Origin of the sequence: Paenibacillus sp. 598K, from assembly GCF_003851045.1 — a bacterium.
In the GTDB taxonomy this organism is placed as follows: domain Bacteria; phylum Bacillota; class Bacilli; order Paenibacillales; family Paenibacillaceae; genus Paenibacillus_D.
In genome coordinates, this window is sequence record NZ_BFBX01000095.1 from 41,349 (window position 1) to 85,826 (window position 44,478).

A 44,478-nucleotide genomic window follows, 5' to 3' on the forward strand; every position below is an offset into this window, starting at 1 on the left:
GCAGTAGCCCGGGTGGTGGAGACGGCGGAAGCCCAGGTGGCGGTAACGGCAATCCGGGCGGTGGAGACAGCGGCAGCTCGGGTGGTGGAGACAGCGGCAACCCGGGGGGAGGCAGCGGTACTCCGGGTGGAGGTAACAGCGGCAGCCCGGGTGGCGGAAATGGCGGCGGCCTTGGGGGCGGCTCAGACACCCCGGGCCATGGCGGCCCTGGCAACGGCAGCCAAGGTCCAGGCAGCTCCGGCAGCGGTAACAGCGGCCAGGGAGGCGCTGGGCAGCAGCCGTCTGGGACAGGAGGAGAGGCTGAGGGCTCGCCCGTCCCGGCGTCGCCTGGGCCAGCAGTCGAGCTGGATGCCGGGCGCGATCTGGAGATTAGCGTCGGGACCGAGCCGGACGGAAGGTCGGCGCAGCGGGTCGTCGTCCGCGACGAGGCGCTGGCCCGCGCCTTCGCCGAGGCCGGTCCGTCGGGCCGCGTGACGCTGAGCGTCGATGGCGATGAGCCGGTCGTCCGCGTCGCGATCTCCGGCAAGGGTGTGCAGGCGGCGATTCAAGTCGGTGCATCCGGCAATCTGGAGCTCCAGACGCCTTTCGGCGCGTACCGACTGCCGCTTGCAGTGCTCCGGGAGACGTCTGCCAGCGCCGAGGTTGTGCTGACTATGGCGGAGATGGATGCATCGTATACCGCAGCCTGGCAGGCGGGTTTGCGCGCTGCCGGTATGGAGCCGGCGGTTGCTGCGCCGGTCGACTTTCGGCTGGAGGTGGACGGACGGCCCTTTGGCGACTTGGGCGGCGTCTACGTCGAGCGCTCGGTCCGTCTGATCGGTGGGGAAGCTCCGACAGGGGCGAGCGCGGTGCGGATGGATGACAGCGGGCAGCCTCATTTTGCCCCTCATACGTCAGCAGGCTCGGAGCTCTGGATCAAGTCGACGGACCATGGCGTATATGGCGTGATTCGCTATGAGCGGACCTTCCCGGATCTGGAGGGCCATTGGGGGCAAGTCGAGATCGAGCAGATGGCGAGCAAGCTGATCGTCCAGGGTGTCGCTCCGGACCGATTCGCGCCGGGGGCCGCTGTGACGCGCGCCGAGTTCGCGGTACTGCTCGTGCGGGCGCTGGGCCTGTCGGCAGCGGCCGAATCGCCGCCCACATCCGATCGGCCATCTGGGGAGGACGCGGCCAGCTCGCCAAGCGGGCAGGTCGCGGGCTACCGCGATGTTGGAGCAACGGCGTGGTATGCGGACGCAGTGCGGGCTGCGGTCGAGGCTGGCTTAGTGAGCGGCTTCGAGGACGGCACCTTCCGACCGGCACAGACGATCACCCGCGAGCAGATGGCGGTGCTGCTCATGCGAGCGCTGGCCTATACCGGTGCGACTGTGAAGGCCGACAATGCGGCGCTCGAGCGCTTCGGCGATGCGGCAGACGTCGCGGCTTGGGCTCGCGAGGCTGTCGCCGCGGCACTCGGCCACGGCCTGATGCAGGGCGTGACGGAGACGGCTATCGGGCCGCAATCTCCGGCTACTCGAGCCGAGAGCGTGGTGATGCTGTATCGGCTGCTGAGGGAGGCAGGGTTCATCGACGGCGTTTGAGCGATCACGTAAGGCTGGTAGCGCGATCCGGAAATACCGTTGCTATGGGTGTTTCACGGTTTCGCATCTTCTATTAAGGCGAGGAGCGCTCCATTCTCGATTCGCGCATGGTCTGCGTAGGAGCGATTCTCATGCGGTGGCTGGCATTGCTTAACTGCAATAATACCTCTATTTATGCTCCAAAGCGCGTGAAATCGGGATTTTAATGCAAAAGTGCAGTTGTTTTTGAGAAAAGGCTGCAGTTAGGCGAATCCGGCCTGATTTAAGTGCACATTTGCATTTGTTTACTTGTTTTCACCTCGTTTCGCCGCAAATAAAGGTACTTTTGCAGTTAGAATGAAAAGTTGACACGGTTCAAGAACATGAGTGCATGTATTTCTATTAGGGAGCAATCTACTAGTTCCGAAAGCGGTGGCCACAGTCATGTATGCCGTCAAGCGCATCGTGATGTGCGACGGTGATGAGCACGGCCAAGCGCCTATCAAGCGCACATCCGCGCCCATCAGCACTGCACGGCCAAGCGCACATCCAGCCCATTATTTGTAGGCGTTCCTATTTTCTGCTTGACGGTATGGACTGGGAAATGGTAACATCTTCTTATTCCTAGTTAACACATTGGATTAATTAAATTAATGACTGTACCGGTCCACCGGAGGTCTCCTCAATGGCAGCTGCGCGCTGCTGTTCGGGAGGCCTTTTGCAATTGGGGGGACTGCGGCGCGCAGGCTCTCAAGGCGACACCGCGCCGCAGTCGCAAGGGCTCGGTTATGGGAGAGGGGCGAGAGAGATGAAGGTAACCTTGCGAAGACATGTACGCGGCGGCGTCCTCGCGGCGGCGTTGGTCGTGGCGCTCCTGGCGCTGGCCGCCTGTGGCAACGGAGCAGGCAATGGCGAAGCTGGAAGCAGCGGCGCTGGCGCCAACAAGGGCAATGGAGGCGGCACCGACAGCCAGACTGCTGCGGCAGAGGAAGCGAGCGGGGAGTCGCGCGATCTGACGATCCGCATCGGCTATCAGAAGTACGGCACCATCAACATCCTGAAGGCCGACGGCGGGCTCGACAAACGTCTGAAGGACGAACGCAACATTACCGTCGAATGGATCGAATTCCCCGGCGGTCCGCAGCTGCTGGAGGCGCTGAATGTGGGCAGTCTGGACATCGGCCATACGGGAGAAGCGCCGCCCATCTTCGCCCAGGCTGCAGGCGCGCCGCTTGTCTACCTCGCCCATGAGCCGGAGAGTCCCCGCAGCGAGGGGATCATCGTCCCCAAGGACTCGAATATCCAGAGCGTGGCGGATCTTAAGGGCAAGACGGTCGTGCTGAACAAGGGCTCCAATGTCCACTATCTGCTCGTGAAACAGCTGGAGAAAGCCGATGTCGCTTACGAGGATGTCGAGGTGAAATTTTTGCCTCCAGCAGATGCGCGCGCTGCGTTCGAGCGCGGCAGCGTCGATGCCTGGGTTATCTGGGACCCGTTCCTGGCGGCGGCAGAGACCTCGACGGAGGGCCGTGTCATTGCCGACGGCACCGGCGTTGTCGCCAACCATGAGTTCTATCTGGCGACGCGTGCCTTCGCCGAGCAGCACCCCGATCTGGTCGAGATCCTGCTCGAGGAAGCGGATCGGATCGATACCTGGTCCCAGGACAATACGCAGGAGCTGGCTGAGCTGCTGTCGCCGCAGCTGGGGATCGATGTGGCATCGCTTGTGCTGGCCGCCGAACGTCGAACGTACGGGGTGACGCCGATCACCGAGGAGCTCGTCGCGGCGCAGCAGTCGATCGCCGACACATTCCACGAGCTGGGGCTGATCCCGCAAGCGATCGATATACGCGAAGCGATACTGAAGTGACGGCAGCCTTCCTGGCGGCTGCCCCATATTACGATAAGCGAGGGTGAGTAGCATGAAGGTATTCTGGTTTATCCCGACGCATGGAGACGGACGCTACCTCGGCACGAGCCAAGGCGCGCGCGCCGTGGATGCGGAGTACATGCAGCAGATCGCGGCAGCGGCCGACCGACTCGGCTACGAGGGCGTGCTGATCCCGACGGGCACCTCCTGCGAGGACCCATGGATCGTGGCCTCTTCGCTGGTGCCTGTCACCAAGCGGCTGAATTTCCTCGTCGCTGTGCGGCCCGGGCTCATGTCGCCGACACTGGCGGCTCGTATGGCAGCGACGCTGGATCGCCTCTCGGGCGGGCGGCTGCTCATCAACGTCGTCGCCGGCGGCGATCCGGTGGAGCTGGCGGGTGACGGGCTGTTCCTGAGCCACACTGACCGCTACCGGCTGACGAGCGAGTTCCTCTCCGTCTGGCGCAGAGAGCTGTCGGGCGAGCGAGTAGATTTCGAGGGCGAGCATCTGCGGATCCAGGGCGGCCATGTGCTATATCCGTCGATCCAGCAGCCCTACCCGCCGCTCTGGTTCGGCGGGTCGTCCCCGGCGGCTCAGCAGGTCGCGGCCGAGCATGTCGATGTGTATCTGACCTGGGGCGAGCCGCCAGCGGCTGTGGCGGAGAAGATCGCCGCCCTGCGCGAGCAGGCTGGGGCACAGGGCCGCCAGCTGCGCTTCGGCATCCGCCTGCACGTGATCGTGCGCGAGACAGAGGAGGAGGCCTGGCAGGCTGCCGCCAAGCTGATCGAGCATGTGGACGAGGAGACGATCGCCGAGGCGCAGCGCATCTTTGCCCGGTTCGACTCGGTAGGTCAGCAGCGGATGGCGCGGCTGCATGGCGGCAGCCGCGACCAACTGGAGATCAGTCCCAATCTATGGGCCGGTATCGGACTGGTGCGGGGCGGCGCAGGGACGGCGCTCGTGGGCAGCCCCGAGATCGTAGCAGAGCGGATGCGGGAATATGAAGCGCTTGGGATCGAGACGTTTATCTTCTCCGGTTATCCGCATCTGGAGGAAGCCTACCGGGTAGCGGAGCTGTTGTTCCCGTTATTGGAGCTGCAGCGCGACGCGCTCCCGGGACCTTCCTCGATCAGCCCGTTCGGCGAGATCATCGCCAATACGGTCAGGCCCGCTCCGCGGGCTTCGGCGCACTGACGGGGGGCGAGGCAGATGAATAGAGGGTTGCGATTGTACGAGGCTATGCTGCCCTTCCTAATCCCGCTGCTGATCCTCGCCATATGGCAAGTGTCGACGAGCACAGGCCTGGTCTCGACCCGCACGTTGCCCTCGCTGCTCGATGTGGTGCGGGCTGGCGTCCGGCTGACGCTCGACGGCACGCTGCTGGAGGCCATCGGCGTCAGTACGATGCGTGCGGCGACGGGGATGCTGATCGGTGGAGGCATCGGCTTCGTCCTCGGGCTGCTGAACGGTGTGCTCGGCGTGGCGGATAAGCTGACCGACTCGACGCTCCAGATGCTGCGCAATATCCCGCATCTGGCGATGATTCCGCTCGTCATCGTCTGGTTCGGGATCGGCGAGACGGCCAAGATCTTCCTGGTCGCGCTGGGCGTCATGTTCCCGATCTATCTGAACACGCTGCACGGCATTCGTTCGGTCGATCCCGGTCTCATCGAGATGGGACGCGTATATGGCCTGAGTCGATGGCAGCTCTATCGCAGGGTGATCCTGCCGGGTGCGATGCCGTCGATCCTGGTCGGTCTGCGGTTCGCGCTCGGCATCATGTGGTTGACGCTGATCGTCTCCGAGACGATTGCCGCCGATCGGGGCATCGGCTATATGGCGATGAATGCGCGCGAGTTTTTCCAGCTTGACGTCGTCGTGTTCGCGATCCTGATCTACGCCCTGCTAGGCAAGCTGTCCGATATGATGGCCAAGTGGCTGGAGAGGAGATGGCTGAGATGGCATCCGCATTTCGCAAAACCGGCGTCGCCGCCGAAAGCCTGACGCCGGAATATCGCGTGGCTCCCGAACGTCTCGAGCGGCAGGAGGTTGCCGCCGATCTGACGATGAAGGACGGCTGGCCTAAAAGGCAGCCATCGTCTCAAACCAAACCCCTGGTGAGCGCTCCGGCAGTATCGGGCGGCGTGGCGCTGCGGCTGCGAGACGTGGGCAAGCGGTTCGGCGACAAGCGCGTGCTGAGCGAGCTGTCGCTGGATATCGAGCCCGGCGCCTTCGTCGCCATCGTCGGGCGCAGCGGCTGCGGCAAGAGCACGCTGCTGCGGCTGTTGTCCGGACTCGATGCGGCGAGCGAGGGCGAGCTGACGCGGGCGGGCGAGCCCGTGCGGGACATCGACGCCGATACGCGCTTTATGTTCCAGGACGCGCGCTTGCTGCCCTGGCAGACGGTGATCGACAATGTGAAGATCGGCCTCGCCGGCGTACCGTCGACTGAGGCCGATCGGCGAGCCCAGGCGGCACTGGAGCTGGTAGGCTTGGCCGATCGCGCCGGGGACTGGCCGTCGGTGCTATCGGGCGGCCAGCGCCAGCGGGTGGCGTTGGCCCGGGCGCTCGTCGGTCAGCCGCATCTGCTGTTGTTCGACGAGCCGCTCGGAGCGCTCGATGCGCTGACGCGCATCGAGATGCAGCAGCTGATCGAGTCGCTCTGGACCTCGCGCGGCTTCACGGCGGTGCTGGTCACACACGATGTCAGCGAGGCTGTGGCGCTGGCGGATCGCGTCATCCTGATCGAGGCTGGACGGATTGCGCTAGACATCCCGATCACGCTGGCCCGGCCCCGGGTCAAGGACAGCGGCTTTGCCCATTTCGAGCAATTGATCCTCAGCCGGGTGTTGCAGACCGATGTCGGGGCAGAGCGCAGTCGCGAGCGCTCGGATTTCGATATCTGATGGCGGATCAAGCTTATATGGCCAATCTGCAGGTGATCGAGGATATCTCCAAAGCTATGCTGCCGTCGTCCTAGAGCCTGGCCGCTCCATATGATACACTGATCCTAATCATGCGGCGTGGCTGCGGGTAACAGGAGGGTCAGAATGGTCTATGTAGCGCTATTGAGGGGCATCAATGTCGGAGGCAACAACAAGATCGAGATGAAGCGGCTGAAGCAGGTATTCCAGGAAGCGGGCATGGAGCAGGTCGTCACCTACATCAACTCGGGCAATATCGTGTTTGTCGACCGCAGTCGTACGGCACAGGCGCTATCCGTCTTGCTGGAGGAGGCGATCGCATCGGCCTTTGGTCTGCGCATCCGCGTGCTGATCCGCAGTCTGGAGGACTTCGAGGGACTGCTGCAGGAGCTGCCGTCGAGCTGGACCAACGATGAAGCGATGAAGAGCGAGGTGCTGTTCCTCTGGGACGAGATCGACGATGCCTCGACGCTCGAGCAGATCACATGGAAGCCGGAGTTCGAGGATGTCCGCTACGTCAAGGGCGCGATCCTCTATGCGATCAGCAGGAAGGATGCGACGCGCGGCTCGCTGACCAAGCTGGTCGGGACGAAGCTCTACAGCCAGATGACGATACGCAATGTGAACACGACTCGCAAGCTCCACACGCTGATGCGGCAAGCGGCCGCAGCGCTCGATTAGCCTGGGCAGGAGGTCGGCGTCTGTGACGACGGCTAGAGGTCGGCGTTCCAGGCACACGCATCGGCTTTTTCGAAAGGACGCATTGGCGTGCTGAGAGCGGGTGGAACGTTGGCTGGCGTGAGGTAGACAAGGGATACGATTAGGGCAGGCCATCGATGATGGCCTGTTTGTGATGTTCGGTGATCCCGGGTATTACTTAGTAACGCATCGTGTTATCTGGAGCTCGCACAACTCCCTCAGAGGTGCGAATAGGTACGAATCGAGCCGGCGAGCGGCGGTCATGGTCATGTACGGCTGGCGCTGCCGCTCCAGGGCGAGTCGATCCAGTCCGGCTCGCTCTCGATCCGGTCCATCGCGGCCTCGTGGTCGCCTGATTGCAGGTCGTCGATCAGCTCGATCAGGTCGCGGCGGTCTAGCAGCTTGACGCCGTTGACGCCCGCCAGGGTGACGCAGGCAGCGGTATACGGGGCAGAGGCGAGGACGATCGCCCGATCCGCCTCGTAGTAGCGCATCGACGCATAGATCTCCTGCACGGCAGAGAGTCCGACCCGCGCGCTCGGCTGGTAGCGCTTGGCTTGGAGCACATGACGATAGCCCTCGCGGCAGCGGAAGACGAGATCCGCGCCGAAGTCCTTGCTCTCCTGCGTCCGCATGACCTCCTCGTACCCCAGCTCCGTCAAGAACCGATGCAGGTACCGTTCGAAGTCCGCTCCCTCCATCGTATCGATATCCTGTATCTTGATCTGATAGGGGTCCAGACGTCTCAGGCGACGCCTTGCCAACGCTCTTCGCAGCAGGCGTACCGCCAGCCATAGGGCGAGCAAGGCGAACAGCCCGCCGAGCGCATAGGCGATGACGGGTGCGGCGGTCAGACTGTCGATGACGGCATTCATAGGGATCACGCTTCTTTCTTCATCGAACTTATGTTCCCTACTATAGCATAATTTCGACTGTTGCTGTAAGGAAAAAAACAACACAGGCTTGCCCGAATACTCGGACGAGCCTGTGCCAGATGTCATTATAGGATGATCAAGACCTTTTGCGCTTATGGCGTGGTCTCGGCGTCTGCTGGGTTTGCCAAGAGCTCTGTCAGGAAATCGAGCTGATGCTCCATCGCCACAGGGTCTTCATTATAGAGCACGTCAAAGTCGACTTCGTACACGTTGCCGTTTTTGACGGCATCCAGTCCCTGCCACAGCCCGCTTTGCTTCAGATCGGCAGCCAACTCGTCGCCATCGAAGGTCGTCAGGATGATATGGTCGCCAGCAAAGGAGGGCAGCTCCTCCATCGAAATAACGGTGCCTGCGTTGATGGCTTCGCCATTAATAATATCGCTCAGGACGCGTGCCTGCGGCGTCAAGCCTAGCGCCTTGTACAAGACGTATCCGCCCATGTTGATGTCGCCGTATACCCGCAGCTCCTTGCGCCAGACGGTAAAGACGGTGAATGTCTCATCTGGGCCGATCCGATCTGCAAGTCGGGCGCGGGCCGCTTCGGTCTTGGCCTCAAAGTTGGCTATCCATGCCTCAGCCTCCTGCTCCCGTCCGAGCAGATCGCCGAATACCTTCATCGTATTAAACGGATCTGGCTGCAGCTCGAGACCGACCGTAGGGGCGATCTTGTCAAATTGCTCGTAGTTCTCGTTGTCTCCGTAGAGGAGGATCAGATCCGGCTGCAGCTCCAGCACCTTCTCCAGATTAGGCGTGGCGCCGATATCCTCCGTGCCTTCCTGCTGGATGTAGGGATGATTGGTTAGTACATAGCTGGTAAGGCCGATCGGCTTGACCCCAAGCGCCACGAGCTCGCCGTAATACCAGTCCGAGACGACGCGCTGCGGTCTGACCGGGATCTCGCTTTCCCCTGAGACATGGGCATAGCTGCGGGTCGTTTCCTTCGTTTCCGCGCCTGAGGCCCCCTCCTGCTCGTTATCCGTTGTTGCATTGACCCCCTGTTCGGTCTGCTCCGTGTTGGCTGGCTCTGCTGTCTGGTCAGCCCCGCAGGCGCTGATCAGCAGCATCAGAGCGATGCAGGCTGCTCCTAGCCAATAGCCGTATGATGTACGAACCATGATGTCATCCTTCCTCGATAATATCGATAATGATTATCATCATCAATATAGCAGCGAAGGTATAAGGTGTCCATGTCAAAAAGGGAAGGGGCGGCTTGTTTTTTTGTGACCGGATCCGTCCATGTCCGCGTCAAGACGGAGCAGCTCCATCAGCTCCCCCAACTGAGCCTCGATCGCAGCCGGGCCATAGCCGTACCACTTGTTCATATCGACCGGGTAGGCGCGTCCTTGCTTCACGGAGGAGAGAGCTGACCAGAGCGGATCCTCCATCGTCCGTCGAGCGAGCTGCCGCCCGGAAGCACTGGCCTCGATCGCGACGATGAGATAGGTCGGATCGAGTAGCGTCAGCTCCGGCAGCGACACCTCCCGCCACTCCCCATCGTCTTGCCCATGGTTGGCAGCGTCGGGAGGCAGCATCCCAAGCGTATGGTAGAGCAGATCGGCCCCCATATAGCCTGAGTGGTAGAGGATGCGGAGTCCGGTACGAATATTCAGGATGCCGATCGTCGCCTTCGCCGATGGCCATCGCTTCAACTGCTCTCGCGCCTCCTCTGCCCGCTCGTCGAAGCGTGCAAGCCAGGCCTCGGCTTGGGGCAGGCGGCCTGTCAGCTCGGAGACGATGCGGAAATGCTCGCGCCAGCCGACGCCTTGCCACGGAATCTGCACGACAGGCGCGATCCGTCTCAGTCGGTCGAGATCGTCTCCTTCCTGCTCGGCATACAGGATCGCGTCGGGCGCAGCTTGCTGCAGCAGGTCATAGCGGGCGCTTCTCGGCCAGCTCCAATCGATGGCTCTGCACCCGTCCTGCTGGAGCAATTGAGGATAGCTTCGCGCGAGCCAGGCGTCGGCCATCGCTACCTTGGGCGCTATGCCCAGCGAGACCAGGTCCAGCGTGTAGGCATGATCAAGCGAAGCGAAGCTTTTGGCTTGACGAGTAAAGACGCTAGGCGCGAGGCCTGTGGCCTGCTTGAATTTTTTGCTAAGGTAAAACTCATCCTTGTAGCCTACCTCTTGGGCGATCTCGCTGAGCCTGCGTCCCGGCATGAGCAATAGCTCCTGGGCTCTGCGGATGCGCAGGCGATTGGTATATTCGTTGATGCTCTGACCGAAGGCTTGGCGGAACAACCCCGGCAGCGCCTTGCGACTGCGACCTGCAACAACGGCCAAGCGGTGCTTGTCCACTCTGGATGCATAATGACGCTCCAGATAAGCTCGTACCCGCTGTGCTGCATCGGCCTGCATCGCTTCATCAGCTCTCCGATGGCAATCGGCCAGCTGATGAAGCAGCTCGTAGAGCACTCGCGTACCGCCGAGCGGCTCGTACAGCTGTCTGCGCAACTTCAAGGCGAGCAGCTCCCTCGCAAGAGCTTGCAGCGATTCGGCGCCTGTGCTGATCCGCATCCTCGTGGGATGGCCTTGGACGACTGGCTCCGCTCGGCCTGGCACCAGCAGAGTCTGATAATAGATGTGGCATAGACGCAGCTCCTCATCGTGTGTGCAGGTCAGTTGGAAACGGGCATCTGGACCAAATTCGGCGGTCATGCCTGTTTCGAGTATGGTGGAGACGCCGCTGTGCTCCAGTCTGCCGCGTCCCCCCAGCACGATCAGCACGCTGGAGCAATCCCCGCTCGAGAGCTCCAAGGGCTGCTGCGGCAGCGCCAGAGGCGAGTCGACGTCTGCGATGGCATAGAGCGCCGCCGGCAGTCTCCCTGCTGGTAATACATACATTTCCGGTACCTCCCGTACATTGGTCGATGCCTTCATTATACCAGCAATCTCGGCCACACGTCCTTACACAGGCTCAGCGCTTACTGACTGCCCCGGAAGCGTCCGTACGAAGCGTTGTACTCCTCGATGATCTGCGCGCCGCCATTTGCCTTCCAGCGCTCGACCTCCTGTCGGAAGCCGTCGTCGTCCAGATTGCCGAGGATATAATGATAGGTCGCCTCTGTGACGATGCTCTTCAGCTCGAGTCCGATCTCGTCATCGCTGGGGGACGCCAGATTAAGCGTCGCGTCGCGCACGGTGAACCGGGTATTATCCTTGATAAGCCGCTCGGCGAGCTCGGTCAGCGGTCGATATTGTGCGATCGGCAGCAGATTGACATTGGTGCGCTCGCCGATCATCAGCGTATGGATCGCATTGACCTCCTGGATCCGCAGCGCCTCGGTCTCCGGCGTCAGGCTGACCTTGCCGTCCTCGATGACGTGATGCCGCCCCTCGAATCCGTAGCGCATCAGATTGCTGACATCGGCGTCCATGCTGCGGTCGAAGAAGCCAAGGATATCGAGCAGCTCCTCCTTGGTCTGGATCGCGCTCTTGGAGAAGAGGAACATCCCGCCGTAACCGGGCATCGCCCAGACGCGGTAGCCGGCCGGTCCGAGGATACGGTTGACGAGGGTGAACTCCGCCTCAGGATCGAGCTCCTGGGCCGCGTCGGCCAGCCGCTGGGCGTCGGCCATGCTGCCGATGTAGACGCCGGCTTGTCCCTGGACCAACATCGCTCGCTGATTCTGCTTGCTGGTGACGGCGAAGTCGCGATTGACCAGTCCCTCGTCGTACAGTCGCTTCATGAATTGCATCGTCTCCATGTACGCCGCCGTCTCGAACTCCGGGACGATCTGGTCATGGACAAGCCCCCAGTTGTTCGGCGCGCCGAAGTAGGAGCTGAGCGTCTTGAAGGCGCCATAGACGAGATCGTTGCGATCGGTGAGGCCGATCGTGTCGTGCACGCCGTTGCCGTCGGGGTCGTCGCGGGTGAAGGCGCGCAGCACCTCATACAGCTCTTCGAGCGTGCCTGGCGGCTCCAGCCCGAGTCGATCGAGCCAGTCCTTGCGGAGCAGGATGCCTTGCCTGGACTCGGGGCGTTCGGCGTAGAGGCCGTAGATCTTGTCATCGACGGCCGATTCCTCGAAGACGAGGGAGCTGAGCTTGCGCAGGTTGGGGAAGTCCCACAGGTAGGGACCGATCTCCCAGAACATGCCGAGCCGGATGGCATTTTTCATATACTGATATTCCAGGGAGTTGACGTAGGTCGCCTTCATGAAGGAGGCGCTGGCGATCGCCAGGCTGAGCTTGTCATTGTAGATTTCATTGGGCACCCAATGCAGATCCAGCTCCGTCGCCGTCAGTCGCTCCAGCTCCTCCACCAGCTCCGGGCTGGGCGGTTGGATGAGATGCAGCGGCAGCATGATGCTGAGCGGCGCCTTGGCCGGTGCGGGCGTCGCTGGCGGCGCGGCTGCGCCGGTGCAGGCAGTCAGGGCGAGGACGAGCAGGATCGCCAGGGCGCGCAGCAGAACGGCAGAGCGGTGTAAGCGTTTTAACAACAGTCGGTCCCAAGACTTGCGCATCCCGTTTAGCCCCCCGTAATCTTTACATTGAAGCAAGAATGTGTATGATTAGTGTAACATCCAGAGCGGACATGCATCAATCTGAATTACCAAATTATTGGATTTTTTTGGAGAGGGTGAACGGTTCCTATGCGGCATCTGAGCTTCCTCGCCCGACTGACCCTGTTCGGCTTCCTCCTGAGCGCGCTGCCGGTGCTGTTCATCGGCGTCATCTCATACGTCACCTCGACCCACGAGATCGAAAAGCATGTCGTCCGCTCCAAGATGCAGCTGCTGCGGCAGACCAACGCCAATGTGGAGCAGATCCTCTCGACGGTCAACCATACGCTCAATCAGCTGGTTAGCTCGACGGTTGTCAAGAAAGCGATTACAGACCCGTTGGACGTCGAGTCGTTCGTCACCTACAACGAGCTGCGCAATGAGCTGGGCAATCTGCAAGCGTTCGATACGAAGGTGCAAGACGTCATCCTCGTCAATGCGGAGCGCAACTGGATCGTCAAAAACTCCGGCCGCTACGCGCTCGACGACTATCCGTACGATCAGGAACTGATGAGCATGATGCGGATCCCTGACAGCACCTCGTGGGTGCTGAACCCGAGCGAATGGTTCCACGGCGAAGGGCTGTCGGTGCGGCCGGCGTGTCCGTACAATATCTCGCTGGTCAAAAAGCTGCCGCCCAACTCGCTGGAGAAGGCCGGCTTCGTCGCGGCCAATATCCCCGCATGCGCGCTGCAGGAGGTCATCCAGGTGGAGCTGGAGGAGGGGGGTTCGCAGCTGATGATCGTCGACGACCAGATGCGCCTGCTCCTGCACCCGGACCCCTCGCTGATCGGTCGACCGGTCGCCGAGAGCGGCTCCGTCACCGAGTCGCACCTGGAGGCAGCGGCCTCCGGCGACCAGCTCGGTCTGGAGGTGGATGGACGCGCTTATACGATGAGCTACTACCGCTCGGGGCTGAACGGCTGGTACTACATCTCCGTCGTCTCGATCGACAGCATCACGCAGGAAGCGGGCAAGATCGGCCGGTACACGCTCTACATCTGTCTGGGCTTGCTGCTGCTGTCGTTGGCGACCGCCTGGGCCGGCTCGCGCCGCATGTATTCGCCGATCGGCAAGCTGCTGACGCAGATCGCGCCGGGCGGACGCGGCGAGGGCGTCGACGAGCTGCAATACATCAGCGAGCATGTGCGCGAGCTGTTCAGCTCCAAGACGGCGCTCGAGCAGCAGGTGCGGCAGCAGCTCCCGCAGGTGCGTACGCTCTATCTGATCAAGGCGTATCAGGGACAGGTCAAACGCTCGACGCTCGAGCAGCGGCTGCGGCAGTACGGCTACGCCGAGCAGCTCGACGCCTGGCAGACGGCGGCTGTCATCACGCTGCAGATCGACTCGCTGGAGCAGACTCGCTACGACAAGGACGATGTGGAGCTGCTGCTGTATGCGATGGACAACATCCTTGGCGAGAGCGTGCCCCCGAAGCATCTGGCCGCCCCGGTCGTCATCGACATGACGGCGGTGGCGATGATCGGCCATACCGAGCGCGAGCCCGAGCTGTTCGCGACGTTCCTCTACGCTCTGACGGAGCGGCTGCAGCAGCGGATCGAGTCGTATCTCGGCCTGCAGGTGAGCATCGGCATCAGCCTGCCGTTCACGGAGCTGACCGGACTGCACAGCGCTTATCGGGAGGGGCTGGACGCGCTGCGGCAGCGGATCAAGCTGGGCGGCGGCGTCATCATCCAGTACAGCGACGTCAACTCGGGCCGACATCATCTGCAGACCGATTATCCGCGTCAGCGCGAGGCGGAGCTGCTGGACGCGATCAAGCTGGCGGAGCCGGAGCGGGCGGACGAACTGCTCGGACGCCTCATGGGGGCGATCTTCCAGGCGGAGATGTCGCCCCAGGAGTACGAGGTGCCGCTCAACCGGCTGCTCAACAATCTGCTGACGATGATGCAGGAGTCCGGCATCGCGATGCATCAGCTGCAAGCGTCCGGCTCGCTCTATGCCGAGCTGAGACGCCGTCAGACGGCGGGAGAGATCGAGGAGTGGTTCCGCGAGGCGGTCGTGCTGCCGCTCATCGCGATCTTCCGCGACCGCCAGGAGGAGCAGTATCACAACATCTCCGAGCAGATCATCGCCCTCATCCACGGTCATTACGATACTGATCTGACGCTGGAGCAATGCGCGGCGCAGCTGCACTACAATGCCAACTACCTGAGCAGCGTCTTCCGCAAGGAAACGGGTGTCTCGTTCAGCGAGTATCTGAGCAACTACCGATTCGCGATCGCCAAGAAGTGGCTGCTCGATACGGACATGCCGGTCAAGGAGATCGCCGCCCGGCTGCGTTACACCAATTCGCAAAATTTTATCCGTTCCTTCCGCAAGCAGGAGGGGATAACGCCCGGACAGTATCGGGACAACAGCCAGCGCCTTTGAGGCGCTGGCTGTTTTGTTGTGCGCATCGCCCCGTAACAGGGATAATCATCAGCTCAGGCGAGGGGCCTCGCAGGGCCGGGAACCGTTGCTGCGCCTGGGTTTATGAGGAGATGATTATAGCGGTAACGACCGCCGCGAGATAAGGTGGAAGCGCAACCAAATAATCGAGTGCAAGGAGGTCGTCTACATCCATGAATCCTACGACAAAGAAACGTATACGCATGATGGCGCTGTGCGTCGCTGTCATCATGACGGTCAGCCTGCTGGCGGCTTGCTCCAGCGGCAGCAACGGAGGAAGCGGCAAAAACGGAGGAAGCGGCAGCGCGAACACGCCGGCAAGCGAAGCGGGGGGCAATAACGAAGGGGCGGAGCAACCGCCGTTCGAGATTACGATGATGGTCACGCAGCATACGGCGGAGGTGCCGAGCAACATCATCCCCGAGCGGATCGAAGCGAAGACCAACACGAAGATCAAGTTCCAGTGGGTGCCGGACGGCAGCTATGAAGAGAAGCTGAACGCCTCGTTTGCGACCGGCTCGCTGCCGATGGTCGTCTACGCCAAGAACACGGACTTCGCCAAGGATGCGATCCGCGCCGACCAGTTTTGGGAGATCGGTCCGCTGCTGGCCCAGTATGACAACCTGAGCAAGCTGAATCCCGACGTGCTGCGCAACACCGCCGTCGACGGCAAGATCTACACCTTGTACCTGGAGCGTCCGCTCTCTCGTCAGGGCGTCATCTACCGCAAGGACTGGGCCGACAACCTTGGTCTGGAGGCGCCGCAGACGACCGACGATCTGAAGGAGATGATCCGGGCTTTCACCGAGGATGATCCCGACGGCAACGGCCAGCCGGATACGATCGGTCTGACCGACCGCAGCGATCTGATCTACGGCGCCTTCAAGACGGTCAGCTCGTACTTCGGAACCCCGAACTACTGGTCGGTCGACGACAGCGGCAATTTCCAGCCGGAATTCATGCATGAGGCATACATGGATACGCTGAATTTCTTCCGGGATATCCATAGCAAGGGCTACATGAACCAAGACTTCCCGGTGACGAGCAAGACCGACCAGATCGATCTGCTGGTCAATGGCAAGGCAGGCGTCTATATCGGCTCGCTGCCGGATGTGCTGACGCTCTCCAACCAGTTGGCGGATATGAATCCGGACGCTGAGCTGACGGTAGCGAACGGCATCGAAGGGCCGCGCGGCAAGGGCATCTGGGCGATCCCCGGCTATGGCTCCGTCGTCCTGTTCCCGAAGTCGGCGGTCAAGACGGAGGACGAGCTGCACCGTATCCTCGCCTTCTATGATGAACTGATGAGCGCCGAGAGCGCCAACCTGCTCAACTGGGGCATCGAGGGCGAGCATTATGAGATCAAGGACGGTCTGGCCAACAAGACGGTCGACCAGGTCACTGATAATACGCACGTCAAGCCGCATAACGCCTGGGCTGTCGGCGGACCGGAGACGATCGACGGCATGCTGAAGGGGTACTTCGAGCTGCCGGCGCGGGCGCTCGCCGAGGAGCTGGTCGAGGCCAACAACGACATGCTCATCCATGATCCGTCCGCACCGCTGGACTCGCCGACCTACATCGAGCGGGGCAGCGCGCTGCAGCAGATCATCACCGATGCGACGTATCAGTACGTGCTCGCCAACATCGATCAGGCTGGCTTCGAGAAGGCGATCGAGCGCTGGCGCGTCGAAGGCGGCGATCAGATGATCCAGGAGTATAGCGAGGCTTACCAGGCGATCCAGTAACGGATGCGCGAGGCCAAGGACGAGGAAGGGCGCAACGAATTAACTGCGTCCTTCGCTCCGACTCGCCATCCACCGACATGACAAGCCCGCCAGGCGGGCACAGAAAGGAAGACTGGCTATGAATCCATCCCCATCCGCCACCCGTCCCGGGACACCGGCCCCAGACCCGCGTTCCGGGGCGTCCGGCCTCGTCATCTCGCACAAAGGCGAGCGGTTCAGACGGATCATCAAGAACCGTTATTTGTATCTCATGATTTTGCCGGGCGCGCTCTTTTTCTTGTTGTTCAAATATTTGCCGATGTGGGGGCTCGTCATCTCCTTCCAGGATTACAAGCCGTACCTCGGCGTTTCCGGCAGCGAGTGGGTCGGGCTCAAGCATTTCGAGCGTTTGTTCACGGAACCGACCTTTTGGATGATCTTCCGCAACACGATTGTCTTGTTCGCGTACAATCTGTTCTTTTTCTTCCCAATCCCGATCCTCCTTGCCCTGATGTTGAATGAAGTGCGTCTGCTGATGTTCAAGCGCATCGTCCAGACGATTGTATATATACCGCACTTTATGTCGTGGGTCATCATCGTCTCGATCTCCTTTGTCATGCTGACGCTCGATGGCGGCATCATCAACGAGCTGCTGGCGTTCTTCGGCTTCGGCAAGATCAACTTCCTGCTCAGCAGCGACTGGTTCAGGCCCATGTATATCCTCCAGGTCATCTGGCGCGAGGCAGGCTGGGGGACGATCGTCTATCTGGCGGCGATCGCCGCCGTCGACCCGCAGCAGTACGAGGCCGCCCGCATGGACGGCGCCACCCGGCTCCGCCAGATCTGGCATGTCACGTTGCCAGCGATCCGCAGCGTCATCATCATCCTGCTCATCCTGAAGATCGGCGATGTGCTGGAGCTTGGCTTCGAGCATGTGTATCTGCTGCTGAACTCGATGAATCGCGAGGTCGCGGAGATCTTCGATACGTACGTCTATACCGCCGGACTGCGCAACGGACAGTTCAGCTACAGTACCGCCGTCGGCTTCTTCAAGTCGTTCGTCGGGCTGATCATGATCATGTTCGCGAACTGGCTGGCCAAAAAATTCGGCGAGGAGGGCATCTACTGATGACATGCCCGCACAACGCAAAGGAGGCAACCCCGCATGGTTGAAGACAAAAGCTGGGGCAACCGGCTGTTCAACGGCATCAATATGCTGCTGCTGGCGATCATCGCGCTGGTGACGCTGCTGCCGTTTATCCACGTGCTGGCCGGCTCGCTGACGACGGCGGCGGAGATGTCCGCCAAGCGGTTCATCCTGTTCCCGACGACGATCAGCTTCGATGCGTACGCCTATATATTCTCGACCAATACGATCCTGCGGGCGATGGCGATCTCGGTCGGCGTCACCCTGGGAGGCACGCTGATCAGCATGTTCCTCTCCAGCCTGATGGCATACGGTCTGTCGCGTCGCGATCTCGACGGCCGCCGCGTCATCATGTTCATGGTCGTCTTTACGATGCTGTTCAACGGCGGCATGATCCCGACCTTCCTCGTCGTCCGGGAGCTGGGGCTGATCGACAGCTATATGGCGCTTATCTTGCCGACGGCGATCAACGCCTTCAACCTGATCATCCTTCGCAGCTTCTTCCAGAACCTGCCCGAGGGTCTGGAGGAGTCGGCGAAGATCGACGGGTGCAACGACTTCGGCATCCTGTTCCGCATCGTGCTGCCGCTGTCGCTGCCGGCGCTGGCGACGATCTCGCTGTTCTATGCGGTCACCTACTGGAACACGTATATGGGGGCGATCCTGTATCTGAACGATTCGCTCAAGTATCCGATGCAGGTGGTGCTGCGGCAGATCGTCATCCTCGCCACCGGCATGAGTAACGAGTCCGGGGCGTTTGACGCCGACTACGTCGCCCCGCCGGAGCAGACGATCAAGATGGCCGTCATCGTCGTTGCGACCGTGCCGATCCTGCTCGTGTATCCGTTCCTGCAGAAGTATTTTGCCAAGGGGGCGCTGCTTGGGTCGATCAAAGGGTAGGGCATCCTCGCGCTGGCAGGCGAGCTGCGGCACACTATTACGCCCTCAGACGCCGATGACTGGGACTATTTTCCTTGTGCGGATAGGGCAGCTTCATTGCGCGGTCCAATTTGCTTCCCCCGGCCTATTGCTTGCTATCCGATATGTGCGTAAGCTATACACGACCAAAAATCGGAAAACGCGAGCAAAGGGGAGATGTCAGATGTCGGTAGTAAAGCCAGCGCTCCACTGGTCAAAAACAGGGCTCAGTGCGGTGGTGTTGTTCCTGCTCTTGGTGGTGCCCTCAGCCGTAGCGGCAGAAGAGAAAATTCAGGTCTATGTTGATCGCCAACCGGTCGTCTTCGCGATTCAGCCCAAGCTGCAAAACGGATCGACGGTGGTTCAACTGCGGCCGTTGTTCGAGGCGCTGGGCATCAAATTGGATTGGAATGCATCGACGAAGACGGTAAGGGGCAGTAAAGGCGAGCACAGCTTCTCGCTGGTGATCGATAGCGCCAGCGCCACGGTGAACGGCCAGCGCGTGACGCTGGACAGTCCCGGAAGAATCGCAGGCAGTCATACGCTGGTGCCGCTGCGGTTCGTCGGGGAGGCGACAGGCGCGGCAGTGGGCTGGAACGCCGAGCAGCGCACGATCAGCATTTACAGCCCCGAATACCAGAGCGCTCTGGGGTTGACCAAGGAAGAGGCGCAGCGTCAGGTCAATCAAGGTATTAGCCCCCCGGCGGCGTCCGCCAAGGGACTAAGCGGATTGTACGCTAGCCATTCGCTTGACCTGCTCGGCAGCCGGAGCTGCGGCGGGGTGTGCTGGGACACGTTCTTCTTCGTGGATGACCGCCATGTCATCCAGGAGTTGCCAGAGACCGGCGTTGACCGGCTCGACTGCGCCAAGGACGGCTGCCTCACTTATGAAGTCAAGGGAGGCAAGCTGACTCTGAGCAATGGCAATTCCTATACGCTGGAGATCAAGCCGGGCGGCGATGTCGTCATCGATGGCGATGCCTACACCCGACATGCTCCATTGGAACGCAAGGTGTTGGATGGCAAGTATGAGGCGAGCGGCTACACGAGCGCACCAGGCGGTACGGGAGTGGCGCGGGTAAGTACGTATGTATTCCGTCCAGACGGGACCTTTACCGATAGCAATTGGACCGGAGTTACGGCGGATGGCTCCGAGGACGGCGGGTCTGGCACAGGGGTATCGTCGACGATCACGTCGGGCTCGGAAGCATCGGGAACGTATACGGTTCAAGGCTATACGATCTTGTTCCGGTACAAAGACGGTTCGTCGGCGTCTCGGATGTTCTTCATGCCCGATAAGGACGACGGCATGCTGCGGATCGGGAGCGGCGATTATCTGCGTAAGAAGGCGATCCCGCCGTATCAGAACCTGCTTGTCGATCAAGGGCTGGCCTATAAGGAAGTGCTGAAGGAACGAACTCCGGACTTCAAGGAGACCCATAACGGGATCGAGCTGGGTCTGATCGGTTATCAGTGGGCCCAGGTGGACGTCAAGGCGGAGCACCGGAAGAGCTTCACCGGCTTCGGCGACAAGGGCATCATCGAGCTGACCGCCAAGTATAGCGTGAAGAATAATTCGAGTCAATCTATTAATGTGAATACCATCAAAATCGTCCTGCGCTCCGAGGCGTTGTCGGGGAGCGTGCCAGAAATGACCGACATGCGCACGTCTGTCAAGGATGAGTTGAAGCCGGGCGAGCGCATCGAGCGATTGGCGGTGGTACTGCTGCCAGCTGATCGATTTCAGCAGTTAGGCAGCATGGAGCTGTCCTTTGGGAACGTGGCGACGATGGACGGTCGTGATCTGTACGGAGGCGAGTGGCTGGGCTTTAGTATCTTCGATTAGGAAGTCTGAATAGCAGCCCCTCCCGTCCCCGACTCGAGACCAGGTCCGCTACAGCCTCTGGTCGGTGGCGATGCAGTGCCCGCTGGTGTACAATGAGGCTCATACAACAGCGGGAATCGCTGCAGGAAGAGGGCGGACAACGAAATGAAGAAGACGAACCGAACCTTAAGCGTGCTCGTGGCAGCTACCGTGCTGGCTACGGCGCTGACTGGTTGCGGCTGGCTGGATAAGATGCCGGAGAAGCTGGAGCTCTCGATGATCGGCGAAGGCTCGGGATCGGGCGAGCTGGTCAGTACGGGCAGCGGCACCTATGCTGCAGAGGACGTGAATGCCATCGAGGTGAAGGGCGAGGCGCTGGCGATCTATGTGACGCGCAGCGACAGCGGCCAGGCCGAGGTGGAGCTGCTGATGGATCGGCAGATCCATAACAAGGTGAAGTTCAAGTCGGAGCTGAAGTCGGGCACGCTGCAGCTCGATGTCAAGGAGAATAGCCGTACCATCGGCGACGACCAGCGCGGCGAGCGGCGGCTGAACATCGCCCTGCCGGAGAAGGTCTATGACCGGTTGCGCGTAACGAATGCCTTCGGACGCATCGAGGTGCAGGAGATCGCCGCGATGCGCGTCGAGGTCAAGCTGGATGCGGGGCAGATCGCCCTGGATCGGGTGACGGGCCAGATCGACGCGCGGACGGAAGCCGGAGAGATCGTCATGCAGGGCCTCGACCTGAAGGACGACGTTACCGCCAAGACGAGCGTCGGCAAGGTAACGGTCGGCCTGATCGAGCCGCCGGCGACAGCCCGGGTATCGCTGAGCAGCGAGCTGGGCTCCGTACGCTCGGAGCTGGAAGGGCTGGACATCCAGGAGCAGTCGGGTCGCAAGCTGGTCGGCGCCATCGGCAGTGGCGGTCCCAAGCTGACGCTGCAGTCTGAGGTTGGCGAGGTCGAGCTCAAGCTCGAGCGGTAATAGGTCAGGCGCGAGGCAGGCCCGGAGGACGACTCCGGGCCTGCCTGTCCTGGTTATGGGCCTGAGTTCGGCAAAGGGGCTGCCCGTACCGTCTGGCGAATCTGCTGCGACAGCTATGAGACGAAGCGTGAGACGCGAGGCGCTGCTTCCTGTATAATAGGAGTGGCAGACTGCATGGGCATAACCAAGCAGGCCTAATACCGACAGAAGGAGTCTGGGTATGAAAGCCATCCTGATCGACGATGAGCGTCTGGCTCTGGAATACTTGACGAAACAACTGACGGGCATTAAGCAAGTGAATATAGAGGTGCTGGGCGGCTACAACGACCCGTTGGAGGGAAAAGCGGCGATTATGGAGCAACCGCCGGATATCGTGTTTCTGGATATTCATCTGCCCGAGATCAGCGGACTGGAGCTGGCGGAGCAACTGCTCGAGCTGCGGCCGCAGCTTCATATCGTCTTCGTCACCGCTTACGACGAGTACGCCGTCCAAGCTTTTGAACTCAATGCAATCGACTATGTGGTCAAGCCGTTCAGTCGCGACCGACTGACCAAAACCTTGCTCCGAATCGAGCAGCGCGCCCAGGAGTCGCTTTTGCCTGCCGCTCCGTCCAATCGGCCGCTCGGGATCCGTTTGTTCCGACAGCTGATGGTGGAGACGGGCGGCGTCGAGACGCCGGCAATTACGTGGCGCACCTCGCGGGCCCAGGAGTTGTTCCTCTATATGCTCCATCATCGCGGCCGATTGGTGCGCAAGGACGAGCTGGCGCAGCTGCTGTGGCCGGACTTTGACTTGAAGCGGGCTTACCCGCAGCTATATACGACGGTGTATCATATCCGCAAGGCGCTGGAGCCGCATGGCGATCATCTGCGCCTCGTCAGCGCCTCGGACGGCTATCGTCTCGAGCTGGATCGGGTGGAGCTGGACATCGAGCGTTGGGAGCGGCAGCTGCGGGAGCTCCCTCCGCTGTCGGCGGATACGCAAGCGCGGTATGCCCAGCTCATCGAGGCGTACGAGGGCGATTATCTGGAGGATCACGACTACTGGTGGGCCGAGGGCGAGCGTCATCGTCTCAGCGTGCGCTGGCTGGAGCTGGGTCTGCGGCTGGCTCGCTGGTACGCCGATCACGACTCCACCGACAAGGCGCTGACGCTATATCATCAGCTGAGCGAGCGGCAGCCTCAGGAGGAGGAGCTGCATCTGGGGCTGATGCAGCTCTATGCCGCTGCGGGCAACCGGATCGCAGTGGAGCGACAGTACCGGCTGCTCTGCCAGCTGCTGGAGGAGGAGCTGGGCGAGCCGCCCGATCCTCGCACCCGGGGCTGGTACGAGGGCTGGCGCGCGCGTTAATCGGCGAGTTGTGGAGATTCTGTAGAGCGGCGTCGACTACGATAGCTTCTGGAGAGTGATGATTCATTCCGAGGAGGCGCCGCGCAGGATGAGAGTATTGATCGTAGATGATGAATGGCTGGCATTGCAGGGATTGGAAAAGCATCTCCGCAAGATTGGGGGAGTGGAGATCATCGGCATGTACCAGAATCCGGAGGAAGCGTACCGGGTCGCGCTGCGGGAGCGGCCGGATCTGCTGTTCCTCGATATCGACATGCCGGAGCTGAACGGTCTGGCCTTTGCCGAGCGGATGAATCTGGTGGCTCCCAGGACGCAGATTATCTTCGTCACGGCGCATAGCCGTCACGCAATCGCGGCGTTCGAGCAGGAGACGCTGGATTATCTGCTGAAGCCGCTCCGCGCAGTCAGGCTGGAGCAATCGCTGCAGCGTGCGGCGGCCAAGATGGAGCTGCGAGCCGCCAGAGACGAGAGCAATCCGAGGATTCGACTGCTGGGCGGCATGGAGCTGGTCGACGACGAAGGGGCGCCGATGCAGCCGATGTGGCGGACGCAGAAGACCAAGGAGCTGTGCGCTTATCTGTTCCATGTCGATGGACGGCTGGTGCGCAAGGAGGTGCTCGCCCAGCTGCTGTGGGACGACTCCGAGGAGGAGCGGGCGTATGCCAGGCTGTATACGACGGTTTACCAGCTGCGCCGGGCGCTGGCAGGCTGCGAGGCGCCTCAGGTGCTGAGCGCCGACGAGGGCTATTGGATTCCGAGCGAGACCTTCTCCACCGATGTGGAGCGTTGGGAGCGCGGCGTAGCCCAAGCGCCCGAGCTGACGCGCGCTACGCTGCATCAGCATCTGGAGCTGATCGCGAGGTTTACCGGCGATTATTTGGAGGGACTCGATTATCCATGGGCGGCCTCGCGTCGTCAGCAGCTGCGGATGATCTGGTATTATCATGCGATGCGGGTGGCCCGGTTTTTGAGAGCCGAGGGGATGGTCTTCGAGGCCAGGACGCTCGGAGAGCAAATCCGGGAGCGGTGCCCGCTGGAGCCGGAGTGCGATAGCCTGTTGCTGGAGATTGGGGCGGTCTGATGTCAGAGGCCGCCTTTTTGTGCTTGAGGCGGGATTGACAGCGATAGTCGTGCGGGTGTTTAATAGAGATACACCGACCGACCGCCAGTCTAGTAAGGGAGGTATACGATGCGTACGATCAAAGCGCCGGAGGAACGACGCCAGGAAATATTGGATCGAGCAGAAGATCTGTTCACCGCCAAGGGCTACGGGAAAACGACGATTATCGATATTTTGGAGGCTGTTGGGATTGCCAAGGGCACCTTTTATTACTACTTCAAGTCGAAGGAAGAAGTGATGGATGCGATCATCATGCGGATCGTCGAAGCCGATGCGGCCGCAGCGCGCCGGATCGCGGCTGATCCGGGCATCCCGGTGCTCGGCAAGCTGCTGCAGATCCTGATGGCCCAGTCGGCTGCCAGCGGCAGCAACAAGGAGCGGATGATCGAGCAGTTCCACCAGCTCGAGAATGCCGAGATGCATCAAAAAAGTCTCGTCCAGTCGATCCTGCATCTCGGACCGGTACTAGGCGACGTAGCCGAGCAGGGCGTGCGTGAAGGCTTGTTCCGCACCGAGTACCCTCGCGAGACGGTCGAGCTGCTGCTGGCCTCCGCGCAGGTCATCTTCGATGAAGGACTGTTCCGGTGGCAGCCGGAGGAGGCGCAGCGGCGCGCCGCAGCATTTGTACGAATGATCGAGCACGCGCTCGTCGCCGAGCGGGGCAGCTTCGACTTCATGCTTGAGCGGTTAGCAGGCTCGTCCGAGGAGACAGACGGCTAGGGTGTGTTTGCATACTCGGAAGGCAGCCTAAGATGCCCCTGAGCGGGTTTGCAAACACGCCCTAGCGTGCCAGCCGGTTCAACCCAGGTTAGGATCGTCTACGGGCAGTACGGAGCATAAGCGCATGCCGTGCTGTCCGGGCGTTTCGTTTTGAGTCATATAGACTGACGGTCGGTCTATAAACTTGTCCGATTCAACACCCTCACAGAAAGAAGGAAATTATATGGAACCGATTCGACCGCGCTTCTCCAGCTCCTTCGTCCTGCTCATCGCCGGACAGATCATCTCGGTGCTGGGCACGGCGCTTATCCGATTCGTGTTGTCGCTCTATGTCCTCGACCTGACGGGCCGAGCCGATCTGTTCGCGCTTATGCTGGCGCTCGCTCATCTGCCTCTGCTGCTATCGCCGGTAGGAGGTGCTCTCGCGGATCGGATGGATCGCCGGCGGCTGATGATTCTGCTAGACCTTACCGGGAGCGTCATTGTCTTGGGGCTGCTGCTGGCAATGGCGGCGGGAGAGCCGCCAGTTGCGCTCATTGGTGGACTTATGCTGCTGCTGGCAGCCGTCAGCGCCATCTATTCGCCAACCGTGCTGGCGAGCATTCCCCAGTTGGTGGCAGAGGATCGCCTGGAACAGGCCAACGGCATGGTCAGCGGTGTGCAAGCTTTGTCTGCTGTAGCGGCGCCCCTTGCTGGCGGTGTCCTTTATAGCTTGGTTGGGGCACCGGTACTAGCAGGGGCCAGTGCCGTCGCACTTCTGCTCTCCGGTATCCTGCTGTTGTTCATTCGCATTCCTCGCGTGCGAAGCGGCGGCCCGGTCCCATCCGTGGCTCAAGATCTCAAGGACGGCTTTGCCTATGTCTCGCGCCAGGGTCTGATCCGCAAGGCGGTCCTTCTGGCAGCGCTGTTGAATTTCATTCTGACGCCGTTTTTTCTGGTTGGCGCTCCTTACATTCTCCGGGTCGTCATGGAGAGTAGTGATATGCGCTATGGCATGGGGATCGGCCTCATTCAGGCCGCGGTCCTCGTGGGCGCGCTGTCGGTTGGCAAGCTTGCCAAACATTTTGCCGTACCGGTATTGTATCGCTGGCTCTACGTGATTGTAGTCCTGCTGGCGTCGCTAGGGCTGTCACTCGCCCCTCTTGGTCTGCCGCCGGGATATGAGGGGACTTATCTATTGTTCCTGGCGTGCGCGATGCCGGTTGCCGGGTTGATGACCATGATTTCGATCGCTGTCATTAGCCGGGTACAAAAGGAAACGCCGTCGTTCCATCTGGGCAAAGTCCTGGCCATCATTACCATGGTTTCTCAATGTGCAGCCCCCCTCGGACAACTGGTGTACGGACTGTTGATCAGAAGTGCGGGCAGCCGGGTTTATCTGGTGGTGCTGACGGTCAGCGCCGCCATGGCGCTACTGGCCGGAGGGGCTCGACGATTGCTGCATAACGAAGGGGAGCGTGTAGATAGTCATCCGCGGCACTAGCGGCTGCAGCCGCTCTGATGGTCGCTGAGTTAAGCAGCTCGGTGTCCCGGGTTTTCGAGGCTGCGGCGGTGCCGCATGTGGTGCAGATGCATGCAGGGCAGATCGACCAGGCGGCCATCGACGAATTCTCCGCTGACCAATCGTCCGTCGTTCTTCAAGCTCCAAGAGGGAGATTTCGTTCGCATCATCACGGAGCAGGGAGAGATGACTTGGCGAATTGCCGCTTTTGTCCGGGATATTCAGATGAACCCCGCGTTAGTCAGCTCCAAGCGGTTTGTCCTACATGAGGAGGACTGGACGGCACTGGCTAGTCAAATTGAGGCAAGGGAATACCTTATCACGTTCTGGCTGACGGATGCCTCACTGGCGGGCGGGCGCGCGTGGCAAGTCATCGATCCGGCAGGGGAGACACAAACGATCTACGTCGAGCAAGGCGATTTCCGGGTCTTCCCTATCCAATATGCAAGCGGGGGAACGCCAGAGCAGGCGGACCAGCTAACCCTCCCCAATCTGCTAGCCATCAGTCGGGGCAAACAGGTAGGAGACCGGGTGGTGACGGTATTAGGCGGCGTGGGGCGGGAGCTGACCGTGAGCGGTATTTATCAGGGTATCACCAGACCGCCAAGGCGCTCATCGCCGCGTCGCCGGAAGACCGCCTCTGAGTGACAGCAGCTATTGATCTGGCGGAGGGAACGAACCTGGAGCAAAAACGGCAGGCCTATGCCGAGGCATTCCCTGAGGCGCGCGTTACAGATAACGGCCCCCTCGCCTCGGCGAGGGGGCTTACCTTACACGCTAGCACACCTTTCTTCCTCTATTTGCCGGGCACCCCGCAAATCACCCGCTCCACTAACTCCCTCAGCCCTCGCAACGGATATTTCAGAAACTGTAGAGGTCCAAGTTTTATCATGGTGGGTGACCAATTCAGTCAGAATCGCTTTATTATCCTCTGAAAAGAAAGGTTGAAGAGAACCCCGTGCGAAAATATGCAAAAATCTTATTTATGTGCTTGCTCGTTGTTGCCTTGCAGGTCAGTTCCATTTCAAACGTATTATTTACATACGCTGCAGGGACTGGCAATGATGTGACGAGTGAAGTCGCTTCACAATTCATAACAGGTGTAGATATTAGAGAAAAGACGGGCTCCATGCCGGGTACTACCCTTGTTGGTACACCTGATTTAGAGAAAGATACTGAATTTATGTTGTACTATGAGTTTACCGTGCCGAATGTACATACGATCGCCGAGGAAGACTACATTATCTTCGATGTTCCTGCAGCGATTAAATTACCGCAACTTCCAGCAGGTCAAGAATTACAGATAACCACCCTGGATATCCCAGATGAAAACACATCTGTGGCTACAGCTTATTTGTTGGCTGACAACAAGATCAAGCTTGTTTTTTCGAACAGCGTTGAGACGCTATCTAATGTAGGTGGCGCGTTTTTCTTAGCGGGTAATTTTGACGAAGATCACATTAATGACGATGGTACAGCGACGGATATTTCGTTTGGTATTCCAAACCAAACCGTAACGCTCACTTTCAAAGAAGCTCCGCTACCTGAGCCGGACCCCGTTACTGTACAAAAGGATGGCGCGATCACGAGCGGAACAGACATTGAGTGGACAATTACGGTCAACAAAGAGAATGTCGCTGTGAACAATGCCGTGCTCGTGGATGAGATTCCAGCTAGTCAAACTCTAGATCAGTCATCGATCAGAATTAATGGTGTGGCACCTACTGATGGTGTAACCGTGATTGACAATAACTTGTCGATTGCATTGGGTGACATTACAACCCAGCAAGAAATCACCTTTGTTACGTCATTAAAGGAATCGGCCTTGCTTGCGGCGCTGGAAGCTGGAGATACGTCCATTGCTGTAACGAATTCCGCTTCCCTTGAGCATGACGATGACCAGACCACGAATGTGGATAGCCCGAAAACGGTCACCATTCCACTCAATATTTTGAGCAAGTCAGGAAACTATGATCCTACAACAACATCAAGCAACACAAAGAATATTTCATGGACGATAGTTGTCAATGAAGACGAGTTAGAATTTGACAATGCTCTTATTCAGGATACACTTCCATCTGGATTAACCTATATTACTGGAACAGCAACTGTAAATGGTGCTAGTGTTACTCCGGGTGTAAACGGGCCTGAGCTTACTTTCAACCTGGGTAATATTACGACCGAAGTTACGATTACGTACGAAACGGAGATTGACTTCACTCGCTTTGAAACCAATGGCTCCTATACGTTCAGAAACGAAGCGATCCTGACCTGGGAGGGTCTGACTGGAACCGGAGTAGTAAAAGAGGCTTCAGTAGGCGTTGGAAGTAACTTATTCACCAAGTCGGGTGCGGGGTATAACCGGGCGAATGGTGTCATTTCGTGGTCCATTTCGATTAATAATGACAATATTAACTTGGATGCACCAACAATTACGGATGTAATTCCAAGCACGCAAGAGTATATTGAAGGGTCTGCTCGAATTGTGGACCATCAAGGCAATGCTTATGCTGGCGGTGCATTCGACTATGATACTGCAACCAGAACACTTACCTATGAGTTTAGTTCTGCTATTAATTCCAGGTACACCATTACGTTTGACACAAAGCCAGCTTCGACACAAGACATCACGGCTAATGCCAGCGGCAGCTTCTCAAATACAGCTGCGTTCTCGAGTGGGACAATTACCCGTACGAGCACAGGCACGCAGAACTATACAAGCAATGTGTTGAAAAAAGATGCCGAAGGCTATGATCTAAATGTAGCTGAACGTACGATTACTTGGAAGCTGACTGTTAATGAAAATGGGGCAACGACCCCAAGTGCAGCGAAAGCAGGGACCGATGCTAGTCTGTACAATGCGATTGTACTTCCCAACGTAAGCATTGTCGATGCGATTCCTGACGGACTAACTTTCCTGCCTGACAGCGTCAGCGTTCTTAATCTTAGCGGGAATCCAGTTACCAATCTGGTAACCGTTAGTGAAAGTGGGACAGGTGTCGTCACCTTCGATTTTAATGCAAGTATTACAGAGCAATATACGATTGAATTCAAAACAGCCATTACGGATCTGTCCAAGTTTACGTCACAAAATAACACGTTAAATAATGGAAATTTTAATGTGACGAATGAAGCAACATTAACCCATGATTCCACGACAAGATCCAATACCGATCCGGCAACGCAAACCATTAGGAATCATATTGTAAGTAAAAAAGGTATTCCGACTGCTTTCGGTAACAAGTATGTGGATTGGGTTGTCTATCTGAACTCCAATGCCGTCAATCTGAATCAACTGCTGGATGTCGATAGCTTCTGGTTGATCGATAACCTGCAAGCAGGCCTAGAGCTAGACACAACCAGTGTGGAACTCATCGCATATAGTGGAGCCATTATTGTACCTGACAGTATTCCAGCGGACGGAAATGACGGGTTGGGTGCAGGTACATCCATACCACTGGATGGTTCGCATATTGTCTATGACGCGACGACGAGAGAATTCAGATTCAACTTTCCGACCGAGACGATTGATAAAGCGTACAAGCTGTCGTTCCGTACGTATGTAACAGAGACGGTTACCCCGGGTTCCAGCTTCACAAACAGCATTAATCTGTTTGGTTCGAAAGACGATGTGGCCGTTCCCATTGATGGAGCGTACCAGTCCAGTGATGGGCGTACAGTCACCTTCTTGGAAGCTGGTAGCATGGGATACGGTAATCTCGGTCAATTTATCGTTCATAAAGTAGATGTAGATGATACCAACGTTAAATTATCCGGTGCAACCTTTGCCTTATATGATCAATATGGGAACAAGGTTCAAGAAAAAGCAACCGTGGACGGAGAACTGGAATTTAATCGAATCAAGTTCGACCTGCCTTACTATATCAAAGAGGTAGAGGCACCAACAGGCTATCTTCTGAGTGGAAATGTAAGTTTGGACGGCACGCCAGTAGCTGCCACGCCAACAGGCGCTATTGTAGAAGATGCCATTCCATTAACACTGGCAGCTTCACATACGCCTAAAGTTTTGGAACTGGTTTTTGCTAATGAAAAGATTAACGCAAATATACAGTTCATCAAGCAGAATGAAGTAGGCAACCCGTTAGCAGGTGCAGAGTTTGGGTTGTTCCCTCGCGGAGCAGATGCAACGTCCACACCACTTGCTACAGCTACAAGTAACAGCTTAGGTGTTGTAGCATTTGCAGATGTCGTGTACGGTGCGTACGATATTCGTGAAATGCAAGCACCAGATGGCTATCGTACGTTAACAGGTGTTGTTCATGCTGTTGAGGTGACTGCAGCGGACCATGATACAACCTTGACGTATAGTTCGGTTTCCAATAGCTTGATTCGTGCGAACATTTCATTGGTGAAGCTGGATGATTCCGGTTCTGCACTAGCAGGGGCTGAATTCACGTTATATGATAGCTCCGACGGAGCGATCGCAACGGATATATCGGATGCACTTGGCGCTGTGCTGTTCGAGAATGTGTTGGCTGGAACCTATTATATCCGTGAGACGCGTACGCCTTTTGGATATATTCCGATTACAGGCAATATCAATAGCACCCCTATTGCCATTACTGAGGCTGTGCATGGCACAACGATAGCTCTTGGGGACGTAACAAACGAGCTGATTCAAGCCAATATTTCGTTTGTGAAGCAGGACGAGAATGGTCAAGGGCTAGAAAATGCTACCTTTGGTCTATACGACAGTCAGGATACGCTCGTGCAATCTCGAACCAGCTTGGCTGATGGTTCAGTAGCCTTTACGAACATTGGCGAGGGAAGCTACACCATTAGAGAAACGGCTGCACCGCATGGCTACGTCCCGTTAACGGGAGACGTACACACGGTCACAGTTGCCGCTAGTAATCATAATACTACGATTACACTGGATCCGGTTTCCAATACGCTTGTTGAAGCCGATATCGAGTTTGTGAAAGTGAATGATAAGGGCGAGGTACTGCCGGGTGCGGAGTTCGAGCTGGTGGACTCTGGCGACAATGTTGTGGATACTGTAATGAGTGATGCGGAGGGTAAGGTAACCTTTGTTGATGTGCGGGTAGGCGACTACACGATTCGCGAGAAAACACCGCCTGTTGGTTACAATCCAATCGTGGGAGATGTTGCAACGGTAGAAATTACTACCGCAGAGCACGGAACGACCGTAACGCATCTAACCGCATCAACCCTGCCACAGTATGTAACAAACAACATTATTAAAGGTCATATTGAATTTGTGAAAGTTGCTAAATATAGTGGCGCCTTGTTGCAGCATGCAAGATTTGCTCTATATGATGCGAACGACACGGCATTTACCAATGAACTGGCTGTCGCCATTTCAGATCGTGATGGCTTAGTCCGTTTTGAGGATGTGGAATACGGCGACTACACCATCAAGGAAATTGTCGCACCTGGCGGCTACCTTCGATCCGATGAAACGTTAACGGTCTCTGTGACAACAGAAGGTCAAACGTATGATCTTGGGACCTTTGAGAATACAGCGATGCCTGTTAACACGATTTTGGGAACCATCGAAGTGAAAAAGGTGAATGAGTTCGGAGATACACTTGCCGGAGCGAAGTTCGGCCTTTACAACGCACGAGGTCACTTCATGGGTGAAGCGGTAACGAACAACTCAGGCATGGCTCGCTTCTACTCCTTAGCTGAAGGCACGTATACGATTAAAGAGCTAGAAGCTCCTGCTAACTACGTGAAAACGGACAAAGAGGAACAAGTTACAATTTCCTGGAATTCAAATTTCCAATCGGTGACGATTGTTAACGAGCGTAGTGATGATACGCCTTGGTCCAGTGTAACGGTACAGAAGGTGGATGATGCAGGCGTGAAGCTTGCGGGCGTTACATTCGAGCTGTACGAAGCGACCGATATTAGCTTTACCAGTCCTTTTGCTAGCAGCACAACGAATGCTGAGGGTATAGCAACCTTTGCTAATCTACCTGTAGGTCCATACGTTGTGAAGGAGCTCGAAGCGCTGGAAGGATATATTCTTTCCAAAGCTACGCTACCTGTCACTGTAACAGAGGACGGGAAAACGTATCATGCTGGAACGATAGAAAACAAAGCTATTCGTGGTGATATTGTCGTTACTAAAGTCAATGAGCTGAATGAAACCCTTCAAGGGGCACAGTTTGGCTTGTACGATAGCAACGGCAAGCTAGTAGGTACTGCTACAAGTAATAGTGCGGGTACAGCGAGCTTCCAAGATATCGCTTATGGTTCTTATGAGTTGAAGGAGCTAGTTGCACCAGCGTTATACACGAAATCCGATGCAGTAATCTCGGTGAACATTACAGTGGATGGATCGGTTCAAACCTTCACGGTAGTCAATACAAAAGCTGATGACGTATCGGGTAATACCGATGGAGGCAACACGGGTGGAGAATCACCGGGCACGGGCACTGGCACCGGCACTGGCTCGAATAACGGCGCAGGTGGAGGCTCTGGCGAGTCTGATAACGACACAGATGTTAAAAGTGGCAACATCGGTATGGGTGGTAACACTTCTGTACAAGATGGCACGCACACAGGCAATAACGGAGCGACAGTAGGTGGGGTCAATCATAGCAATGAATTGCCGAAAACAGGCGATGCGATTACAACAATGATGTGGCTGTTTGCTGGTAGTGGATTGCTACTTCTCGCTATGCTAATCACAGGTAGAAGAAGAGCTCAAAAACAATAAGCTTCAAACGTAAACCATACATGCGTACGTTCCATTCGGAATGTACGCATTCCTTTTTTGGGCTATAATGGTGAGGTAACGTTTGAATTCAATCGAGGGATAGCATGAAAACAAACGCAAGAAAAGCGATACTTTTCATTCTGGTTGCCATCTTTTTATATAGCGGCTATCAATTAGCGTTGTACCTGTACGATGGTTACAAGAGCAATCAGCTGAATGATCGTATGAGGCAGCAAATTGAGGCCTCTCAGCTCACACCATTGGAGAACAGCGGAGACGAACAAGGCGAGCTTACAGCTGAACAAATAAAGCAGCAATACCAAGCACGCTTTCATAGGCTGCACGAGATAAATTCGGATATTGTCGGCTGGCTCAGAATTGAGAATACTTCGATAGATTACCCTGTCCTTCAATCCAATGATAACGATTTCTATCTGAATCATAACGTAGACAAGCAAGCCTCCAGACGGGGCTCGATCTTTATGGACTATCGAAATACGAGTATTAGGGATGATATCCATACGGTGATCTATGGTCATCATATGAAGGATGGCAGTATGTTTGGAGAGTTGGCCAAGTATAAGGACGCAGCGTATTACCGTGAGCACCCCATGATTACGTTTGAAAGCATAGAGGAAGCGACGGCGTGGGAGATTTTTTCGGTCTATATCTACTCTCCTGACGATCAGTTTTTTGCCTATGAATTTGCAGATCAACAGGATTACGAAGCTTATTTGCAAAAAATAATAGACAAATCGCGCTACCCCACAGGCGTGAGTGTCTCGTCAGACGATCAATTGCTCACATTAGTAACGTGCACGTATGAGGTGAGTGATGCAAGATTTATCATTCATGCGAAGCGAGTGTTGTAGTCGCTTGGCGTCCCTCTCTGCATCCATTACAATACGTTGTATATCCAATGTTGGTTACTGAGGGAAGCGGGTGAAGACATGACGAACATGATCATCTTGGCGCTGCTGCGCGACAAGCCGATGGACGGGTAGAGCCGTTCGTCTTGCAGCCGGGTGAGGACAATCGGACCATCGATGCCGGTCTGCGCATCATCCCGCCGGCGTATATTCCATTCTTCGGCGGACTGGGCGACTACGTCTGGCTGGATGCGAACGGCGACGGCATCCAGGATGCCGACGAGCAAGGCGTGGACGGCGTAACCGTCCATTTGTACAACCGTCATGACGCGCTGGTCTCGACGACGCGCACCGCATCCGATGCCGACGGCAAGCCAGGCTACTATCTGTTCGAGGAGCTGACGCCGGGCACGTATACGGTCAAGTTCCTTACGCCGGACGGCTATCGCTCCACCGTGCGCGGAGCGGGTCGCGATCCAAAGCGCGACTCCGATGCGGGCGAGGGCGGCGCTACTGGGGCTATCACGCTGGCCGAGGGCGAGCGCAATCTGACCGTAGACGCCGGATATGTCCGGATCGCGCGGGCACAGCTGGGCGACTACGTCTGGTACGACAAGGATGCCAACGGTACCCAGAATGCCGGCGAGCGCGGCATCAACGGCGTGCGCGTCGAGCTCTATGACGCGCAGGGCCAACTGCTGGACACGGTCGTTACAGCAGACGATGCGGCGGGCAACCGCGGCTACTATCTGTTCGACGATCTGCTGCCAGGCGAATACACGGTGAAGTTCGTACGCCCTGGCGGCATGAAGTTCACGACGCGTCTGGCTGGCGACGACCGGACCGTCGACTCCAATGCCGACGGATCGGGCTTCAGCGAGCCGGTCAACCTGGGCGAAGGCGAGCGCAACCGGACGATCGACGTCGGATTGCTCATCGATCCGCATGCGCCGGAGCCGCTGGAGATTCCGCTCGAGGAGCTGGAAGGTCCGCTGACACCAGGCGGTATCCCGACGATCCCGGAAGATCCGGAAGAGCCGTCAACTCCGGTGACCCCGCCTGTACCGGGCGAGGAGACACCGGTCTCGCCGCCATCGACTCCGGCATCGCCTGTCGTGTCCAACCCGCTGCAGGGCCAACTGCCGAAGACCGGCGAGTCTGCACCGGTGCTGCCATGGGTCGGCTCGGCGATGATGCTGCTGGCGATCGCCCTGTGGGTTCGCGAGAGAAGAGAGAGAAGACAACGCAGACTATAATATGACTAATGACCGCCTATCCGATGAGCTTTACGGGTAGGCGGTTTTTTCTTGTCTCTATTTTTTGCGAAAAGCTCTTGACTTTACACTCGACTGGAGAGTATAAACTCAAAGCAACACACAGAAGAGAAGGTGAATGGGAATGTTCAAAATCAGCGATTTTTCCAAGCTGAGCCGGATTCCGATGAAGACGCTGCGCTACTACGATCAAATCGGGCTGCTGAAGCCGGCCAAGATCGACGAGTCGAGCGGCTATCGCTACTATGCGGCAGAGCAATTGCTCACGATCAACCGCATTGTCATATTCAAGGAGCTGGGATTCACGCTGACGCAAATCGCGCAGCTGCTCCAGGACGATATATCCTCCGAGCAGATCCGGGGGATGCTGACGCTCAAGGAAAGCGAGGTGCAGCGCCAGCTGGAGCTGGAGCTCTCCAAGTTGTCCCGGTTAAAGGAACGGATGCAGCTGGTAGAGCGCGAAGGTACGATGGATAAGGAGCAGGAGGTCGTGCTGAAGCGCGTCGAATCGATGCGCATGGTTGCTTATGCTGCCCGAGGCACGACGCAGGATATCCCCTCTTTGTTTGACGTCTGCGAGCGTCTGCTGGGCGGTCAGGCCAGATCCGTCCTGACCGGGCCGCGTATGGTGCTATGGGACGTGTCGGATGAGTCGCCCGATCAATTCGACTTTGAGGCGGGCTACGCCATTCGTTCGGAGCTGCTGCTGGCGCCCGAGTCGCTGGCGGTGCATGCGCTGCCTGCGGAGCTGATGGCGACGATGCTGTTCCGCTCGGACTCGGTCTATGCCGAGACGGCGTGCCTGCAGCTGGCGGAATGGATCGAGCAGCAGGGCTACCGCGTGCGCGGCGACCAGCCCGGGAGGGAGATCTATGTGCCGCTTCCTGATGCAGACGGGGTGAATCTCATCGAGATCCAGATTCCAATCGAGGAGGAGGAGGCGCTGTGAGTAATAGAGGGTTGGTTTATTTGCTTGCGCTTGCGGTGTTCCTGATCGGTACGGTCGAGTATATCCTGAGCGGCATCCTGCCGATCGTGGCGGCGGAGCTGGAGGTTACGACGTCGGCTGCGGGCATGCTCGTCACCGCGTTCGCCCTTGCCGCAGCGATCGGCTCGCCCGTCGTGGTCGCGGCGACGATCCGGGCGGACCGACGCAGCATGCTGCTGCTCATGCTCGCCCTGTTCATCCTGAGCAGCGTCCTGGCTTATGCGAGCGTGTCGTATGAGATGATGCTCGTCACCCGGATCATCCAGGGGCTGAGCGGCGGCACCGCGACGGTGATCGCCATGGCTGTCGCCACGCGCCTGGTCGAAGCGCATCATCGCGGACGCGCGATCGGCACGATCCTGATCGGGCTCAGCAGCTCGCTGGTGCTGGGCGTCCCCCTCGGCACGCTAGTGAGCGAGTCGCTCGGCTGGCGCGCCTTGTTCGTCATCGTCGGGCTGCTGGCGGTCATCCCGCTGCTCGCGGTTGTCCTCAAGGTGCCGTCGATCAAGGAGCAGAAGGCGATGACGCTCGGCATGCAGCTGTCGATTCTGAGGAACAAGCAGATCGTACTGGCGGTTCTCATTACGCTGCTCTATGTTGGCGGGTACGCAGTGCTGTTTACGTATATTACGCCCTTCCTGCAAGCGAATGCGGACTTGTCCGGGGCGACGCTTTCCGGCATTTTGCTGCTGGCGGGGCTGTGCAGCTTCGTCGGTTCCCGGATCGGAGGGATCGCAGCGGACAAGAGAGGCCCCAGGTTCACGATCTATATCGGCTTATCGATCCAGGCCGCGACGATGCTGCTGCTCTCCTTGTCAGGCGGCATGATCTATGCGATCCTCCCGTTGATTATGCTATGGATGGTCGGCACCTGGATGACCTCTCCGGCGCAGCAGTTGTATTTGGTTACGTTGGTGCCCCGGTCGCCAGACATTGCGCTGAGCGTCAATACGTCGTTTATCCAATTCGGCTTTGCCCTCGGCTCCGGCCTCGGAGGCTGGGTCATCAGCAGCTCCTCTGTAGGCCATCTTGGTTGGGCCGGACTGGCTATGGCTGTGCTGGCGCTGCTGCTGGCAGCCCGATTGTTCGCTTATACGAGGACAGGGCGCACAGACAGCGACGAATCGACCACCGAACCGACCGCCGCCAAAACAGCCGCAAGCTCTTGACGATAGCGTGCCTCTCCGGTTATACTAAAACTCAATAACCAACGTTGGCTATATGATGGGCCGAAGGAGGTGCGCCGTTGACGAATCTCATTATCCTGGCGCTGCTGCGCGACAAACCGATGCACGGCTACGAGATCCAGCAGCTAATCCAGCAGAGTAGGATGGATCTATGGGCCAATCTGCTGTCCGGGTCGATCTATTATGCGCTCAACAAGCTGGAGAAGGACGGGCTGATCGTCGCCCAGGCGGAGGAACGCACTGGGGCCCGGCTCCGCAAGATCTACGCGATCACGGAGAGCGGGGAGGCGGAGCTGCTGCGGCTCGTCAGCGAGACGCTGGCGCATCCGCCGCATTCGGTCAAGTCCGATCTCGTCGTCGCGCTCAACTGGATCGAGCTGCTGCCGCCGCGGGAGAGGCTGTCCCGTCTGGAGGCCAATCTCGCCGAGCTGGAGAGTCTGCTGAGCCAGTGGCAGATCGGTCGGCGCATTAAGGGAGAGTATGGATTATCCGCCTATGCGGAGGCTGCCTTTGACAATGCGATCGCTATGCTGGAGCTGGACGTCTCGTTTGTGCAACGTCTGATCGAGATCTGCAAGTCGGAATTGCCGTGAAGCTGCGGCCTTTCTTTTTAAGCCAATAGCCAATGTTGGATATACAATGAAGAGTATAGGAGTGAATCGAGATGATGGAATCAAACGAACCTCTTGTACGCGTGCGAGAGGTCGGCAAACGGTACGGCACGCTGGCGGTACTGACGGATATTAATCTGGATATCTATCCCGGCGAGACGGTGGCGATCATCGGTCCCAACGGCGCAGGCAAGTCGACGTTGCTCGACCTGCTGCTCGGTCTGCGGCAGCCTGACGTCGGGACGATCGCTCATCGCAGCGATGATCCGCGCGCGGAGATCGGGCTGCAGCTCCAGAGCGTCCCGTATTTCGCGGGCTTCACGGCGCTGGAAAACGTGCGTATGGTCGCCGCCTGCTACGGGCTGCGCCGCCGGGATGCCGAGCTGCTGTCGCTGCTCGAGCGCTGTGGTCTCTCCGAGGCCGCGCGCCGCGATGCGGCGCGTCTCTCGGGCGGACAGCAGAAGCGGCTGGCGCTCGCGATGGCGGTGGTGCATCGACCCCGGCTGCTGTTCCTCGACGAGCCGGCGGCGGCGCTCGATCCGCGGGCGCGCCGCGATATCCGGGCGCTGATCCGCGAGCTGGCCGGAGACGGTGCGTCGATCGTCCTGACGAGCCATGATATGGAGGAGGTCGGCTTGCTCGCTGACCGTATCCTCCTGCTGCACGGCGGCCGCATCGTCGCCGAGGGCGCGCCGGACGCGCTGCTCGCGGCATTGGGGGCGGACAGTCTCGAGGAGCTGTTCCTGCGCTGCACCGAGACGCCGCCATCCGGTGGCCGTCAGGAGGCGAGCGTATGCTGACGATCCTGCGGACGATGATCGCCCAGCTCTGCCGCGACGCGCACACCTGGCTGTGGAATATGGCGGTGCCGCTTGGTCTGCTCGTCGGTCTCGGCCTCTACTTCCGCGACTCGGACTATGGGCAGCGTCTGCTGTCCGGGGTGTTGGCGACCAATCTGCTGTTCGGCGCAATGACGGCTACGGCGTTCTACGTGATCGGTCAGCGCAATCGCGGCGTCTACAAGCTGCTGCGGGCGACGCCGCTGCCTGTCTTGGCGTTCGTGAGCGCGCTCGCCGGAGCGCGTCTGGCGGTCACTCTCGGTATCAGCGCCGCTCTGATCGGGGTCGGCATCGTTGTCCTGGACACCGCAGTGACATTGCCCGGTCTGTTGCTCCTGCTGCCGGTGCTTATAGTCGGCTCGGTTTGCTTCACAGCGCTTGGCTTCGTTGTGGCGAACTTGGCGCGCGAAGAACAGCAGGCGAGCATCCTGACCAATCTGATCAGTATGCCGCTGCTGTTCACGAGCGAGGCCTTCTATAGTCTGGAGCATGCGCCGCAGTGGATCGCTCAGGTCGGCCGCGCGCAGCCGTTCCACTATCTGGTGGCGTCGCTGCGAGCAGCGGTCGAGTCGCCGGCCATGCTGTGGCAGCCGCTGGCGGTATTGAGCGGCTTCGCTATCCTCTCCGTCGCCCTTGCCGTCTGGACGTTCCGCTGGGACTCGGAAGGGCGCTTAGCCCTCTTGCGGCGATAGGACGAATCGCACCAGCCGGCTGATCGCGGCCGGCAGCACGCTAATATGCGTCTCGTCGGCGAAGACAACGCAGGCGCTGTGAAAGCCGTCCTCGGCCAGCGGAGCCAAGCGATCGGCCAGCGCCTTGGCATCGGCAACCATGTGCGCCAACTCTTCGCTGCCGACAGTCAGGAGCAGGCGAGGAACTCGCCCTGGCGCAAGCGCAGCCGGATCGAACCGTTCGGCGGCTTGCACAATCGCATGCTGATCCCACCAGATCGAGGGACTGCCGGCAATGCAATGACGGAATAGCCCCGGACGGGCAAACATGGCATAGAGGACGAACAGACCTCCCAGCGAATGGCCGAATATCGCCTGCCGAGAGGAGTCGACGGGCAGCTCCCGGCCAATGAACGGCATCAACGTGCGCTCGATAAAGTCGAGGAATCGCGCGGCATCGCCTCGCTCGGGCCAAGGGCTCCCATCCGGTCGGACAGGAAGGCGCTCGGCGGGCGCGGGAGTCGTAAAATCAAGGCAACGGCGCGGCATATCGAAGGGCTCGCCGGACGGATAAGCGATGCCGACTATAACGGCAGGCTCGTAGCCGCGCGGCTTGCGGGTCTGCAGCCGGACAGCCTCTGCCAGCGTATCGAAGACGGCGTCTCCGTCCAGAGCGTAGATCACCGGATATCCCTCGGGCGGCGGCGGTTCTGCCGGACGAGCGATCAGTATGCGGTAGTCCAGTTGGCGGACGGGGTCGATCACTCTATATTCCGCGCTGTGCGGGACCTGGCGGGCAGTGGAGGATCCTGTGCTCATGGGACGAGCAGTTCCACGACATCGTCGATAATTTTACCATAGGCGATTAGCCCGCTACCCGTCCAGTAGGCGTCGCTCACCTCATAGACCTGGTCGTTTTTGACCGCAGGCAGACTCCGCCAGATGCCGTTATCCATCAGCGCCGCCATATTCGCTGTGCCGGTTCCGCCGTAGTTGATGGTGAAGATAAAGTCGGCGTCGAGATCAGGCAGCGCCTCCAGCGAGATGTCGAAGCTATTGCCCTCGGAGACGAGCGGGCTTTTGCCGATGCCGAGCTCTTGCGCCAGCACATAGCCGCCAAAGTAATTGCCGCCGATCATATAGAAGCCCTTGTGGTTAAAGTTGATCAGCGCCGCATTTTTGCCTGTGACGACGGGTGCGAGCTTGGCCCGGGCGTCTTCCTTTTTTTGCTCGTACGCCTGCAAGGCTGCTTCAGCTTCATCCTGCTTGTCCAGCAGCTCGCCGAGCTTGCGGATCGATTGCTTCAGGTCGCCAGCCGCATTCTCAAATACATACACCGGGGCGATCTTGGAGTAGGCCTCATAAACGCCGTTGTTGGCATAGTGGACATTATGCAAAATGATCAGATCCGGGTCAAAGCTCATCACGGCTTCGGGTGCGGGAGGCAGCCCGCCGGTAAAGTCAACTGTTGGCACGTCGTGCAGCCACTCCTGGAGATACGCCTGGCCCGATGCTCCGGTAGCCCATTGCGCGACAGGCTTCATGCCGAGGCTGAGCAGGGAATCCTCCATATAAGGCGCGAAGATCCGGCTCGGCTCGGCGGGCAGCTCCACCTCATGGCCCATCTCGTCAGTCACGATACGGGGCGCAGGCGCTGCCGGCTCTTCCGTATTGGATGGGGCGATCTCCGCTGGCGCATTGGCGCCGCTTGGGGCTGCAGCTTCAGGCGACGAGGCGCCGGATTGCGCCGCCGGGCTGGCTCCGCCGCAGGCGGTTAATAAGCAGACGATGACGAGCGATAGCAAGCCGACGGTCCGTTGGCGTATCCATGGGATGCTTGGTAAATGCATGTACAATTCCCTCCTGTGATAATCGTTCTCAATAGAAGTGATTATAGTCCAGGAAATCATGTCAGGCCATGGATAGTCGGCGGATCTGCGCTTGGACAATCGCCGGACAGATGCAGCAGGAGCTCGTCCAGCATCCGGCTGCTGGCGGTAGCGGAATATTCGCACCAAGGGTCGGAGTGAATGAGATAGACGCATCCCTCCCGGACGGCCCGGAGCGACCGCCAGGCACGCTGATGCTGGAGCGACAGCCAGAACCTGCGGGAGGCCGATTCGGGACAGGCGAGGACGAACAGCCGGTCCGCATCGAGCTGGGCCAGCCGTTCGACGGTGACGGGCTCGTTGGGTTGATGCTCAACGTTATATTGGGGTCGGAGTCCAAGCTCGCCATAGAGCAGCTCGCGGATCGGCCGGTTATGGTACAGGAATAGACCGGTGCTGTGGACGCGTAAGACAGTTACTGACGCCTGGCCGATCAGGGAGGCGATCTGTTGGCGGGCTCTGGACAGCCTGGCATCATAGTGGCGCAGCCATGCCTCGGCCCGGGCAGTCTGGTCGACGAAGGCGGCTAACTCCAACAGGCCGGCCCGCCAGTCGGCAGCTCGGTTCGCGGTCATGGTCGGAGCCAGACGCTCGCAGGCTCGGCGAGACGATTCGGATAGCAGGTCGGAGACGATAATGGCATCTGGCCGGGCATGGAGCAGCCGGTCGGCAACGTGGTCCCCATCCGGCGTCGGGTAGGACAGGTGACACCCGATCTGGTCCGCATAATCGTGATAATAATAAGGCGTCCACTTGGCATGCAAGGGAGCGGCAGCCGGGACGATCTCCAGCGGCAGCAACTGACCGATCAAGGCTGGAGAGGTGACGGCGATCCGTTGCTTGGGTCGCTCGGCATAAGCCGTGGGCGGTACGCCGACCACCTGCTTGAACTTGCGGCTCAGGTAAAATTCATCGCTGTAGCCGACCAGTCGCGCGATCTCGCGCAGCCGGTAGCGGGACTCGGACAGATAGCGCTTGGCCCGACTGATCCTCAGATCGGTCAAGTGCTCGGTAATGCTGCGGCTGTAGGCCTTCTTGAATAGCTCGGCCAGATATTTGGGACTAATATGGACCAGCTCTGCCAGTTGCTGCGTCGTCAGAGGCTGATCAAAGTGATCCTCCATGAAGCGCCTGACTTCATCCAGGCGCGGATCGTGCCGGGGCGTCTCGCTCAGCGGAGCGGGGAGTCTGGCTGTCATCGCATACACACCTTTTGCGGCGCCCTGATCCTGTAATTCTACGCGGTCAAGGGCTGCCGGATTCATGCCTTATATTATATCAATAATAATAATCATTATCAATTGAAAGGCGTTAGTCAGGCTAGGATGTTCGGGGGTTACAGGAAACGGGCCGAGATACGCATCTCGGCCCGCTGGCGGTTATGAGGAAGGGATCAGCAGTGACTTCAGCGGCACCATCGACTCCTCCGGCACATAGTACTTGAATTTGTTGTCGCTGATCGCTCCGAGCAGCTGACGCTGGCTCGGCGTCGCCTCCCGCAGCTGGTCCTCGGTAGCGGCGTGGTAGTCGATCGGGCGCATCCAGAGCGGGCTATAGCCGAGGAAGAGCTGGCGGCGTGTATGGTTGGACTTGTTCGGCGAGCCGGCGTGCCACAGATTTTGCGGGAAGATGAAGACATCGCCCGGCTTGCCGCATACCTGCAGCTCCCCTTCGATCTGCTGCCGGACGTCGCGGCTGTTCGGATTATAGGGCTTGTCGTGGCTGCGCGGGATGATCTTGGTATTGCCCCGGTCCGGCTCGGACATGTCGCTGAGGATGTAGCATACCTTGATGTAGTATGTCGGCGTCACGCCGCCGATCGCAGGAAACTGCGGATGCGGGCCGTCCTGATGCCAGTCGATGAAGCTCTGCGAGGTCGTCTGCAGATCGGCCGGATTCGGGTGCCGCACGGTGAGATGCGAGATGTGGAGCTGGATATTATGGCCGAGCAGGTTGACGATGAGCGGCAGGATCGCCGGCTGGTCGATGAGCGAGGCGAACTCGGGATGTCGCGCGACGCTGTTGTACACATTGTAAGCAAGCGACGGCTCCTCGCCGTCGAGCACCTCGTCGATGGCGGCATTGAGGCGCGCGACCTTCTCGTCGGACAATACGGAGGGGAGCAGCAGGTACCCTTCGGTCCGGAATCGGTTGATGTACGTCGACAGCTCTTCTTGCAACGCAGCGGATGGTGTCACGGTGATCTACCTCCATGGCTCAGGACGGCTCGCGGTGAGCGCCTGAGAGTTGTATTTAATTTGAATTATATAGTGGTCCCGGGTGTGATAAAATGTACACATCAATCAACTTTCTTGTATATAATTTCACATCGCGAGGTGGTAGTCTTGCAATGGCATATGCCGCAGCTGCAATACCATGTCCATGTTCGAGGCGCGCTTCATTTCCAGAAGACGCATGACCGGTATAATCATTGGGTGCTGTTCGTCGCCGAGGAGGGGGGATTCGTCTATCGTCTGGACGAGGGAGAGGAGCAGTCGGCGGCGACAGGCGACATGGTGCTCTGTCCGCCCGATACGACCTTCCATCGTCGGACGGACGGCCTGTCGTTCCATATGCTCGGCTTCCAGTGGCGAGAGCCAGCGGAGGCAGAGGAGACCCGAGCGCTGATCGGTCGGCATCGGCTGCTCAATCAGCCGCGCCTTCAGTCCACGCTGGCGCTGCTGCGCGATACGCTGCTCTATCCGGCAGGGGAGATGCTGGATTACAAGGAGCATCTGCTGCGGGATCTGCTGCTGATCAGCCAGGCCGAGCGCCGGGCGCCGCGGATGACGCCTCCGCATATCGACGACCCGCTGCTGCGGCAGGCGATCGAGCTGATGCACGAGCAGTCGGAGCAGGGCGGCGAGCTGCGAGCGATCGCCGAGCGGCTCGGCATCAGCCAGGTGCAGCTGACGCGGCTGTTCCGACGTCAGCTCGGCCAGCCGCCCAGCGCCTACGCCGCCGCGCTGCGGATGGATAAGGTGAGGCGGCTGCTGGCCCGCACCGATCTGCCGCTCTGGCGGATCGCCGAGCAGTGCGGGTACACGGATGAGCATCACCTGAGCAAAAGCTTCAAGCAGCGCCAAGGGGTGAACCCCTCGGTATACCGCCGCATGCATCAAGTGTGAGGCGGCTTTGCCTCGCCCTCTAATGTCTGAATTTTTGAATTATTATATGAATGATTGTACAATTATAAGTGTAGCTCAGGCTGCCCTCAAAATAATGCCTACGGTCACGGGAT

At 58.8% G+C, this 44,478-nt stretch carries 34 protein-coding genes; 26 read left to right on the forward strand and 8 right to left on the reverse strand.

The window, feature by feature from the left end; all coding sequences use genetic code 11:
• From PA598K_RS25315 to PA598K_RS25340, 6 genes are all read left to right on the forward strand, one after another.
• Positions 1-1,583: S-layer homology domain-containing protein (locus PA598K_RS25315; protein ID WP_185602219.1), on the forward strand; the 1,583-nt coding region annotated here is incomplete at its 5' end.
• Positions 1,584-2,370: 787 nt separating this feature from the next.
• Complete coding sequence (locus tag PA598K_RS25320; protein WP_128659690.1) at positions 2,371-3,432, forward strand: sulfonate ABC transporter substrate-binding protein; 1,062 nt, start codon at positions 2,371-2,373, stop codon at positions 3,430-3,432.
• A gap of 52 nt (positions 3,433-3,484) precedes the next feature.
• Positions 3,485-4,627 carry an FMNH2-dependent alkanesulfonate monooxygenase gene (gene ssuD / locus PA598K_RS25325; RefSeq protein WP_128659633.1) on the forward strand — a complete coding sequence of 381 codons (1,143 nt, stop codon included), beginning with the start codon at positions 3,485-3,487 and terminating at the stop codon, positions 4,625-4,627.
• Between the two features lie 15 nt (positions 4,628-4,642).
• Complete coding sequence (locus PA598K_RS25330) at positions 4,643-5,437, forward strand: ABC transporter permease subunit (RefSeq protein WP_128659634.1); 795 nt, start codon at positions 4,643-4,645, stop codon at positions 5,435-5,437.
• Complete coding sequence (locus tag PA598K_RS25335) at positions 5,392-6,339, forward strand: ATP-binding cassette domain-containing protein (RefSeq protein WP_260405606.1); 948 nt, start codon at positions 5,392-5,394, stop codon at positions 6,337-6,339. The genes PA598K_RS25330 and PA598K_RS25335 overlap by 46 nt, the downstream gene beginning before the upstream one ends.
• Before the next feature lie 144 nt (positions 6,340-6,483).
• Positions 6,484-7,038 carry a DUF1697 domain-containing protein gene (locus PA598K_RS25340; RefSeq protein ID WP_128659635.1) on the forward strand — a complete coding sequence of 185 codons (555 nt, stop codon included), beginning with the start codon at positions 6,484-6,486 and terminating at the stop codon, positions 7,036-7,038.
• A 284-nt stretch (positions 7,039-7,322) separates the two neighbouring features.
• On the opposite strand, the gene PA598K_RS25345 is transcribed toward PA598K_RS25340, so the two are convergent.
• The 4 genes from PA598K_RS25345 to PA598K_RS25360 form a co-directional block, all read right to left on the reverse strand.
• Entirely contained in the window at positions 7,323-7,931 is a 609-nt protein-coding gene (locus PA598K_RS25345; protein ID WP_128659636.1) for a restriction endonuclease, read from the reverse strand.
• A 152-nt stretch (positions 7,932-8,083) separates the two neighbouring features.
• Positions 8,084-9,106 (reverse strand): ABC transporter substrate-binding protein, encoded by a 1,023-nt coding sequence (locus PA598K_RS25350; protein WP_128659637.1) that lies wholly within the window; start codon positions 9,104-9,106, stop codon positions 8,084-8,086.
• A gap of 75 nt (positions 9,107-9,181) precedes the next feature.
• Positions 9,182-10,834, reverse strand: a complete 1,653-nt coding sequence (locus PA598K_RS25355; protein ID WP_185602220.1) for an AraC family transcriptional regulator — start codon at positions 10,832-10,834, stop codon at positions 9,182-9,184.
• 80 nt (positions 10,835-10,914) lie between these two features.
• Positions 10,915-12,456: an extracellular solute-binding protein gene (locus PA598K_RS25360; RefSeq protein WP_128659639.1), complete on the reverse strand. Its 1,542-nt coding sequence runs from the start codon at positions 12,454-12,456 to the stop codon at positions 10,915-10,917.
• 129 nt (positions 12,457-12,585) lie between these two features.
• On the opposite strand from PA598K_RS25360, the gene PA598K_RS25365 reads away from it, so the two are divergent.
• From PA598K_RS25365 to PA598K_RS25455, 19 genes are all read left to right on the forward strand, one after another.
• Entirely contained in the window at positions 12,586-14,889 is a 2,304-nt protein-coding gene (locus PA598K_RS25365; protein ID WP_128659640.1) for a helix-turn-helix domain-containing protein, read from the forward strand.
• 191 nt (positions 14,890-15,080) lie between these two features.
• Positions 15,081-16,655, forward strand: a complete 1,575-nt coding sequence (locus PA598K_RS25370; RefSeq protein WP_128659641.1) for an extracellular solute-binding protein — start codon at positions 15,081-15,083, stop codon at positions 16,653-16,655.
• Positions 16,656-16,773: 118 nt separating this feature from the next.
• Positions 16,774-17,763, forward strand: coding sequence for an ABC transporter permease (locus PA598K_RS25375; RefSeq protein WP_128659642.1), 990 nt, complete (start codon positions 16,774-16,776; stop codon positions 17,761-17,763).
• Positions 17,764-17,799: 36 nt separating this feature from the next.
• On the forward strand, positions 17,800-18,681 hold the full coding sequence (locus PA598K_RS25380; RefSeq protein ID WP_128659643.1) for a carbohydrate ABC transporter permease: 882 nt from the start codon (positions 17,800-17,802) through the stop codon (positions 18,679-18,681).
• A 202-nt stretch (positions 18,682-18,883) separates the two neighbouring features.
• Positions 18,884-20,545 carry a copper amine oxidase N-terminal domain-containing protein gene (locus tag PA598K_RS25385; protein ID WP_185602221.1) on the forward strand — a complete coding sequence of 554 codons (1,662 nt, stop codon included), beginning with the start codon at positions 18,884-18,886 and terminating at the stop codon, positions 20,543-20,545.
• 144 nt (positions 20,546-20,689) lie between these two features.
• The gene (locus tag PA598K_RS25390; RefSeq protein WP_128659645.1) at positions 20,690-21,508 is read left to right on the forward strand and encodes a DUF4097 family beta strand repeat-containing protein; all 819 of its coding nucleotides are present in this window, start codon (positions 20,690-20,692) and stop codon (positions 21,506-21,508) included.
• 220 nt (positions 21,509-21,728) lie between these two features.
• A complete protein-coding gene (locus PA598K_RS25395; protein ID WP_128659646.1) occupies positions 21,729-22,859 on the forward strand; it encodes a response regulator in 1,131 nt (376 codons plus the stop codon).
• A gap of 88 nt (positions 22,860-22,947) precedes the next feature.
• The gene (locus PA598K_RS25400) at positions 22,948-23,940 is read left to right on the forward strand and encodes a response regulator (RefSeq protein ID WP_185602222.1); all 993 of its coding nucleotides are present in this window, start codon (positions 22,948-22,950) and stop codon (positions 23,938-23,940) included.
• 108 nt (positions 23,941-24,048) lie between these two features.
• Positions 24,049-24,699, forward strand: a complete 651-nt coding sequence (locus PA598K_RS25405) for a TetR/AcrR family transcriptional regulator (protein WP_128659648.1) — start codon at positions 24,049-24,051, stop codon at positions 24,697-24,699.
• Positions 24,700-24,922: 223 nt separating this feature from the next.
• On the forward strand, positions 24,923-26,182 hold the full coding sequence (locus PA598K_RS25410) for an MFS transporter (protein ID WP_128659649.1): 1,260 nt from the start codon (positions 24,923-24,925) through the stop codon (positions 26,180-26,182).
• Positions 26,183-26,386: 204 nt separating this feature from the next.
• Positions 26,387-26,848 (forward strand): hypothetical protein, encoded by a 462-nt coding sequence (locus PA598K_RS25415; protein WP_185602223.1) that lies wholly within the window; start codon positions 26,387-26,389, stop codon positions 26,846-26,848.
• 310 nt (positions 26,849-27,158) lie between these two features.
• Positions 27,159-32,909: a SpaA isopeptide-forming pilin-related protein gene (locus PA598K_RS25420; RefSeq protein WP_128659651.1), complete on the forward strand. Its 5,751-nt coding sequence runs from the start codon at positions 27,159-27,161 to the stop codon at positions 32,907-32,909.
• Between the two features lie 104 nt (positions 32,910-33,013).
• On the forward strand, positions 33,014-33,781 hold the full coding sequence (gene srtB / locus PA598K_RS25425) for a class B sortase (protein WP_128659652.1): 768 nt from the start codon (positions 33,014-33,016) through the stop codon (positions 33,779-33,781).
• A gap of 143 nt (positions 33,782-33,924) precedes the next feature.
• The gene (locus PA598K_RS25430) at positions 33,925-35,034 is read left to right on the forward strand and encodes an SdrD B-like domain-containing protein (RefSeq protein ID WP_128659653.1); all 1,110 of its coding nucleotides are present in this window, start codon (positions 33,925-33,927) and stop codon (positions 35,032-35,034) included.
• Between the two features lie 142 nt (positions 35,035-35,176).
• Positions 35,177-36,001: a MerR family transcriptional regulator gene (locus tag PA598K_RS25435; RefSeq protein WP_128659654.1), complete on the forward strand. Its 825-nt coding sequence runs from the start codon at positions 35,177-35,179 to the stop codon at positions 35,999-36,001.
• Entirely contained in the window at positions 35,998-37,209 is a 1,212-nt protein-coding gene (locus tag PA598K_RS25440) for an MFS transporter (RefSeq protein ID WP_128659655.1), read from the forward strand. The genes PA598K_RS25435 and PA598K_RS25440 overlap by 4 nt, the downstream gene beginning before the upstream one ends.
• 77 nt (positions 37,210-37,286) lie before the next feature.
• Positions 37,287-37,820, forward strand: a complete 534-nt coding sequence (locus tag PA598K_RS25445; protein WP_128659656.1) for a PadR family transcriptional regulator — start codon at positions 37,287-37,289, stop codon at positions 37,818-37,820.
• 71 nt (positions 37,821-37,891) lie between these two features.
• A complete protein-coding gene (locus PA598K_RS25450; RefSeq protein WP_128659657.1) occupies positions 37,892-38,638 on the forward strand; it encodes an ABC transporter ATP-binding protein in 747 nt (248 codons plus the stop codon).
• The gene (locus tag PA598K_RS25455) at positions 38,632-39,369 is read left to right on the forward strand and encodes an ABC transporter permease (RefSeq protein ID WP_128659658.1); all 738 of its coding nucleotides are present in this window, start codon (positions 38,632-38,634) and stop codon (positions 39,367-39,369) included. Before PA598K_RS25450 ends, PA598K_RS25455 begins: the two co-directional genes overlap by 7 nt.
• Here PA598K_RS25455 and PA598K_RS25460 read toward each other — a convergent pair.
• The 4 genes from PA598K_RS25460 to PA598K_RS25475 form a co-directional block, all read right to left on the reverse strand.
• Positions 39,349-40,167 carry an alpha/beta hydrolase gene (locus tag PA598K_RS25460; protein WP_128659659.1) on the reverse strand — a complete coding sequence of 273 codons (819 nt, stop codon included), beginning with the start codon at positions 40,165-40,167 and terminating at the stop codon, positions 39,349-39,351. The two genes, PA598K_RS25455 and PA598K_RS25460, sit on opposite strands and share 21 nt — an antisense overlap.
• On the reverse strand, positions 40,164-41,198 hold the full coding sequence (locus PA598K_RS25465) for an ABC transporter substrate-binding protein (protein ID WP_128659660.1): 1,035 nt from the start codon (positions 41,196-41,198) through the stop codon (positions 40,164-40,166). Before PA598K_RS25465 ends, PA598K_RS25460 begins: the two co-directional genes overlap by 4 nt.
• A 56-nt stretch (positions 41,199-41,254) precedes the next feature.
• On the reverse strand, positions 41,255-42,436 hold the full coding sequence (locus PA598K_RS25470; protein WP_185602224.1) for a helix-turn-helix domain-containing protein: 1,182 nt from the start codon (positions 42,434-42,436) through the stop codon (positions 41,255-41,257).
• Between the two features lie 180 nt (positions 42,437-42,616).
• Positions 42,617-43,435, reverse strand: coding sequence for a phytanoyl-CoA dioxygenase family protein (locus PA598K_RS25475; RefSeq protein ID WP_260405607.1), 819 nt, complete (start codon positions 43,433-43,435; stop codon positions 42,617-42,619).
• A 147-nt stretch (positions 43,436-43,582) separates the two neighbouring features.
• Between PA598K_RS25475 and PA598K_RS25480 the strand changes: the two genes are divergently transcribed.
• The gene (locus tag PA598K_RS25480) at positions 43,583-44,365 is read left to right on the forward strand and encodes an AraC family transcriptional regulator (protein ID WP_376739074.1); all 783 of its coding nucleotides are present in this window, start codon (positions 43,583-43,585) and stop codon (positions 44,363-44,365) included.
• Positions 44,366-44,478 lie beyond the last annotated feature (113 nt).

Coding starts and splice junctions, on each gene's coding strand:
- PA598K_RS25370 (WP_128659641.1), top strand. CDS start 15,081: ATGAATCCTACGACAAAGAAACGTATACGCATGATGGCGCTGTGCGTC.
- PA598K_RS25355 (WP_185602220.1), bottom strand. CDS start 10,834: ATGTATGTATTACCAGCAGGGAGACTGCCGGCGGCGCTCTATGCCATC.
- PA598K_RS25350 (WP_128659637.1), bottom strand. CDS start 9,106: ATGGTTCGTACATCATACGGCTATTGGCTAGGAGCAGCCTGCATCGCT.
- PA598K_RS25450 (WP_128659657.1), top strand. CDS start 37,892: ATGATGGAATCAAACGAACCTCTTGTACGCGTGCGAGAGGTCGGCAAA.
- PA598K_RS25435 (WP_128659654.1), top strand. CDS start 35,177: ATGTTCAAAATCAGCGATTTTTCCAAGCTGAGCCGGATTCCGATGAAG.
- PA598K_RS25465 (WP_128659660.1), bottom strand. CDS start 41,198: ATGCATTTACCAAGCATCCCATGGATACGCCAACGGACCGTCGGCTTG.
- PA598K_RS25380 (WP_128659643.1), top strand. CDS start 17,800: ATGGTTGAAGACAAAAGCTGGGGCAACCGGCTGTTCAACGGCATCAAT.
- ssuD (WP_128659633.1), top strand. CDS start 3,485: ATGAAGGTATTCTGGTTTATCCCGACGCATGGAGACGGACGCTACCTC.
- PA598K_RS25390 (WP_128659645.1), top strand. CDS start 20,690: ATGAAGAAGACGAACCGAACCTTAAGCGTGCTCGTGGCAGCTACCGTG.
- PA598K_RS25365 (WP_128659640.1), top strand. CDS start 12,586: ATGCGGCATCTGAGCTTCCTCGCCCGACTGACCCTGTTCGGCTTCCTC.
- PA598K_RS25320 (WP_128659690.1), top strand. CDS start 2,371: ATGAAGGTAACCTTGCGAAGACATGTACGCGGCGGCGTCCTCGCGGCG.
- PA598K_RS25330 (WP_128659634.1), top strand. CDS start 4,643: ATGAATAGAGGGTTGCGATTGTACGAGGCTATGCTGCCCTTCCTAATC.
- PA598K_RS25340 (WP_128659635.1), top strand. CDS start 6,484: ATGGTCTATGTAGCGCTATTGAGGGGCATCAATGTCGGAGGCAACAAC.
- PA598K_RS25460 (WP_128659659.1), bottom strand. CDS start 40,167: ATGAGCACAGGATCCTCCACTGCCCGCCAGGTCCCGCACAGCGCGGAA.
- PA598K_RS25415 (WP_185602223.1), top strand. CDS start 26,387: ATGACTTGGCGAATTGCCGCTTTTGTCCGGGATATTCAGATGAACCCC.
- PA598K_RS25410 (WP_128659649.1), top strand. CDS start 24,923: ATGGAACCGATTCGACCGCGCTTCTCCAGCTCCTTCGTCCTGCTCATC.
- PA598K_RS25455 (WP_128659658.1), top strand. CDS start 38,632: ATGCTGACGATCCTGCGGACGATGATCGCCCAGCTCTGCCGCGACGCG.
- PA598K_RS25405 (WP_128659648.1), top strand. CDS start 24,049: ATGCGTACGATCAAAGCGCCGGAGGAACGACGCCAGGAAATATTGGAT.
- PA598K_RS25345 (WP_128659636.1), bottom strand. CDS start 7,931: ATGAATGCCGTCATCGACAGTCTGACCGCCGCACCCGTCATCGCCTAT.
- PA598K_RS25375 (WP_128659642.1), top strand. CDS start 16,774: ATGAATCCATCCCCATCCGCCACCCGTCCCGGGACACCGGCCCCAGAC.
- PA598K_RS25400 (WP_185602222.1), top strand. CDS start 22,948: ATGAGAGTATTGATCGTAGATGATGAATGGCTGGCATTGCAGGGATTG.
- PA598K_RS25470 (WP_185602224.1), bottom strand. CDS start 42,436: ATGACAGCCAGACTCCCCGCTCCGCTGAGCGAGACGCCCCGGCACGAT.
- PA598K_RS25335 (WP_260405606.1), top strand. CDS start 5,392: ATGGCATCCGCATTTCGCAAAACCGGCGTCGCCGCCGAAAGCCTGACG.
- PA598K_RS25395 (WP_128659646.1), top strand. CDS start 21,729: ATGAAAGCCATCCTGATCGACGATGAGCGTCTGGCTCTGGAATACTTG.
- PA598K_RS25360 (WP_128659639.1), bottom strand. CDS start 12,456: ATGCGCAAGTCTTGGGACCGACTGTTGTTAAAACGCTTACACCGCTCT.
- PA598K_RS25385 (WP_185602221.1), top strand. CDS start 18,884: ATGTCGGTAGTAAAGCCAGCGCTCCACTGGTCAAAAACAGGGCTCAGT.
- srtB (WP_128659652.1), top strand. CDS start 33,014: ATGAAAACAAACGCAAGAAAAGCGATACTTTTCATTCTGGTTGCCATC.